This window comes from Nocardia panacis (genome assembly GCF_003598715.1).
Classification (GTDB): Bacteria; Actinomycetota; Actinomycetes; order Mycobacteriales; family Mycobacteriaceae; genus Nocardia; species Nocardia panacis.
On the sequence record NZ_QZFU01000018.1, the window covers coordinates 57,535 to 115,205 of the forward strand.

The window sequence follows — 57,671 nt, forward strand, 5'->3', positions numbered from 1 at the left end:
CGCATCGGGAAGGTCAGCCGATGGCGGTCCTGGAGGCCATGGCCCACGGCCTGTGCGTCATCACCTCGCCGGTCGGCGGCATCCCGGACCTCATCGATGAGCGCTGCGGGATGCTGGTGCCGCCGGGTGCGGTCGAGCCGCTGGCGGCCGCTCTGGATCGAGTGTTGCGCGAGAACGAGTTGCGCGCTCGACTCGGCGCCGCCGCGCTGGACCGAGTGCGGGCCGAATTCGATATCGAGGTCGTGTGGCGGCGTTTCGCGCGGATCTATCGAGAGGTGCTGGGGTGAGCGCGCCGATTCGCGTCATGTACGTGGTGCCCGATCTGCGCGTTGGCGGTGCGGAGCGGCATGCGACCACGCTGCTGCCCCGGTTGGATCGCGACAGATTCGCGCCCTCCGCGGTCTGTATCGGCGAAGAGGGCGCACTCTTCGCCGACCTCACGGCGGCGGGGATCCCGGCGCGGGCGCTGCATCGCACGAAACGGCAAGCGGGCGCGGCGCTGCGCGATCTGATTCGCGAGATGCGCCGCGAGCGACCGGATATCGTGCTCACCCGAGGCTACAACGCCGAGGCGCTCGGCCGAATCGCCGCCAGGTGCGCCGGCGTGCCGAATTCCATTGTCTGGGTGCACAACTGCGGCGATATCGCGCCGCGCGGGCGGGTGCGGCCCCTGGTCGACGGGTTCCTGGATCGGCACACGGCGGCCTATTTCGGGGTGGCACGGGCACAGATCCGGTATATGGCCGATGAACTCGGCTATCCGGAGTCGAAGATCCGGATCGTCTACAACGGTGTGGAACCCGGTGCGTTCACCACCGCCGATGATCGCAGCGCCGCACGGGATCTCGGGATCGAGGACGGGCATCCGGTGGTCGGCATCGTGGCGGCGTTACGCCCGGAGAAGGATCACCACACCTTCCTGCGTGCGGCCCGCATTGTCGTGGACCGGATACCGCAAGCCCGCTTCCTGATCGTCGGCGATGGTCCGATGCGGGACGAAATCGCCAATACGATAAGGGAATCGGGCCTCGACGGTCGAGTGGTACCGACCGGTTCGCGCCAGGATATCGCAGCTCTGCTGCCCGCCATGGATGTGGTCACGCTCAGTTCGCACAGCGTCGAATGCTTCCCGATGGCGCTGCTCGAGGCGATGGCCGCGGCCCGGCCCGCAGTGTGCACGGCAGTGGGCGGCGTGCCGGAGTTGGTGGTCGAGGGGCAGACGGGTCACCTTGTGCCGCCGCGCGATCCGGAGCTGCTGGCGGATCGATTGATCGCGTTGCTCGGCGATCACGCGGTTCGGCGGCGCATGGGCGCCGCCGCGCGCGCCCGCGTGGAGTCGACATTCAGTTTGCAGGCAAGCGTCGCGGCGGCGGAGCGAGCCATGGAGGAGGTCGTGAACCGGTGAACGGACACATACTGATTCTGGTGGAGAACCTTTCGGTGCCCTTCGACCGGCGGGTGTGGCAGGAGAGTCGCGCGCTGGTCGGCGCCGGCTACCGGGTCACGGTTATCTGTCCGATGGGTGCCAAACAGGATCGCGAGCCGGAAGCGACGATCGAGGGCGTGCGCATCCTGCGATATCCATTGCGGGCGGCCACCGGTGGGCCTGCGGGGTATGTCCGCGAATACGGTCTGGCGCTGTGGCATACGCTGCGGCTGGCACTGCGGGTGCGCCGCGAAGGGCGCATCGATGTGGTGCACGCCTGCAATCCCCCGGATCTGCTCTTCTTGATCGCGCTCGCACTGCGGCCCGGCGGCGCCCGCTTCGTCTTCGATCACCACGACCTGGTCCCCGAACTGTTCCTATCCCGGTTCGCGGGCGGCCCTTCGGCGCTGTTCCGGGTGGCGAAGCTGGTAGAGCGCTGCACCTTCGCCTGCGCGGACGCCGTCATCTCCACCAATGAGAGCTATCGCCGCGCGGCCATCGAGCGCGGCGCGATGGCACCGGATCTGGTGACGGTCGTGCGCAGCGCGCCCGATCTCACCCGCTTCGTCGCCCGCCCGCCCGATCCGGCGCTCAAACGCGGAAAGACCTATCTGGCAGCGTATCTGGGAGTCATGGGGCCACAGGACGGCGTCGACTACGCGCTGCGCGCCATTGCCCACCTGCGCGAGCGCGGCCGCACCGACACGCTTTTCGTCTTCATGGGCGCGGGCGACGCCTTCGACGATCTGGTGGCTCTCGCCGAGGAACTCGGGCTCGGCGAATTGGTCGAGTTCACCGGCCGGGTGCCCGACGAATTCGTCCAGACCTGCCTGTCCACCGCCGATATCTGCCTTTCGCCCGATCCGTACAACCCGCTCAATGACGTCTCCACCATGAACAAGGTGGTGGAATACATGGCCATGGCGCGGCCTCTGGTCTCTTTCGAGCTGACCGAGGCGCGCGTCTCGGCGGGCGAGGCGGCCGTCTATGTTCCCGCGAACGACGAATCCGCTTTCGCCACCGCGATATCCGAACTCCTCGACGATCCGGATCGCCGCAAGCGCATGGGCGAGCTCGGGCGCGAACGCGTCGAACGCGAACTGTCCTGGGAGATATCGCGGCAGAACCTCATCGCGTTCTATCAGCGGTTCTTCCGCAACTTCGTACTACCCGGCTGAGGATTCGGAGCGGGCACGCAGTGCCTCCCGGTGCGCGCGGCCAGCTTCCAGCGGATCGGGCTTGCGGACGCGGGCCACCCGGTCGGCGGTGCCGATAGCCGCGCCGATGAGGGCGAAGACCATGGTGCTCGGGTAGTCGAACAGTCGCAGGTCCACGAAAACACCGCCGAGGAACAGGGAAAGGAAGGCGGTGACCGCGGTGAAGGCGAGCGGGCGGGCCATGGAATCCGCGGCGGACAGGCGACGGTAGGCGGTGCGCAGGCGCAGCGCCAGTAGCACGAGGACGGTGAGCCACAGCAGCAACCCGATGATCCCGAGTTCGGCGAGAATGCCGAGTTCGGTTTCGTGCGGCGGGATTCCGAGACCGCGCTCCCAGGGCGTGGTCGAGGACCACTGACGGTGGCGATAGGCATTGACCGCCACGAACCGCCCGAGACCCCATCCGCTCCATGGCTTTTCGAGAAAAGCCCACACCGCGGTGGCATCGGCGTTGAGTCGGTCGTAGACCTCGTTGGTCGAACCGACCCCGCCTGCCTTCCGATCCGAGCTGGTGAAGGTGGACCAGTTGGTGGCAATGAGAATGAGCGCGGCTATGGCCGTGGTGACGAATCCGGTGCGATACCCCTTGGCGAACAGCACTCCCAGCAGCACCACGACCGCGAAATCCAGCCAGATGGAGCGGGTATGGGTCAGGTAGACGGCATACGCGCAGCCCGCCGCTATGGTCGCGTACAGGATTCGCTCCCATCTGCCGTGGCGCGCGGCCAGCAGCACCAGCGCGAGTACATAGCCGACAATGAGAATGAGTCCATTGACCTCGGGCTGATTCGGTAGTCCGACCGCGCGCTCCGGCCACCCCGGATTGGTCACGATATAGCGCGGCCAGACCAGTCCGCGCGGCCCGGTGAACTGCGCGATGCTCACCCACGCCGAATACGCGGCGCAGCCGAGCACCGTCGCGGTGAGGAATTTCACCGCATCCCTGGTCCCGAAGATGAGGCGCGACACCAGATAGGTGCCGAACGGCATGCCGGTCCCGATGATGAGGTAGCGCCACAGATCCAGCTTCGTGCCGGTGATCGGGAAGTAGATCGGCTCGTATTCATGCTGCTGCAGAATGGAATTCAGATTCCACAGCAGGTACAGCGCCATCGCGCACTCGACCGCGCCGAGGGGAACCCAGCGCTGCGGATGGCCGCGCGCCCACAGCAGCGTGGCGATGATCATCCCGCCGAACGCGAGTACGAAGGGGTCGGTGGTGGGCAGCACCTTGGGGATGGCGGGCCGCAGAAACGTCGCGACCATGAGGAATACGAAGGCCCAGCGGGGATCGCGCAGTCCGATCACCACCAGCACCGCGGCGATCCCGGCCGCCGCCGCCACGGTTCCGACGCCGCCCGGTGCTTTGCCCGAGACCGCGGTCGCCGCCGCCAGTCCGGCGGCGATGGCGACCGCGACGCAGGCCATCAGCCCGACGCGCCGGACGGTGGGGTGGTGAAAGATCATGGGGCGGTCCGCGATCGCCAGGGCAGCGGGCGCGGCGACGAGGTGTCGACGAGTACCGCGCCGAGCACCCGCGCCCCCACCTGGTTGACCGCCCGCACCGCCGCCTCGACCTCGCGCACCGTGGTGCGGCCGCGCTCGAGCACCAGCACCGTCAGCCCCGCCAGGTCCGCGACGATCTGAGCCTCGGGCGCGGTGGCGATCGGCGGCACCGCGATCACCACCAAATCCGCCGCCGCGCCCACGGATTCGAGGAGGGTTCGCACTCGATCGCGTTCGAACAGGCGATAGGGGTCCTCCCCGGCGGCGCCGGGGCCGATTGCCGCGTAGGCGCCCCGCTCGGTGCACAGCTGTCGCACATCGTCGATCGTGCCGCCGAGGAACTCCGCGACGCCGGGAGTCGCACTTCGCTCCGCACCGCGCAGGTCCGCGTGCAGGAACACCGTGCGTGCCCCTTGCGCCGCGCGCTGCTCAGCGATCGCGCGTGCCAGTTGAACACCCGCCTCGCCCGCCGAGATCGGCGCCACCGCAACAGAAGTCGATGCGGACCCGGCGATGAGATTGGCGATCTGCCGCAGGGCTACCAGCCGTCGGGCGTCCCGCTCGGCCGTGCCGCCGGGAGGCACGACCTCTAGGGGCCGCACCCCTGTCTTCTCGGCGATGTCGTAGTCGGTGTAGAGCCTGCGGGTGGCCGCGCCCGCCAAAATCGCGACCACACAGCCGAGCAGGAGGCCACCGACGAGTCCGGTGCCCAGGGTGCGTGCCTTGCCCGCCCCCTTCGGCGCGGCCCCCGCGCCCGTCTGCAGGATGGTCAGCCGATTGGAGCCGTCGGAATTGAGCTGATCTATCTGCTGTTGCAGATGTATCTGGGCGGCAAAGGCATTGGGATCGTTCGCGGTCAATCGCGGACCCCACTCGCGCATCATGGCCGCCGTCATGGCGGCCGCGGTGGCCTCGCGGCTCGCGTCCAGCCTGCCGTTGATGTCATCGATGTAGAGTTGGGCTACCTTGGGCGCGGCATCCTCGGCGGCGGCCGGGGTGGCCGCAGTGACCTGAACGAAGAAAAGCGGACTGGCCGAGACGAATTCGGCGCCGAAGCTCGCGATATCGTTCGGGAAGCCGGGCTGGTGGCCCAGTTTCGCCTGATAGGTCGGATCGTTGAGATAAAGGGTGTAGCCCTGGGCCAGGATCGCGTCCTGGGTCGGCGGTCGGGTCGAGGCCGCGGAGACGAGCACCCGGCTGGTGTAGGTGGTGGCGCGGCCGTGCGCGGTCAGATACGCACCGCACAGGGTGGCGAGGGCGACCGCCGCGACCAGCCAGCGGCGCCCTCGGATCCGATCCCACAGGACATTCAGCGTATGTGCCACCGGGCCTCCGTCATTCGCGTAGGGCCGACCAATGTCATCGGCGCTCGAATTCCACCACGACCCGTGCGGGATCGAGCGCCCCGCTGACCCGGAACCCGACCTGTTCGGTGCGCAGCGCGATGAACACCTGGGTCACCCCGCGCACGACACTGGCGAAGCGCACCTCGCCGATGGTGCTCAGCGTCGGATCGGAAAGTACGGCAGGGCCGGAATACGGTGGTGGAGCGGACTGGAACGGGTTGGCCGCTTCGCGCACGAGCACCTCCAGGACAGCGGGGGCGGCGATCGGGATGATGGTCTGGGTATCGTTCTGCAACGCCTGGCGGACGTAGTGCACCGCCCAGCCGGGTATGGCATTGCCGGTGAACTCGAATGTCACCGTATCGGTGGAATCAGTGTGCGCCAGCGCGATTTTCGCCAGGCCGATGCCGACCGCGCCCGGATCGGGGCGGCGGCTCTTGGCGGCCTGCGCGTCCAAAGTTGGTGTGACAACCGGGGATACCGGTCGGCTCGGCGAAGCGGACGTAGCACATCCCGTCACGGTGAGCAGCGTGACCGCGCACCACACCAGCGGACCCGTATTCCGACCGCGCACGGTGAAACCCCCTATCGTCTCGGCTGCAAGCGTAGGTCACCGCCGCGCGCTGCACCGGACGATGATATCGCGAACAATTCGCCGAACACGTTGGTATAAAACAACACAGCGGCGATCACATAACCCGGCGGGTGGGCAAGATGGATGTGCGGAATCAGCGCAGCGAGATGGCGATAAGCGTCTTCGGTCTCGGCTATGTCGGATGTGTCTCGGCGGCCTGCCTGGCCGCGCGCGGCAATTCGGTGGTCGGCGTCGACGTCAATCCCGAGAAGACGGAGTTCATCCGACAGGGGCGCGCCCCGGTGGTCGAGGAGCGCATCGGCGAGCTGACCGCAGAGATGGTCGCCGCCGGTCGGCTCACCGTCACCGAGGAGGTGGCGAAAGCTGTTCTCACGACCGATATTTCGATCATCTGCGTCGGTACGCCATCGGGGTCGGGCGGTAGCCTGTCCACGCAGTACCTGGAGCGGGTCAGCGCGGAGATCGGTGCGGCGCTGGCGAACAAGGACGGCTGGCATATCGTCGCCTATCGCAGCACCATGGTGCCCGGCACCTGCGGCGATATCCTCATCCCCATTCTCGAGCAAGCCTCCGGGAAAACAGCGGGCATGGATTTCGGCGTGTGCGTGAATCCGGAATTCCTGCGCGAAGGCAGCAGTGTCCGCGATTTCGAGAATCCGCCCAAAACCGTCATCGGGGCGAGCGACGAGCGGACCGGCACCCAGATGACCGCTCTCTACGCCGGATTGCCCGGCCCGCGCTTCCTGGTCCCCATCTCCGTGGCCGAGATGACCAAATACGTGGACAACAGCTTTCACGCTCTCAAGGTCACCTTCGGCAACGAGATCGGCGCGCTGTGCGCCGAACTCGGCCTCGACTCGCACGCCGTGATGGATATCTTCCTCGCCGACACCAAACTCAATATCAGCCCGGCCTATCTGCGCCCCGGCTTCGCCTTCGGCGGCTCCTGCCTGCCCAAGGATGTGCGCGCGCTGACGCACACGGCCCGCCGACACGATCTGGAGCTGCCGGTGCTGCAGAATGTACTGGCCTCCAACGAGGCCCAGTTGCGGCGCGCAGTAGAACTGGTGATGTCGTTGGGGCGCAGGCGGATCGGAATCTTCGGTCTGTCGTTCAAGGCGGGCACCGACGACCTGCGCGAGAGTCCGATGGTGGAGTTCGCCGAGCGGCTCATCGGCAAGGGGTACGACGTGCGCATCTACGATGCGCACGTGGCGCTTTCGCGCCTCATGGGCGCCAATCGCGCCTTCATCGAGGATCGCCTGCCGCACCTCGGCGACCTGCTCACCGACGATATCGCGGCCGTGGTCGCGCACGGCGAGGTCTTCGTCGCGGGCACCGCCGAACCCGAGGTGGTGGCGGCGATCGACGGCATCGCGCCGGATCGGACGGTCATCGATCTGGTGCGGCTGCCCGGTGCGGCCGAGAGACGGCTGCGGCCCGGCTATCTCGGCATCGGGTGGTGAGTCGATGCCGACCTTCAGCTTTCTCACGACCGCGTACCAGACCGAGGACTACCTGCGCGACACCATCGAATCGGTTGTCGCGCAGACAAATCCGGACTGGGAACTGGTCGTCGTCGACAACGGGATGTCGGAGCCGATCGCCGCGATTGTGGGCTCCTACGCCGAGGATGCGCGAATTCGACTGGTCCGTCAGGAGAACCGCGGCTACGACGGGGGTGTCATGGCCGCCGCCGCCCACGCGACCGGGGAGTACTTCGTCGTGCTCGACAGCGACGACCAAGTGCTGCCGACCTTCTGCGAGGTGATCGGACGCGTCCTGACAGGCGAACCCGGTATCGACGCCGTCGGCTGCGATGCGGTGCGCTTCGACGATTCAGGAGCCGAACTCCCGGTCGGCTACTACCGTTCCACCAATGTGAAGCGGCGACCCGATCCGGCGCGGCGGCTCACGCTCACCGATCTGCTCGGCGGACTGGTGCCCTACTACACCGCAGCGATCCGCCGCGAGGCGTGGCAGGCGGTCGGCGGATACGACCGCGGCAGTGCGGAATTGCACGAATCGGTCGTCATCTGGATCCGCATGGTCGGCTCCTACGATATTCGGATCCTGCCGCAGCGCCTGGCCCGCTTCCGGCTGCGCGGCGACTCCATGACCCGCGACCCGCAGAAAGTGGATGCCTTCGTCGCCGAACTCGAGCGTTCGTTCTCGTGGGCCGACCCGACCGATCCGCGCGAACAGGCCGCCCTGGACCACACGCTGCGCACCTTCCGCTACTGGACCGAATTGCGTCGCGCACAACGCGCGCTGCTCGCCCGCGACGACGCGGCGGCGTTGCGCGCCGCCCGTGCCGCCTTCGGGCAGCGCCGAACCCTCCGCGCGGCCGCGATCATTCTCGCGCTCAGCGCTTTTCCCGAGGGGCTGCGTCGTATCCACCCGATGAAGCAGCGCGTCCAAACCAGAATCACCCACGCGGCGGGACGAGTGGTCAGCTTCGTCAAAGGATAGGCGTACCTCCGCCTTCGCTCCGGCCATGCGCAGGTCTGCGGACGGCTTCGCCGACAGCGCCCGTTGGCGTACCTCCGCCTTCGCTCCGGCCATGCGCGGGTCTGCGGACGGCTTCGCCGGTAGTGTTCGTTGGCGTACCTCCGCCTTCGCTCCGGCCATGCGCAGGTCTTCGGGCGGCACCCATGCGGGACCGCTCGGTCTGATCCGGTCGCGTAGCGTCGTCGGTGTGCTTGTGGTGCGGGCAGCGGCGAGTTCTCCTGTGTGGCAGTGGATCTTCCCGATCGGGGACGTCTAGGCGATGGTCGATCGGGTGCGCAAGCGGTGGTGGATCGCCGCCGCGGCGGTGGCGATGTGCGCGGTCCTGTTCTGGGCCGGATATCCGGTCTACGTGCGGCCGCAGTTGGATTCGCCGCGCCGGGCGGACGCGATACTCGTGCTCGGTGGTGAAGGAGTGCAGCGATACGGATTCGGGCTGCGCTTGGCGCGGGAGGGATACGCGGACCACGTACTGTTCTCGAATCCGTATGGCGAGGACACCGATATCGATGAGGTGCGCGAGCCGTGCCACACGCCGCAGCGAGGTTTCACCCTCGAGTGTTTCGCGCCGGATCCATCGACGACGGTGGGGGAGGGTCGCGTCCTGCGGCAGTTGGCGGCCGAACGGGGTTGGCACACGGTCATTGTCATCACCATGCGTCCGCACCTGTCCCGTGCTCGCTACATCCTCGAACGGTGCTTCGCGGGCGATTTGGTGATGGTGCCGAGCGAGGAGGATCTCGCGCCCTGGTACTGGGCGTGGTCGTATGTGTATCAAACCGCCGGATACGCGCGGGCATTCATCGATCAGGGGTGCTGAGGTGCACCGCGCCGTCGCGGGCCGTGTCGATGACGAGGGCGCGGGGCGCGTCATCGGTCCATTGGGCGCGGATCTCGGTGCCGATATGGGCGATGCCGAGGTCGCGCAGGGGCGTGGCACGGTCGGGGACAAGGACTGTGATGGTGACCAAAGGCAGTGCGCCGGAATACAGTGCGCCGATGAGCCAGGAGGGTTTGCGCTGTTCGAGACGTTCCGACCACCAGCCGAGGTCGGTCTGCTCGTCGCCGCGTATCTGATTCGTCGCGGGCGGGGAGGTGCCCGCGTAGCCGATGGCGAGGGCCGGTGTGCCGTCGCGGGTGACGAGGTGCCCGTTGGCGATCGGGGCGACCTCCAGCGCGGGATGCAGCGGCCACGAGAGCTGTGCGGTGTGAATTCCCTTGCCCGACAGCAGATCGACGACCGTCAGCACGCGATCATCGGGCGGTGCGATGAGCCAGCGGCGATGGGTGACCGGCTCGACCAGCCGCCGGTACCCGTCGTGTTCGGCATCGATGACACCGCGCTGAAGATCTACCGAGCGCACCCGGACGCGGGCATGGTCGGTCCACAGGAACGGGCCGCCCGCCACCGATTGGTCGAGTCCGTCCACGGTCACCGTGGCGTGCACTCGACTGCTTCGGTGCACGGTGTGCCAGTTCGGCTCCGGGTAGTAGCTGGCGGTCCCCGGATCGCCGATGAGTTCCGCACCGTCCTGTGCGAGGGTGACGGCGAGTGCGTCGGCATGGCCGTGCGCGGCGATCGACAGGTAGCCGAGCGCTCCGATATCCATGCTCACGCGCCGCCGTCCGGAGCGCAGCACCGCAAGGCCGCTGTCCATGGCCGCGAAGCTGCCCGGAGGTTTCAGTGCCGCAAGGGATTGCGAGCCGAGGGCGATCCGCAGCCAGTGCGCCGCCATCGTCGACGTCGCGATCCGAGCGGACTGCGGTTCCGGCGCGAGGGCCTGCGCGATCCCCAGATGCTCCCGCACCGTCCGAACGTCCTCCGGACCCAGACGCAGGGCGAACCCGCCGTCGTCGTCGCCGTAGCGGGGTTGCGGATCGTCGCCCACCAGCTGTGCGAGATACCGCGAACTCCGCACGATCGCGGCACGAAGCGACTCGGCCGACGCGCCGGTGCCCGGTGCGAACACGGGGACCGTGCCGCTATCGAGCGGCGCGCTGTCCGCGCCGGCCGATGCCACGCCCGGATCGCCTTCGCGAAGAACCAGCAGCGCGTACACCACCGACAGCATCTCGGCGGTGAACACCTGATACGCGAGGGATTGCTCCGCACCGGAACCGTCCGGTAGCAGTTGCCGGTCGGCATGCCGAACCAGCAGTTCGAGCGCGTCGTGCTCCCAGCGGGCGGCGGAGGGTAGTTCCGGATGCAGGACAGCCACGACGGCCAGCCCTGTCATCTCCCCGATCAGGTGATTGTTGGCCGAGCTGTGCAGTGAACGCCATGTCCAGCACCGTCGCGCACTCTCCGCGAGCAGGGTCATCAAGCGGGCATAGCGCTGCACCGTAAGAGATTTCGAGTCGCGCAAGCCTTGGAGCGCGATGGCGATCGATGTCGCGCGCAGTCCGCACTCGAAACCGCCGCGCCAGGCGATACCGATGCCGGGCGGCTGCTGATCCATCCAGGAATCCAGGTGCGCGAACGCCGCCTCGGCGAATCGCTCCTCCCCGGTGAACAACCAGGACTGCGCCAACCAGGGCAGGTGCTGCAATCGATTGAGCTCCCAGATCCACTTGGGATCCCCGGCGGCGGTCCGATGGTCGATGCGTTCGGAATCGATGGCGGGCCACCGTGTTCCGGACAGCGGCTCGTAGTTCCAGTCGATCTCGACGCCGATGGCCGCAGGCGGATACCCGAGAAGCCGCACTTCGCCGTCGAGATAGCCTTCCGCGGCGTCGATCACCGCCTTGGTCGCGGTCGGATGTGCGGCGGCGATGCGCTCGGCCCGCGCTCGATCGAGCAGGACGGGGCGACCGACACCCGCCCTGAACTCGCGCAGCGCGGCGTCCCAATCGGGCGGTGTTCGCCCGAACAGCTTGGCGCCCGCGGCATCCCAGGTCCTCGGACGCGAGATCGCCCGTCTCGCGGATACTCCGGCCCGCCAGCGGATTTCGGCACCGTCCATGGTGCGAAGGCGTCGCAGATACCAGCCAAGGCTCACGATCGCCCCTTTCGGCACGCGCCCCGAACTTCCCGACAACGGATGCCACCCTACCGTCCCGGATCGGCCCGCGTTCGTGAACGATCCATCGGACCGCCGTGCCCCACGAGTATTCGCACCGATGGTCCGCGAAACCGATCCGATCGGTCGGGACGCTCGAATCGACCTCGCAATTGGCAACGGCCCCAGTCGTATTCGCGCGGCGAGGTGGGCCGACCCCGACTACCCTGTGATGCGGAGGCGATCGGCCGAAGGGGAGAAGATATGTGTGGAGTAGTCGGCATCCGTCGTTTCGACGGCGCACCTGTCGATCCGGAGCTGCTCGCCGAGATGGGCCGTCGGCTGCACCATCGCGGCCCCGACGCGCACGGCGTATGGTGTTCGGGCTCGGTGGGTTTCGCGCACACCCGCCTGTCGATCATCGATCTGGAAGGGTCGGCGCAGCCGATGGCGGGCGCGGGGGAGCACACGCATATCGCTTTCAACGGCGAGATCCTGAACTACCGCGAACTGCGCGCCCAACTCGACTATCCCTTCACCACCAGCGGCGACACCGAGGTGCTGCTCGCTGTCTACCAGCGCTACGGTGCGGCAGGGGTGGCCCGTTTGCGTGGCCAATTCGCCTACGCCATCCACGATGCCCGCACCGGTGAAACCCACCTGTTCCGCGACAGACTCGGCATTCTTCCGCTTTACTACTGGGCCACCGATCGCGTCTTCGCCTTCGCCTCGGAGATCAAGGCACTGCTGCCGGTGCTCGACTCCCCGCGCGTGGACACCGCGAGCCTGCACGACTTCCTGGCCCACCGTTCGGTGCCCGCCCCCTACACCTTCCTGACCGGGGTCAGGAAGGTGCCGCAGGGGCACCACCTCGTGGTCCGCGCCGATGGCACGTTGCGGATCGAACCGTTCTGGACCTTGCCGTCGGCGCAGGAGACGCTGCGGGTCGCGCCGCGCGAAGCGGTCGGACTCCTGGATGACGCGCTGCGCGCCTCGGTCCGCGACGCGTTGGTCGCCGACGTGCCCGTAGGCGCGTACCTGTCGGGCGGAGTGGACTCGAGCCTCATCTGCGCCTTGGTCGCGAAGCAGCGCAATGGCGAAGGACTGCACACCTTTTCGGCCGCGTTCGGCGACGAGCGGGTCGACGAGACGCAGTGGGCGCGTCTTGCCGCCGGGATCGTCGGCAGCGACCACCACGAAACCATCATCACCCCCGAGAACTTCCGCGACGACTGGGCCAGGCTGAGTTGGCATCGCGACGCCCCGCTGTCCGAACCGGCCGATATCGCCGTGTTCCGGCTCGCCGAACTCGCCCGCGCCCACGTGAAGGTGGTGCTCTCGGGCGAGGGTAGCGATGAACTCTTCGCCGGTTACCCGAAATACCGCTACGCGCGCGCCACCAGGGCGGCGGGCGCGCTGCCGAGCGGCGCGCTGCGCAGACTGGAGCAATCCCTGCCCGCGCGCGGCGCGAAACTGTCGATCGCTCTGCGCGCCATCTCCGAACCCAGCTACGCCGAGCGGATGCGCGGCTGGTTCGCGCCGTTCTCCTCGCACGAGCGCGCCCGGCTGTTGGGCGGCCCGCCGCATCGCAGCGTGCTCGAACCATATCGCGATGGCACCGGAGATACATTGCGCCGCATGCTCTATGCCGACGTGCATACCTGGCTGGCCGACAACCTGCTCGAGCGGGGCGACCGAATGTCCATGGCGGCCTCCCTGGAATTGCGGCCGCCCTTCCTGGATCACCGGGTCGCCGAACTCGCCTTCCGCCTGCCCAGTTCGGTGAAGGTGCGCGGTGGCGTCACCAAGTGGATCGTGAAAGAGTTGGCCCGCCAGCACCTTCCGGCCGGCCTGATCGACCGTCCCAAGGTCGGGTTCAAAGTGCCGCTGGACACCTGGTTCCGAGGAGGGCTGCGCGAGATGGCCTTCGATTTGCTCATCGGCCCTTCCTCATTCGTCGGTTCGACCTTCGACGCGGCGGCTGTGCGCCGCCTGCTCGATGCGCACGCGGCGGGCACGCGCGACGAGCAGCCCCGCATCTGGACCCTGCTCTCGCTGGAGGTGTGGCACCGCGAATTGCGTGCCAATACGGGGGCCTAATAGGCCCCTTCGCTGCGGGCCACCGCCGAGATGGTCTTCTTGATGATGAGCAGATCCTGCACCATGGACCAATTCTCGATATAGGACAGATCCAGTCGAACGGCCTCATCCCAAGACAGATCCGAACGGCCGGAAACCTGCCACAACCCGGTGACGCCCGGTTTCACCAGCAGCCGCCGCCGAACCTTGCTGTCGTAGCGCGCCACCTCGGTGCGCAGTGGTGGTCGTGGACCGACAATGCTCATCTGCCCTTGGATGACATTGATGAATTGCGGCAATTCGTCGAGGCTGTACTTGCGCAGAATCCGGCCGACGGGGGTGACTCGAGGATCATCGCGCATCTTGAACAGCAACCCCGCACCCTCATTGGCGCTCAGCAGCGTATCGAGTTTCCGATCCGCGTCCTGATACATGCTGCGGAATTTGATCATATGGAACGGTTCGCCATCGAGGCCGATACGTTCGGATCGGTAGAAGACCGGCCCCGGACTGGTGAGTTTGATGGCGAGGGCGGCCGCCGCCATGACCGGCCAGACGGCCAGCAGCGCGGCCGCCGCGAAAACCACGTCGAAGGCGGATTTTCCGAAGGATTTCGCCCGGTCGTACTGGGGTTTGCCGATATGCAGCAGCGGCAGATTGGCCACCGGTCGAATGGTGAGCCGCTGATCGGCGATATCGGCGACGCCGGGGGTGACCACCAGGTCGATGCCGAGCGGCGCCAACTGCCAGAGCAGGTCGTTGATGCCGTGCGCGCCGAGTTCCTCGGTGGCGGCCACCGCGACCGTATCCGCCCCGGTGGACCGGACCGCCTGCACCACCGTGGATTCCAGGCCGATCGTCGGCACATTCGGACCATCGCCGTCGAATTCGGCGCCCGCGTCGTTGGGTGTGTAGACCCCGACCACGCAATAGCCGACGGAGGGATCGCGTTCGAAGCAGCGCATGATCGCCTGTGCCGAATCGCGGCGTCCGATGACGAGCACCGAGGTGAGATAGCGGCCCGAACGGCGGCGGCGCGCCGCGAATTTCCGCCAGAATTGTCGATTGGCGATGAGTGCCAGCATTCCGGCGGGGAGCGCGATGGCGAGGTAGCCCCTGGCGAATTCGATGCGCAGCACCAGCGAGGCAATGGCGAGCAGGCCGAACAGGCGCATTGTCGCCGCGACCAGCCTGCGATATTCCTCGGGGCCGTTGCCGATGATGCTCGGCGACCAGGTATTGCCCAGTGCGAGAAACCCGAACCAGGCCAGTGCCAGGAGGATCGAAATAACCGAGTACCCGATTCGGGTGTCGCCCGGCCAATTGAGCGGTGCGGCATTGTTGAGGCCGCCGAAGCGAATGAGTTGGGCCACCGCGATGACGGTGCCGATGACGAGTGCGTCGCTGGTGCGTAGTCGTCGACCGTATTCCGTCTGCCAATCCTCCCGTTCGGATCTGCCCGCGCGGCGCGGCGCCTGATCGATACGATCGCGACTGATTTGGAAGGCCATGATGGAGCTCCGGTCCCGAGTGAAACGGCCACCTTCGGCAGTCCCCCCGGTGGAACGCCAGGCTGAATACTACTGGCTGTTCCGGTGCGCGGGTGCGCAATCGATATCGAACCCCGGCCCCTTGGGGGGTGATCGGTACCGTCCGAATGGTCTGTAACCCAAGGGATTTCGCATTTCTCGACGAAATCGACACGACAGGCCGGTCCCGGCGGCGCAGGGAGGTCACGGAAACTGTTGTGCCATACGGCTATCAATCGAGCAAACGCTCATCGACGCGCCGGGGAAACGTGTCGCACGACACGCGCCGCCGAGATCAGACCTGCGTCAGCTCACCCGCGTCGGAGTACCAGCGGAACAGGCGATTCGACTGATCGGGTTCGACCCTGCGCAATTCCGCCCAGCAGGAGGCCACCGCCGCGCGGGCGGCCGCGCCGATCCACGGCTGCGGCAGCAACTGCGGCGGCAGCAGCGGGTCGGGCTCATTGGCGCGGGTGAACTCGGCCGCCAAGCTGATGGCGATACTCAGATGTTCGGTGCGCGAGCCGGTGCGCAGTGCGGGCAGGTGCCGCTCGGCGGCGGCGAGCAGGCGGCGGTGACCCGCCGCGATCCGCTCCAGCGGCCACAGATGGCGGGCCAGTGCGCGCGGGGCGGTGATATCCGCGACCGACAGGTCGGTGGTCGTCATGGTGGTGATATGGTTCGCGACGCCCAATTCGGTTGCCGCCGTGCGAATCCGGTCCTCCCACGGATTCGCCGAGACATACAGTCCGCCCTGGATGGGCGCGCCGCCGAGCCGCACGATCGCCTCGCGCATGGCGTCGCGGGCCTGCCGGGCCGACTCCGGCACACCGAAGGCCGCCAGATGCCAGACACCGTCCCACGACGCCTGTCCGCGATCCTGCGCGTACATGTATCTGAGGAATTCGACATCGGGTTCGATGGCGCTGTGCATGCGCGCGGTGGCGCGCAGCACGGCCTTGCGGCCGCGACCCTCCTGGGTGAACTTGCCTTCCGAGGTAAGCCTTTTGACGCACAGCCGGACCTGCTGGTCGGACATGCCCAGTGCGCCCGCGACGTCGTAGAGTTCGTTGGCGTCGATGGTCGCGTCCTCGCGGAGCATGCTCTCGACCAAGGTCCGGGTGGAGATATCGGCGTCGCGGTCCTCGGCGCTGTCCAACGCCTCGCCTTCTGCGCTGTTGTTCAACGCCTCGCCTTCTCACTCGTCGCGCGACCCGGCGTCGCGCCCGCCCCATCCTACGTTCGCGGACGGGCGCGTCCCCTCACCATGCCTGGATCGCCGTGCCGGATCCCGTTCAGTCGATCTGTTCGCGTTCGACCAGGTAGATCGGGGAATCGGCGGTGCGGCCGAGGGTCTTGTTCAGATCGGCGAAGAACCGCTTGGGGTCGATGATCGCCTCCGGCGCGTGCACGCCCGGCTGTCGCACCGACCCGTCGACTATCTGGGACATGCCCAGCGCCAGCGGAATACCGGTGGCACGCGCCATATCGCCGAGCAGTGTCGCGGCAGGATCGCCTGCCGGTCCGGTGGTGTTCAGCCGAGCCAGCACAATGTGGTCGCGGTCCGCCTTCTTGCCCGATACCGCCGCGAAGAACGGCGGCAGTGTGCCGGGGCCGCGGGTGCCGATGGCCTTCGGCAGCGCGCCAAGCGCGCGCCGCATCGCCGGTTTGGCGAGCGCGATGGCCGCCGTCTCGTTGGTCAATGTGCCGTTGTCCAGGTCACGGCGCAGTGCGTCGAGGTAGGCCAGCGTCCACGGCCGGATGACGATCAAATTGGCCGAGTTGCCTCTGGGCTTCAGCGATTTCAGCAGGGTGATCGGCTCGGGATGACCGATGGTGTATGCGGTGCCCGCGAGACCGCCGGGCAGCCGCAATTCGACCGGGCTGAGTGGCCGTTGATCGGTGAGCTGTCCCCCGCGTACCGCCGAGATGAACCCGCTCGCCTGTTCCATCAGATGAATCGCCGCGGCGGTCGGACGACCGTCGGCGGTGAGGATGGCCTCCTCGTTCGCGTCCCCGTCGGCGCCGTCGACATCGAAGGGCCACGCGGTGTAGGCATCGCGAACGGTGTCGAGTTCGGCGGCGGCGGTGGCGGCGAGCAGATTACTGACACCGGGGCTCGCGCCCATGCCGATCACCGCGCACACCCCGTGTTCGCGCGCCTGCTCGTCGAGTTCGAGCAGGCGCAGCGTCGGCTCCCAGTCGTCGCAGATGTCGAGGTAGTGGGTGTGCGTCTCGATGGCCGCGCGCAACACGGCCACGCCGAATCGGTAGTACGGGCCGACGGTATTGAGCACGAGATCGACCGGGGTGAGCGCGGCCCGCAGCGATGCGTCATCGGTGACGTCGACCTGAATGGCCCGGACGGGCACCGGAGTGGCCGCCAGGCGGCGCGCCAGCCTTTCGGCCGCGCCGAGATCCCTGTCGGCGATGACGATTTCGTCGATGCCGGGTAGCTGCGCCGCGGTCTGGACCGCGACCGCACCCATCGCGCCCGCGCCGCCCAGGGCCAGGATCTTCATGGGAACTCCTTACTCCGGGCGGTGCCTACCGCCGCAGTGAACTATCATTCTGAATACGATCGATCCTAACATGAACGATTTACCGGGGTGGTGAATGCGACGGTTGTCACCCCTTCGGTGGTGGCCCGTCCGGCCAAGGCTCGATCCATCCTTCGAGAAAGGTTGGGCAGGTTATGGATTCGGACTACTTCGAGCCGGTGGATCCCGTAGACGCCGTGGTGCTCGGCAGTCGAGTGCTCGCGGCGGCGGGACATGCCGACCGTGCCGTTGCGTCCGCTCAGTCACGACGCGGTGCTCTTCGCCGAGCACGGGCTGCCGCGTTTCACCGCGACGGCGAATCTGGTGCGCACGCCGGAACTCGGTCGCGCGCCGGCCGCCGATCTCGGTCCGGCCGCCGCCTGTCTTATGCCGCAGCACGGGATGGTCGCTGTGGGGCGTGACCTCGCGCACGCGGTGATGGCGGCGATCCTGCTCGACCGGGCCTGCGGCACCCAATTGGCGGCGCAGTCGGCCGGGCCGCTCGTGCGCTGGACCGGCCGCGAGGAGAGTCCGGAGAAGGCGGCGACCTGCCGGCCCGAGAGCCGGATCCGGGCGGGATGGCGCTATCGGGCGCGTCGCGCATCGGTCATGTAGGGCGAATTACGGTGCGGCCGTGAGTGTTTTAATCAGGTCGCGGGTGAAGGCGGTGGTGACCGCCGCGAGATCGATGGCGTCGGGGTCCAGTAGCCACTGGGCGTTGACGCCCTCGATGAAGGCGACGATCTCGACCGCCTTCAGTTCGGGGGAGACCGCGGCGCGGAACTCGCCCGAGCGCAGGCCCGCCTCGATCATCGAGGCGATGATCCCGCGCAGGTTGCGGTAGCGCTGCACGAAATGGTCGTGGGCCAGGTCGCCGGGCGTCAGATTCTCCGCGACCAGCACCGCGAACAGTCGGGCCAGATCCGGATCGGCGATATTGCGCTCGGCGAACTCCGGTATCCGGTCCAGTGCGCGCACCCCGCCGAGTGTCGCGAGTTCCGTTGCGAAGCGGACGCTTTCGCCGTCGCGGGCATCGATGACGGCGTGCAGCAACCCCGCCTTGCTGCCGAAGTAGTACAGCAGCGCCTGCTGGGTGACCCCGACCCTGGCCGCGATATCGGCGAGGCTGGTGTCGCGGTAGCCGTGCGCGGCGAAGAGGGCGGCGGCCGCCTTGATCAGTTCTTCGCGGCGGGAACGACCGTCCGGGCGTTCCCGGCGGCCGCTTCGCCGGGGTGCGGTCGGCGGCTTCATGAGATCAGTTCTACCCCATACCCTTGAATTTTACCGAGTGGTAGGTAAAACTTTGGCTATGTGGACAGGGCAGTGGATCTGGTCCGAGGAGACCGCACTGGGCGGGCCGACGGCGGCGCAACCGTACGGCTCGCTGCATCCGGACCGACTCGATCGGCGGGTGCTGTTCCGGCGCGGTTTCGAACTCGCGCGGCCGCCCGAGCGTGCCTCGATGCGCATCACAGCGGATTCGCGATATCGCCTGTACGTCAATGGGATCGAGATCGGGGCCGGTCCGGTTCGGCACGGACCGCGACAGTTGTCCTTCGATGTGCACGAGATCGACGGCGCGTTGCGCGTCGGCACGAATGTGGTGGCCGTGCTCGCCCGGTTCTACGGACATCCGGTGCCGTGGTGGGAGCCGTCGCCACCGAGCCTGACGCTGGGCGGCGGCTCACTGGTCGCGGAGGTCCGGCTCGACGACCGGGTGATCGGCACCGACGACACCTGGCGGTGTGTGCGGGCGCAGGCGTGGCAGCCGGGGCGTCCGGCGGGCATGCTGCTCAGCCAGTTGCCGGAGACCTTCGACGCCAGGCTGCTCGATCCGCAGTGGGCGACAGTGGAATTCGATGATTCGGGGTGGTCATTCGCGCGGGTGCTGGCCGAGCATTCGGTCGTCGGACCGCAGGGGTCGACGCGGCCGCCGACCGAGCCGTGGGGTGTGCTGACTCCCCGCGCCATACCGGAGCTGACCGGGGAAACACATGAAGCCGCCGTAGTGGATCAGCGCCCTGCGGCCGCTTTCGATCGAGGCACGACCTCGGAGTCCGAGCACCGCATTGCGGCCGTGTCTGATCCACGCAACGCGCCGGAGTCTGGCCGGCGCATAGCGGCCGCGCCTGATCGACGCACCATGCCGGACTTGGATCCGCACATTGCCGCCGTGTCTGGTCGGCATACCGCAGCAGCCTCCGATCGGCGCACCGCGCCGGCATCTGATCGGCACACCGCGCCGGCATCTGATCGGCACACCGCGCCGGCATCTGATCGGCACACCGCGCCGGAGGACATCGACCCGCGTGCGGTGCTGACGGCCGCGCTCGGCGGAAACAGTGGTGCGCGCACCCTGCTCATCGCCGATTTCGCCATGATCGTGAGCGGACGGTTGGACCTGCGCTTCGACGCGCCCGGCGGTTCGACGATCGACGGTGCGCTGGTGGAGGTGCCGACGGTGGCCGCGCTCGACAGCGCGCCGGTGTTCAGGTACGTCACGCGCGGATGGGCCGATACCTATCGGTCCGATGATTCGGTCGGCGGACGCTACCTGGTGCTGGCTTTCGATCCGGGGGTGCACCCGGTGACGCTGCGGCTGCGCGAGCACCTGCGCCCGCGTACGCCGGTCGCGCCATTCGTCTGCAGCGATGCCCGGCTCGACAATATCTACCGGGTCGGTCTGCGCACGGTCGACCTCACCGCGCACGATGCCTATATCGACTGCCCCACGAGGGAACAGCGCGCTTGGACCGGGGATGGGGTCGTCCATCAATCGGTGGATCTGATCGCCAATCGGGATTGGCGGTTGGCGCGGTGGAATCCGGTGCTGGCGGCGCAGCCGCGCGTCGATGGTCTGCTACCGATGGTGGTGGCGGGCGATTTCGCCACCACGCAGGTGCCCACTATTCCGGACTGGTCGCTGCACTGGATTCGCTCGGTGCACAACCTGTTCCGCTACACCGGCGACAAAGAACTGGTGGGAAGCCTGCTGCCGACCGTGGAGGGAGTGCTGCGCTTCTTCGAACCCTATTGCGGCCCGGATGATCTCATCGCCGAGGTGCCGGGCTGGGTGTTGATCGACTGGTCGCCGGTGCAGGTGCGCGGCGCGAGCGCGGCGCTGAATGCCTTGGTGGCGCGCGCATTGCGCGACTTCGCGGACATGGCGCGGTGGCTCGGCGACAGTGGCAGAGTGCGCTGGGCGGTCGGGCTGCATGCCAGATTGCGGCGCGGTTTCGAGGCATTCTGGGATCCGGCGCGCGGTGCGTACCGCGACAACATTGTCGCGGGCCGACTCGGCACGGGAGTCAGTGAGCATGTCGCGGCCGCCGCGGTGTGCGCGGATCTGGTTCCGGCGCGCCGCAAACCGCTCGTCCTGCGACTGCTGCTCGACCGCCCCGCCATGTTCACTGCCAGCCCGCTGGCCGACCACGGCGGCGACGCGGTCGGACCGAGCGAGGGGCAACCGGTTTCGGCGCGCGCCGAACCCGATTGGGACACCGAACATCTCGTCGTCGGCGCGCAGCCGTTCTTCCGCTACGTCGTGCACGACGCGCTGGCCATGCTCGGCGCGGCCGACCGGATAGCCGAACTGTGCCTGGATTGGAACAGCCTGCTCGCCGATGCCCCGACGGCATTGCGTGAATGCTGGGAGGGCGGCTCCTACTGCCATGGCTGGTCGGCCACCCCCACCCGCGACCTCATCCGCTACACCCTCGGCATCACCCCGGCCGAACCCGGATACGCCGTGGTTCGCATCGCTCCCCGCCCCGGCATTCTCACCGCAGCCTCGGGTGCGGCCCCCACTCCGCACGGCGATGTGACCGTCGCCATCGACGGCGACCATGTGAGCATCGACTCGCCCGTCCCGGTCGAACTCGTCGATCGAGCGGGCGTCATCGTCGGGCACCCTGCGGGCCGTATCCGCGTCGCATTCTGAAATCACCTGGAGCACAGCATGATCGGCCCGATCCGAATGTTCGGCGCGACGTTCGCGGTCCTGATGATCGCCATTGCGGGGACTGGTTCGAGCACTGCCGCACCCGGCGTCGGCGCCGAGCCGGCGTCGGACCCGGCTGTCCAATGGCTGTGCAGGCCGGGACTGTCGGACAATCCGTGCGGGCAGGACGAGCGCGGGGCGCTGGGGGAGGCCGGGGCACGGTATCCGGACGGGGGGCGAGTGCCGTTGGATATCGGCACGGTCGTTGACGGTGCGCTTCGGGATGTCGACCCCGGCTCCAGCGGGAAGGTCCCCGATATCGACTGCTTCTATGCGTATCCGACGGTGGATACGGTGCCGAATCCGGTGGTGGGGGACCGGCCGCAGGTTCGGGACGAGGAATTGGCGGTTCTGCTCGCGCAGGTCGGACCTCTGCTCGACCGGTGTCGGATGTTCGCACCGCTGTATCGGCAGGATACGTTGCCGCAGTTGGCGCAACAGGTGTTGACCGGGTCCGAGGGATATTCCGGCACTGGATTCGATGATGTGCGTCGGGCCTGGGAGCAGTACTGGGCGCACGACAATATCGGCGCGAACGGCCGGCGCGGGGTGATCGTTCTCGGGCATTCACAGGGCAGCGTCGCACTCGAGCAGTTGCTGCGCGAAGAGGTCGACGGACATCCCGAGGTCCAGCGTCAACTGGTCGCGGCGGTGCTGCCGGGCGGAAAGGTGCGGGTGCCCGATGATCGTGCGGCGGGTGGTGGTGAGGATCCAGCGGCCACCTTCCAACACCTGCCGCTCTGCGCGCCGGCCGCACCGGTGCCGGTGGGGTGTGTGATCGCCTATTCCGCGTACTCCGCGAGCGCGGCCGCACCGGGGCCGAACAGTCTCGCCTGGAGTTCCGCGCCGGGGCATCGTATCGCCTGCGTCGATCCGGCCGCCATTCTCGGCGGCGCGAACGAGCGGCTGAGTGCTGTGCTTCCGACGCGAAATCTACTGCGGGGCAATGATATCGCCCCCGCCGGGTCGCTGTCGTTCATCATGCGTGCCTATCGGCTGCCCGGCCTGCCAACCGGCTTCGCCCGCTATCGCGGCGCGTTGACCGGGTCGTGCCGATATGCCGCGGGGGCGCAGGGTAGTTCGTCATGGCTGGCCGTCGGTGGTCCCGTCGAAGCGGTCCTCGGCACCTCGGGAGAGGGCGATCTGGGATTGCATGTCGCGGATTACAGTGTGGCGCTGGGGAATCTGGTCGAGCTTCTGGACGCGCAGTCCGCGGCCTGGCGGATGCGGCGGTGACCACCACCGTCGAGGTCCGCCCGTGGCGGCTGGCCACGCTCGCGGGCATGGCCTCCTATCTGGACGCGGGCACCATCATCGCCGTATCGGCCGCGCTCACGCACTGGCGCTCGACCTTCGGGATGTCGTCGTGGCAGGTGGGATTCCTCTCCGCGACCCTCACGGTGTGTATCGGCATCGGCGCCATCGTCGGTGGGCGCATCGGCGATCGGCACGGTCGCAAGCGGGTCTACGCCGCGGATCTGATGATCTACGGGTTCGGGCTGCTGTGGCTGGTCTGCGCCGGACACCCCGCGATGCTGTTCGTCGGGGTGAGCATAGTCGGCCTGGCCATCGGTGCGGACGTGCCCGCCGCGCTGGCGCTCGTCGGTGAGAACGCTCCCGTCGGGTCGCGTGGCCGGCTGGTCACTTTCACTCAATTCCTCTGGGCGCTGGGTCCTTTGGTAGTGGTGCTGCTCGAATTGGCCGGAACGCCGCTCGGTCACCAGTTGCCCCGCGCCATCTTCGCCCACCTGCTGGTGCTGGCGCTGCTCACCTGGCTGCTGCGCCGCCGCATGGTGGAATCGCTGCGCTGGCGCCCCTCCCGCAGCACGCCGCGCGAACTGTTCACCCCCACGCTGCGCCGGGGCACCCTGGTTATCCTCCTGTTCTATGCGACGTTGACGATCGGCACGAACTTCTATGGATCGTTCGGGCTGTACGCGCTCGAACAGATCGGCGGACTCGGTGCCTCGGGCGCGCTGGCGGCCTCGCTGATACCGATCCCGCTGATCGTGCTCACCGTCCTGGCGATGCTGCCCGCCATGGACACTTCGGCGCGGCGGCCGTTGTTCATGGTGGGCGCGGTCGTCCAGATCCTGTCGTGGCTGTCGCTTCTCGTGCTCCCGGTCCATGCCGCCACCTTGATCGCCGCACTCACCGCCTACGGCATCGGCAATACGGTGGCGGGCGAGGCCCACTACAAACTCTGGTGCCAGGAGAATTTCCCGACCCGTGTCCGCAGCACCGCCATCGGCCTGAGCTTCGGCCTGGCCCGCATGGCCTCGGCCGCCACACTGGTGTTCATACCGTCGCTGCTGCACCGCGGCTTCGCCACCCTGGTCGCCCTCATGGTGGTGTTGACCATTGCCTCGGCCGCCCTCGGGCTTGCCGTCCGCACCCGCGGCGCCTCGGAATCGATCGAGGACATCGACGCCCGGCTGACACCTTGAGGGCCTGTCTTGGAGCTCCGTCCGGTGCCCGCGTGGAACTCCGAGACACGGCCCGGCGAGTCAAGGCAGTCGATGTGGTTGCGCCCCCTCCCAATCCGCGATCACGCCGGTGGTGACGAACTCACCCCACGCGCGCCGCATCGGCGCGCCGAGATCGGCCAGCGTGTCGAGAGGCAGACCGGACAGCATCGGTGCGGTCCCCCAAGCATTTTCGTCGCCGAACAGGAGTGGAAGTTCGATGCAATGGCAGGCGCCGAACGGATTGTCGGGGTGCAGGGCATCGACCCGGTAGCGGTGCAGGTGCGCGCCCGCTCGCGCGAGGTCGTCGGCGAACTCCGCCAGCGGCTCCTCGAAGATCTCGCGGCCGAGGGACTGCGCCAGTTCAGCGGTGGGATCTGGTCCGAGGAAGGCGGCCATCTCGTGTGCCGTGCTCCCGACGACGAGCCGCAGATCGGCTGCGCGGTCCCGGATCTCGGCCCGCCAGGCGTCGGCCTCCGGTAGGGGATCGAGGCCCGAGATCGGCAGGAAGGGCAGCGACAGTCCGTCGGGTTCAGCGAACTGACGGGCCGTTTCCCCTTGGGCGCGAAGGATTTCCGACAGTGGCGCGGAATGGGGGTCGGTGCCGAGGACATCGAGGAAGATCTGCCCGACCCGCTCGGCCTGCGCGGGTGTGGGGAAGGCGATGCCCGTCGGTACGCTCTGGAGAATGGCGCGGCGGAACAGTCCTCGGGTGCGCGGACTGCCGAGCATCGCGAAGATCGAGTGCGCTCCCGCGGATTGTCCCGCGACGGTGAGGGATTGCGGATCGCCGCCGAACTCGGCGATATGGTCGCGCACCCACTCGATGGCCGTGATCTGGTCCAGCAGACCGAGATTGCCCGATGCGCGGCCCGGCGCGCGGAGATAGCCGAGCGCGCCGAGACGATAGTTGATCGACACCACCACGATCCCGGTCTCACGAACCAGCGTGCCCGCGTCGTACCAGTCGAAGCCGCCGCTGCCGGTGAGATACGCGCCGCCGTGGATCCAGATCAGGACCGGTCGTCCGGTCGCCTGCTTCGGCGCGGTGATCGTCAAACGGAGGCAATCCTCGGACTGGGGCAGCTGATTCGGCTTGCCCATCACCGTCTCCAAGCGCGAAGGAAGTTGCGGTGCGATGGGTCCCGGTTCGTCGGACCATATCGGCGCACCGTCGACGCGCACCGGCGCGCCGAATCGATCCGCGGTGGCATAGCGAATTCCCCGGTACACGGCGATATCGGCGGCGGCACTCATCTCTCACTCCTATCGCAAGACAACTTGCGATGCCGAACCTAACCCGCTCGACGACCCCAACGCAAGGGAACTTGCGATACTGCTGGGATGGTCGAACAGAAGCAGATCCGAGGCGCCGAACTGCGCCGCGCCGTGCTCGACGCGACCATGCGGCAAATCGAGACCGTCGGCATCGACCAGGTGCGCATCGCCGAGGTGGCCGCCGCCGCCGGCGTCCACGAAACCTCGATCTACCGGCGTTGGAAGACCCTGCCGCGCCTGGTCGCCGATGCCCTGGTCGCCTACTCCACCGTCGAGATCCCCATTCCGGACACCGGATCGGTGCGCACCGATCTCACCCGCTTCGCCCTGGCCCTGTCCCGCTTCGTCGGCACGCGACTGGGCGCGGCGCTGGTGCGCAGTGCGGTTTTGCAGGCCGATGATCCGGAGGTGATCGCCGCGCGCGCGGAATATTGGGCGCGCCGCCTCGCGGTCGCCGAGCAGATCGTGCGGCGCGCCAAGGACCGTGGCGAGGTCACGCCCGAAACCGATCCCCGTCTGGTGGTGCTCGCCCTCGGCGGACTGATCCAGATGTATGACATCCAGTTGGGGTGCGGCCTGTCGCCGGAAGATCTGGAAAAAGCGGTGAATATGCTGGTCGATGGCATATCGCCGAGGTGAAACAGTCTGCAGTACAGGCGAATCGGCTCGGATCGACAGTTCACGAAACGCGCACATCGCTGACACCGCGCCGCGACGCATTCGCCATGGCGTATTCGGTTCCGTTGACCGAACCGATTCTCGACGGCACGATACTCGGGATGGTCGAATTTCCGTGTGCAGGCTTTTGATTACATCCTCGTCGGCGGCGGTCACAATGCGTTGGTCGCGGCCGCCTACCTGAGTCGGGCCGGATCCGAGGTGCTGGTCGTGGACCGCAATGACCGGGTCGGCGGATTCGTGCGCAGCGCCGAACTCGCGCCGGGAATCGTCTACGACCCGTTCTCCTCGGCGGTGCCGCTTTTCGTCGGCGGCCCGGCCTGGCCGGATCTCGGCGACGAGCTGAAAGGCCAAGGGCTGGTGATTCTGCAACCCGAGATCCCGTCCGGTGTGTCGTTGCAGGACGGGACGACGGCGATCATGCCGCGCGATCGGGTCGCCTTGGCCGAGGAAGCCGAGCGACTGCATCCCGGCGACGGCGCGGCGGTCGCGGCGCTCCTGTCGGCCCTCGGCCCTGCCACCAATGATGTGCTGAGCCTGATGGGTCAGGATCTGACGGACGAACCCGCCCGCGCCACCCTCGCGCGGCTGGTCTCCGACGCCGACGGTTGGTCGGCGGTGACCGCGTTGGCGTTCGGCACCGCGCGGCATGCCGTCGCCGAGATTGGATCCGCTGCCATGCGAAGCCTTTTCGGCTCGTGGCCGGTACACGTCGGCAAGGGACCCGACGATGCGAGCGGCGCGCTGTGGGCCAGCATCCTCGCGCTCGGTTTCACCGGGGGAGGAGTGCCGATCGCGCAGGGCGGCATGGGGCAGCTCGCCGCCGCGCTCGGCCGGTTGATCACTTCCTACGGCGGGACGTTGCGCACCGGTACGACCGTCACCAGGATCAGGGTGGCGGACGGGCGCGCGGTCGGCGTGGAACTGTCCGACGGCACCGCGTGCGCCGCCCGGCTCGGCGTGATCGCCTCGGTCAATCCCGATCAGCTCTATGAGTGGCTGCTCGCGGAAGCCGATGTGCCCGACCGGATTCGGACGCAGGCGCGGCGTTTCCGCTACGGCAACGGCCTGTTTCAACTACACCTGGCCACCAAGGGGCCGCTGCCCTGGCCGGACAAGCGTTTCGCGCGGATCGGTCAGCCCTTCCTCACCGATTCCCTGGACGGACTGTCCCTGCACGTGGCCCAGACCCGCGCGGGTCTGCTGCCCGCGTGGCCGAGTATGACCATCGACAGTCCGACCGCGCACGACGCCACCCGCGCGCCCGCGGGCACCAGCGTGATCCGCCTACAGGTGACAGATGTGCCGACCCACCCGCGCGGCGACGCGGGCGGTCGGATCGCCACCGACGGCACCTGGAATCCGGATGTGACAAAGCATTTCGCCGACCGGGTGCTCGCGGTGGTGGAACGTCATCTGCCGGGGCTGACCGAATCGATCATCACTCGCGCGGTCATCACCCCCGCCGTCCTCGCCGAATTCAACCCCAACAGCGGCCCCGGCGATCCCTACGGCGGCGCGCAGGATCTCGCGCAGAGCTTCGCCCTGCGACCCCTCAGGTCGGCGCCGAGTCACCGCACCTTCCTGCCCAATCTCTACGTGCTCGGCGCGAGCACCTGGCCCGGTGCGGGCGTCTCGGGCGGTTCGGGATTCATTGTCGCCAAACATCTGCTGGCGCGCTGACCGCTCGCGAACCGACGTCGGACGCATGCTCGCGGGGTAGGGTATCGGGATCCTGATCCCGACGCTGGGAGACACGATGGACGAGCGTACGAAGATCGTGCTTGGCGAGTCGGATATCCCGCGGCACTGGTACAACGTCGTCCCCGATCTGCCCGCACCGCCCCCGCCGCCGTTGCATCCGGCCACACACAACCCGGTCGGCCCCCAGGACCTGTCCGGGTTGTTCCCGCCGGAGCTCATCGCTCAGGAGATGAGCGCGGACCGCTACATCGATATCCCCGACGCGGTGCTCGACGTCTATCGGCTGTGGCGGCCGACGCCGCTGTATCGGGCGCGCAGGCTCGAACGCGCGCTCGGCACGCCCGCGCGGATCTACTACAAATACGAGGGCGGTTCCCCGGCCGGTTCGCACAAGCCGAATACCGCTGTCCCCCAGGCCTATTACAACTCGATCGCAGGCACCGAACGCCTGACCACGGAGACCGGCGCGGGCCAGTGGGGCAGCTCGCTGGCCTTCGCCTGCGCCCAATTCGGGCTCGACTGCGAGGTCTGGATGGTGCGCGCCTCCTACGCTCAGAAGCCGCACCGCGCCACGCTGATGCGCACCTGGGGCGCGAAGGTGCATCCCAGCCCGTCGTCGCTGACCGCAGCGGGCGCGAATGTGCTTGCCGTCGACCCGGATTCGCCGGGTAGCCTCGGCATCGCGATCAGCGAGGCGGTGGAGGCGGCGGGGGCGGCACCGAATACCCGTTACGCGCTGGGCAGCGTGCTCAATCATGTACTGCTGCACCAGACCGTCATCGGGCAGGAAGCGTTGGCGCAGTTCGCGGCGGCGGGGGAGCGAGCGCCCGATCTGATTGTCGGCTGCACCGGCGGTGGCTCGAATTTCGCCGGGCTGTTCCTGCCATTCCTGCGCGAGAAGCTCGCGGGCCGAGCCGATCCGGTGATTCGCGCCGTCGAACCCGCGGCCTGCCCCACGTTCACCCGAGGTGAGTACACCTACGATTTCGGCGATGCCGGCGGCCTCACCCCGCTGCTGAAGATGTACACCCTGGGCCACGACTTCATTCCGGATCCGGTGCACGCGGGCGGTCTGCGATACCACGGCATGTCGCCGCTGCTGTCGCACATATACCACCTCGGCCTGATGGAGGCGGTCGCCAAACCGCAGCGCGAATGCTTCGCCGCGGCGGTGGAATTCGCCCGCACCGAGGGCATAGTCCCGGCTCCCGAGCCCGCGCACGCGCTGGCCGCCGTCATCGAGGAGGCCCGGCGCTGCGCCGAATCCGACACCGAGAAGGTGCTGCTCACCGCGCTCTGCGGACACGGCCACTTCGATATGGCCGCCTACGATCTGTATCTCTCCGGCGAGATGACCGATTTCGAACTCGCTCAGGACCGTATCGATGCGGCCCTGACCCGTGTCCCGGCAGTCGATTAGGAATCAGTGCTGCTGGGTGGTGATGTCCGTACCCTTCGGGGTGATCAGATAGACCGCGCCCGCGACGACGAACATGATCACCCCGCCGACAGCACCGCCACGGCCGACCAGCGGCGGGCGGACGACAGGGTGGCGGTCATGGCTGTGCTCCGGTGCACAGTGCGGTCAGTGCGTCGGTGAGCGTGTCGCCGGACAGCGGTTCGTCGTGCAGCGCCGCATGCCATGACGTGCCGTCGACGAACACGGCCACGGCGGTGGCCCGTGTCGGGCCGAGGTGTGGGGTCAGCGCCTCGACCAAGCCGTCGAACCAGCGCAGCGACAGCGCACGCAGTTCCGGATCGAGCAGCGCCTCGGTCGCGATCGCGTGGTCCGCGTGCACGACTCGGGTGTCGCGCAGATAGTCGTGCAGTAGTGCGGCGAGGGCGGCGGGCGCGCTCGCGCGGTCGGTGAACGCCATGCGGACCCTCGCCAACCAGCCTGCGGACTCCTGGGCGAGTCGGTGCAACGCCTCCTCGCGCAGATCGTCCAGGGTGGCGAAGTAGTGTGTCGTGGAACCGAGCGGGACGCCCGCGCGTTCGGCCACCAGGCGATGGGTCAACGCCCTACCACCCCGCTCGATGATCAACTCGGCGGCCGTATCGACGATCAGCCGCCGTCTGCCCGCCGGATCGCGCCTGCGTGGGGTTCGGTTCTCGGACACGACACCTCCTTCGCGGACAAATGTACATGTACATCTGTCCTATAGTCGGATCGGAGAAATTCGGTTGTGCCGACGGGCAGTGGTGCGGTTGCCTTGACGGGCCATGGCCCACATAGATATCGCTGACCTCGACTACTTCCTCCCCGACGGACGCCAACTCCTCGACGGGGTGAGTTTCCGGATCGGCGAGGGCGTCAAAGCCGCACTCATCGGCCCCAACGGAACCGGGAAGACCACCCTGCTCGGCCTCATCGTCGGTGACCTGACCCCCGACGGCGGCGCCATCACCAGATCCGGATCACTCGGCGTGATGCGGCAGTTCATCGGCAAGGTCGACAACGAGTCCACCGTGCGCGATCTGCTGATCTCGGTGGCGGGCAAGGCCGTTCGCGAGGCCGCCCTGGCACTGGACGCGGCCGAGAACGCGCTCATCGAACGCGACGAGGAGCCGACCCAGCTCGCCTACGCCCACGCCCTGAGCGACTGGGTCGATCTCGGCGGGTACGAGGTCGAGGCGTTCTGGGACGGGGTCACCACGGCGGCGCTCGGCATACCCTTCGATCGCGCCAAATGGCGCTCGGTGCGCACCCTCAGCGGCGGCGAGCAGAAGCGGGTGGTGCTGGAGGCCCTGTTCGCCGGGCCGGACGAGTTGCTGTTCCTGGACGAGCCGGACAACTACCTCGATGTCCCCGGCAAGCAGTGGCTCGAGCGCCGGATCGCCGAATCGTCGAAATCGGTGCTGTTCATCAGCCACGACCGGGAGCTGATCGCGAACGCGGCCACCAGGATCGTCACCTTGGAACCCGGCGTCAGCGGTGCGACGGCGTGGATCCACGGCGGCGGTTTCGCCAACTATCAGCAGGCGCGCGAGGATCGCAATGCCCGACTAGAGGAGTTGCGGCGGCGCTGGGACGAGAACCACGTCAAACTGCGCGCCCTGGTGCTGCGATTGCGCGAGAAGTCGAAATACAACGACGGCATGGCCGCCCGCTACCACGCGGCACAGACCAGACTCGCGAAATTCGAGGAGGCCGGCCCGCCCGAGGCGATTCCGCTGCGCCAGAACGTCACGGTCCGGTTGCGGGGCGGTCGCACCGGCAAACGCTCACTCGTCTGTACCGACCTGGAACTCACCGGGCTGATGCGTCCGTTCTCCACTGAGATCTGGTACGGCGACCGCGTTGCGGTGCTGGGGGCCAACGGATCCGGGAAGTCGCATTTCCTTCGCCTGCTCGCGGGCGGTGGCAGTGATCCCGAGACCGAACATCTGCCCATCCAGGAGTGGGATATCGCGCCCGTCCCGCACACCGGATCCGCCGCCCTCGGGGCCAGGGTCCGCCCCGGCTATTTCGCGCAGACCCACGCGCGCCCGGATCTCATGGGCAAGACGCTGCTCGAAATCCTGCACCTGGGCAATGAACATCGCGATGGCATGGGGCGGGAGGCCGCGAGTCGCGTCCTCGACCGGTACGGTCTGGCACGTGCCGCCGAACAGCGGTACGACGATCTGTCCGGCGGCCAGCAGGCCCGGCTACAGATCCTGCTGCTCGAACTCTCCGGTGTGACAATGCTTCTGCTCGACGAGCCGACCGACAACCTGGACCTGCATTCCGCCGACGCGTTGGAAGAGGCGATCGCCGAATTCGATGGCACCGTCATCGCGGTGACCCACGACCGCTGGTTCGCGCGCGGATTCGATCGGTATCTGGTGTTCGGCGCCGACGGATCGGTGTACGAGCGGGATACGCCGGTCTGGGATGAAGGGCGAGTGCGGCGGGCTCGGTGAGCGGTGGGCGTCGCCGTCGCGGCAATGCCGAGTGGCCGCATAGGCAATCGCATTGCCCGCCTGCGCTATTGCCTTGGTGAGCGGGACGGCATGCGAGGAGTCGGAGGCGAATAGGCGCAACCGTGTGCCCCGGTCGGGCGGCCGGGGCACACGGTTGGGGTTTAGCGGTTGGAATCAGTTCCTATTCGGCGCCTGCTTGCGCACCGCCGCCTGTCGCTTCGACTTCGGCTTCATCGTCGTCCTGGATGAGGGTGGCGTCGCCTTCGTCTTCGTCGTCTTGAATGAGGGTGGCGTCGCCCTCGTCCTCGTCGTCCTGGATGAGGGTGGCGTCGCCCTCGTCCTCGTCGTCCTGAATGAGAGTGGCGTCGCCTTCATCATCGTCATCCTGATAGGCAACTGTAGAAACGCTGGCCTGACTGTTGGTGTTGGCGGAGGCGACACCCGTCTGAATCAATCCGAGGAAAGTGGTTGCCGTCAGACCGGCCAAGACAACACAGGCAGACTTGCGTGTGAGCATGCGTAGATCCCTTCGCTGGTTGGATGGAAACCGAACGGTCTCATTCTGGCATGGCTCGCGGTATTCGGTGGCTTTTCGTCGAACAAATCTAGGAACATTTGCGAAAAATGTTCGCCACGTGCGTTCCTTGGTTCGATTCTCAGTTGATCCGGCGAGTTCAATTGGTGTGCGCGGAGATTGGAGTCGCGAGCCGCTATCTCGGCTGATATGTGCAAGCGCACCCGAATGCGGATCGCCTGCCATGCTACTAGGCGGATATCGATACGAAGGCGGATACGTCGAAATACCGGGTGTTCGGGCGACTTCGGATCCGTATGGAAAACGGCTCTTCGAATGTGGGCGTGGTGTGCGCCATATCGTGGTGGCGCGATCCCGCACGCGCCACCGGACGGCGGCACATCGAGCCGTCCGGCGCTCGAATTCACTCGAAAATGCAGTCGCTTCCGGTGATGATGTGGAACTCCGTCACGCAGTCCTCGGTGTCGAAGATGAAACCGGGCGCCGGGGGTGGAGGAGGTCCAGGTTGTGGCGGGCGGGGTTCCTTCTCGGGGGGTGCCGGAGGCTTTAGGGCGGATCGGTCCGCGACCGCAGTTGTCTGCGGCGTGTGCCCGGCGCACGTTCGATATTCGGTCGACGCTGTGCTCGCGGCGGTGCAGCGCTGCGGATTCGAGTCGGCCGACGCGGTCCCCGCCGGTAGGGCTCCAATGAGTGCGGTCGCCGCGAGGCTTGTCAGCGCGACGCACGCAGACTTCCGGATCATCTTTGGTTCTCCTCTGTATCAGTGGACAGAACCGACCGGTTTGATCTTGGCACGACTCGTTCCGGATCAGCGGGTTTTCGACAGGTTCGCCACCGGCGACGGAATCCATTGCGGTGTGCGGGAATCTCCGGCCGCGCGCGATGGTTGCAGCCGATTGCTGATGTCGTCTTCACTCACCTGCACTTCGATCACGTCGGCTGGGCCTCGCACCGTGACGCCCCCGTCTTCCCGAGTGCGACCTACCGTGTCCATCAGGCGGATTGGGATCACTTCGTCGCGGGACCGCGGCGCAGCCAAGCCGCTGTCGACAAACTCACGCCCATCGTCGACCAGCTCGAACTCTTCGACGCCGACTTCACCATCGCGCCCGGACTCGATGCCCGACACGCACCCGGTCATACGCCCGGCTCCACGATCTATATCGCGTCCTCCGGTGGTCGCCGCGCGCTGCTGCTCGGCGATATTGTCCATTCGGTGGTGCAATTCGAGGAGCGCGATTGGGAAGTCATCTGGGATGTCGATCACGCCGCCGCGTCCGCATTGCGCAACCGCATCGCGGACGAGGCCGCGAATACCGAAGATCTGCTGGCCGCCGCCCACTTCCCCAATATGTCCTTCGGGCGCATCCTCACCACCGACGGTCCCCGCCGGTTTGTCGCGGTGTAGCGCCTCCGCTACGGCTTTGTCGCGACAATGATGTCGAAAGGGCCTGGAAGAATGCGGATTTCGTGGAATCCGAGGTCCGTGAGGAGTCGGTGGTATTCGGTGGCGGCACGCAGGAGGCTGGTGCAGGTATCCACCCCGATCAGGAAATAGGACCAGAAGAACTGGCGGGCCAAGCGCTCCGGGTCGCGGAATTCCTCGCAGATGAGCAGGCGACCGCCGGGCGGTAGGGCGCGGTGAGCCTTTTCGAGGAGTAGGCGGGCCTCGGGGAGCGGCCAATCGTGCAGCACCCGGACGAATGCGAGGGCGTCATAGCCGGTGGGCAGTGGGTCGGCGAAGAAGTCGCCGCCCACGAAACCGAGGCGTCGGCTGTGCGGGCACGCGGCGCGGGTGACCGATACCAGGGGCGCCACGGCGGGCAGGTTGTAGATATCGACGCGTAGGTCCGGGTGGTGGTCGAGCAGGTGCGCGGCCAGGGTGCCGTCGCCGCCGCCGATATCGAGTAGTCGGAACTGCCCTGGCGGCCAGAGGGTTTCGGTGTTCATGCGAAACGACTCGGCGATGGGTGCGATTCCGGCGGCCATACTTCGCTCGAATCCGGCGATCTGGTCCGGGGTTTGCGGGGGCCAGGCGAAATCACTTGCGGGAATGCCGTGTCGGCCCGCGAGGACGGCGGGGAGGTTGCCGTGCAGGGTCCGCCACGGATAGCTGTCGCGATCGCGTTCGATGGAGTCCGGTCCGAGGACATCGACGGCGGCGGCGCGGGCACCGTCGGTGGCGCGATATTCGGTGTCGTGCAGGGTATTCGACGCGGTCCGGGTGACGAGGCCGAGGCATTCCAGGCAGTCGAGAAGTTTGTACAGGCGCATGGGAACGAGGCCGAAGCGCTCGCTCAGTTCGCCGAGGGTGGTGGGTTCGGAGTCGACTGCGTCGAGGATGCCGAGATCGAGCGCCGTGCCAACGGCATCGACGGCCTTCTCGCCGTGGAAGAGCAGGCTGAGTAACGCCCTGGAGGGCAGGTTCATTCGGAGAGTTCCTGTCTCGCGGCGATGAGCGCGTCCATGAAGGCATCCACCTCATCGAGAGTGTTGTAGATGTGTGGGGCGATTCGCAGGCCATCTCGCCAGCTGCAGACCATTTCGCGGTCGGCGAGCCGCTGTTTGACCACGCGGTCGCCGGGGAAGGCGAGAGTGACTATGCCGCCCCGACATTCGTGCTGTCGGGGTGTGCGGATCGGGATACCCGCCGCGTCGGCGCGCGCGATGACGCGATCGGTGCAGCGCAGCGAGTGATCCCGGATCGCCTCGGCGCCGAAGGTCGCGAGCAGGTCGAGCCCGAGCCTGGAGATCATGGCGGTCAATGGAATAGGTGTGCCGCCCGCGAGTCGCCTGGCGCTGTCGGCCCAGTCCTCGGTGGGACGGAAAGTGAGCGGGTCGGCACCGGCGAACCAACCGGTGGCGGCGGGACGCAGGGTCGGTATTAGGTCGGGGCGGATGTACAGGAAGGCGGTGTGCGCGCCGCACAGCCACTTGTGTGAGCCGCCGAGGAGGTAGTCGACGCCTAGCGTGCCCATATTCAGCGGTACGGTTCCGACGGTTTGGAACGCGTCCACAATCACCTCGGCGCCCACGGCATGGGCGGCGGCCACTATGCGGTTCAGGTCCAGCAGTCCACCGGTGGTGTAGCTGCCGTGCGCGACGCAGACGAGCTTGGTGCGCGCACTGAGCGCCGCGAGCACCGCCCCGGTGTCGAAATCGGCGATCTCCACCTGTGCGCCGTAGCGGGCGAAACCCCGCCACAGGAAAGGGACAGTAGGGAACTCGCGATTGGTGATGAGCACTTCGCGGCGCGGACCGTCGAAGTCGAAACAGGTGGCGAGCCTGCCGAGCAGCGTGGTCAGATTCGCCTCGGTCACGATCGAATCCACTGGTGCGCCGAGGAATTCGGCGAGAGCGCGCAGATAGCCGTCGAGTTCGTCGAGCCAACCCGACCAGGCATCGTCGCGCCAGTCCCGCAGCGTATCCCAGTAGCGGCGCAGTACCTGCTCGACATCGCGCGGGATCGCACCGGTGGAATTGCTGTTGAGATAGATACCGGACCGCAGCACCGGGAACTCCGCGCGGAGGGCGGCGATTCGGTCGTTCATCGCGAACTCCGCTCGGCGCCCGGCGCGTACCCGCCCCCGGCATGCCAGCTCGCGGTGAGCTCGGTTCTGGACTGCCACAGCTTGCGGAACAGGGGTTTGGTCATCCGACCCGTAAGTACCGCGGTCGGCACACCGTCGAGGGCGTTGACCCCGCGCCCGACCCCGATAGTCCTGCGCACCAACATGAAATGACCGACCAGCCACATCTGGAAGCGCTCATCCAGATCGACCAGCAATTCGCAGACCCGCTTGAGATGCTGCGGTGGTGTCGCGCCGTACACGTCGGTGAGCGCGATCCCCTCGCGCTCGAGCAGCCGATCCAATGCCGCCGCCACATATTCCGCCGCCGTGAGCACCGCATTGAAACCGGGCGACTCCTGCCCGCTGCCCTGGCCGAGACTGCGCCGAATCACCTGGTAGGTGTCCGGCGTCATGGTCTCGAGCACCCGCAGCTCCTCGGCGAGACAATCGGCGATGCGCGCCACCCGTGCCAACCGCGCCGAAACCTCCCACAGCGCATGGGAATCCAATTCTCCGACCACGTCGACCAGTTCGTGGGCCAAAAGCTTCAGCCAAATCTCCTGTGCCTGATGCACGATCTGGAACATCAGCTCATCGGAATCGGTGAGATCCTCGTGCGCCGTCTGCAATGCCAACAGATCCGACGTCCGCAAATACATCTCGTAATCGGTGACCCCGGCCCCGACCCAACTTTTGAGCACGGGATTGAAAATCGGCTTGCCGATCGCCGTCCGCAACCGCGTGGCCTCGGTCTCGTCCCCCATCGCCGCGTCCTTCTCTCGGAATACTCATTGGAATCGACAGTTTCACGATGACACAGGTGGGGCGTGCGAGCCCTGTGCCGGTTCGCTCACCGGAGCGCGGTGCGGACTCGACGGTATGTGGGCTGCCCGTGCTCCTGCCGGTCGAATGCGATGCCGCAGAACATCATTCGCCTACGCGGCCGTCCGTGCCTCGGCTACCTTGGTACAAGGCTCAATCCGTTGCGGAGATTGATCGGGGGTTCGAGATGTCGGATATCGGTAGGGAACGTCGTCGGCGGTGGGCCGAGGAGCAACTCGCGGGTTTGCCGCATCTCTCCGCGCCACAGCGCAGATTCCTTTCCGTTCCGCTGATGGAGAGTGGGTGGCAACTGCTGGTGCACCGCTCCGGAGTGCTGCGCGGTCGGCCTGTGGCTTTCGCGGTCGGTCGAACCGGGGTCTATGCCCTCGTCTTCACCGACGACATCCCGGAAATCGAGCAGTTGCGTCGAATTCGCCGATACGCCGAGGAGACCTTCGGTGGGCTCCTGCTCGGCCGCCGCCAGTATGTGCCGCACATGCTCGAGGTGATGTTGCTGATGGGCAAGGCGGTTCGGACACAAGCGCACGATCCGTATCTCGCGGTGGACGAGACGACGATGCGATCGACCTTGCTGAACGGCGAGCAGAAGCTCACGCCGCAGCGCGCGCGGGACTGTGTGGCGGCAGTGCTCGCGCGAGATCAGCAGTATTCGTGGATATCGACCGCGAATGCGCCCAGGGCCGAAATAACCTCGGCGGATGGACTTTTCGGTGTCGAGGAGTTGCGCGAGGACGAGCGGACCCGGGTGCTGCGGCGCCCGTTCGAGGAGTGGATGACCTTCCTCGATCCGGACCAACTCGGTTATGTCTCCGTAAATTTCAACGGTCCGGCTCGATTCAGCGGCCCGGCGGGCACGGGCAAGACCGTGGTGGCGCTGCACCGAATGGCGCGGTTCGCCAAGAACAATCCCGGAAAACTGTTGTTCACGAGTTTCGTCAAAACCTTGCCCGCACATCATCAGTCGGGATTCGCGCGCATCGCCGAGCGGCACGCGGATCGCGCGGAATTCATCGGCCTGCATGCCTGGGCGATGCGGTTCCTGAACCGCCGCCGGGTGAAGTTCGATTTGGCGGAAGATGGTCAGGTCGTGACTGCGTTCGCCCGTGCTTGGAGCGCAGGTCGCCATGAGCTGAGCCGAATCCCGGATACCGATCGAAATTATTGGGAGGACGAGGTCAAGCGGGTGATCAAGGGTCGAGGCATCGACTCGTTCGATGACTACGAGAAGATCAGTAGGCCCGGTCGCGATGGGGTCAGGCTCTCCGGCCCGCGCAAGAAGCTGGTTTGGGACAACTTCTACCTGCCGTATCAGGCCCGCCTCGCCGAGAAGAACCTCGATGACTTCAACGATATTGTGCGCAAGGCGATCGCGGAATTGCGCATTCGTCCGCTCGTCGGTGCCGAGAAGTTCGGCATGGTTGTGGTGGACGAGGTGCAGGATTTCACGCTCCAAGAGCTCCGGTTGGTTCTCGAGATCGCGGGTGGCGGCTCCGAGGCACAGTTGCTCCTGGTGGGCGATGGGCAGCAGCAGGTGTATTCCGGCGGCTGGAAGCTGTCCGACGCGGGAATCCCGCTCGCGGGGCGTGGTCGAGTGTTGCGCACCAACTTCCGCAATCGCGCCGCGATTCTGCGCTACGCGAAGCGGATCGAAGCCGCCGATACGGTGGACGACCTGGACGGTGGCACCGGATTCGTACTTCGTGACAGCGACGGGGTGCTCGACGGTGGCACGGTGATCGAAAAGTCCATTCCCCGTGCCGATCTGGACACCGAACTGGTCCGCGCGATCACCGAATCGGGGATGACCGCCTCGAATTGCGCGGTACTGGTCAACACCAACCACGAGGCCGCCCACTACCAGCAGGTCCTCGAGTCGGCCGGGTTGTCCGCACTGCTTTTGGAGCACTACAACGGCACTCAGCACAGCGCGATAGAGGTAGGGACGGTTTATCGCGCGAAGGGCCTCGACTTCGCCGCAGTCTTCCGAATCGCGGAACCAATTCCGCGAGGCAACAACCCAGCCGACCGCGACCGGGCCGAACTACTCGCCCGCCAACACCTTGTCGCTGTCACCAGAGCGCGGGACTACCTGTGGGTCGGACTGGTCGGAGACTAGGACCCCTTGCCGATCCGCCGCCAATCGGGCAAGCGCCTCCTCGGTGAATACCGAAAGCCCGAGGTCCGGGTTGTATCCGTGAATTTCCTTCACATCGAGCTCGGCCAGGAAATACAGGATCTCCGTCGAGATCACCTGCCCCGGAACCAGAACCGGGAATCCGGGCGGGTAGGGGACGACGAAGGTGGTGGATACCAGCGTCCTACCTTTGGCGATCTGTCGCCCGGCATCGCCGAGCAGGATATGTTCCCGATCGGATTCGGTGTACCCGGCATAGAAGGCCGCGCGCATATCGCCGAACGAGCTGTCGCCATCGGGTCGGAATGCGCGGTCGAACGCGCTGAAGTCGGGGAGTGCGGGCAGATCCTCGGTGATCTCCCGGACTCGGCGTTCGTGCAGCGCCCGATCAGCCCGGCCCGCCGCGTCCCGACTGCGGTCGAGATCGTCGGCGATCCGGCGCAGCACATCGAGCAGATAGTGCACGCTCGACCAGGTGACGCCGATGGTGAAGATCAGTAGCACGCTATTGATCGAGGTCTTGTTGATCTGGATACCGAACCGGTCCATCAGTACTTTCTCGCGGAATTCGAATCCGTTCATACCGGTCTTGCCGATGAACAGGGTGACCCGCGTCGGGTCGAGCACGAACTGATCCGACCGCCACGCCTCATTCCACTCGGCCAGTCCGCCCTGCCTGACCTCCCGGTACGAGCTGACCGCGGAGGGGCGAAACTCCTGGGACACCAAGTCGTCCTCGTCGAGAATGCGGAACCATTTGCCGATCAGCCGGTCCTTGCGGACCCGGTGCCGGAAGACCAGCGCCATATCGTAGACATTGCGAACCAGCAGGAAGCCCTCGATATCGACTTGGCGGCGTGCCAGATCCAAGGACGCCAGCAGCTGTTGATTGGGCGAGGTCGAGGTGTGGGTCAGGAACGCCTCACCGAAAGACTCCCTGGTCAGGGCTTTGAAATCCTGGTCGCGGACATGGATCATCGACGCCTGCCGCAGCGCGGACAGCGATTTGTGGGTGGAATGCGTGGCTACACGCGGATTCGCGCCCGTTCCGGATCGGGCAGCAGCCAGTGGTTGTGCCATTCGGCGCGGTCGATTCCCTGCATCGACGCGCGCCAGGTGCGGTAGTCCTCGGCGTATTCGGGCGAGGACAGCATCGCCTCGAGCTGTTCGGCGGCGACCATCGCGGTCCGCTGCCGCGCCCACGGCACCGCGGTGGCGAAGGCGTACCACGCCTCGTCCCACAGGAAGCAGATATCCGGTTTGATCGCCAGCACCTCCTCCATCACCCGTCGCGGGTTGTAGACGATGCCGTCAAAGGTGCAGTTGGTGAGCAGCAGCATGCGCACCCGATCCAGTTGACCGGCCGCCTCGAGGTCCAGCAGCACGCGTTTGATGGTGTGCAGCGGGACGGCTCCGTACATGGCGAACGGCTCGAGCGGGTAGGCGTCCAGGTACAGCGGGTACGCCCCGGCCAGCACCAGGCCGTAGTGATGGGATTTGTGGCAGTTGCGGTCGATCAGCACGATATCGCCGGGGCGGGTCAGCGCCTGCACGACGATCTTGTTCGCGGTCGAGGTCCCATTGGTGACGAAATATGTCTGATTGGCCCGCCACGTCCGCGCGGCCTTGTCCATGGCTGTTCGGATGGTGCCGTGTGGGTCGAGCAGCGAATCCAACCCGCCGGAGGTGGACGACGTCTCGGCCATGAAGATATTGCGGCCGTAGAACTCGCCCATGTCCTGCAACGACTTCGAATTGAAGATGCTGGCGCCGCGCGCGACCGGCAGCGCGTGGAATTGACCGACCGGCGCGGCCGCGTAGGCGCGCAGCGCGTCGAAGAACGGTGTGGCGAACCGGAGTCGGAAACCGGCCAGCACGGTGCTGTACAGGTCGGTGACATCGTTGAGTCGATAGAAGGTGCGGTCGTAGACGTTCGGCTCGTCCTCGGGTTCGGCGGCGATCGACTCGTCGGTGAGCAGGTATAGGTCGATATGGGGCCGCAGTTCCCTGATCCACTCGCCGCACTCCACCCAGTTGGCGGTGCGCTCTGTCACGGCGACGCCGGTATTGACGCCGAGCAGCGTGGTCATCAGCGGGACCCGGTCGCGCGAGCGCAGCGGTAGGTCGTGCCGGATGATCGCGGCCTGGACCTCGCCGTTCAATGCGACGGCGGCGATCGCGTCCTCGATGCTCGACACCACGAGCAGTTCGAAGCGCACATCGTCGGACGGATCGCGCAGCGCCCGCAGACGCTCGGCGAGGCTGTCGGGTGATTCGGGTGGGGAATCGTCGCCGAGGACCACGGTGAAGTACTGCCGCTGCTCGGTCCGGGCCACCAGCTCCTGATCGGCCAGGGGGGCGGAGTTGTTGAAGGCGGTCGCGCCGTCGCCGTACTCGGAGAGCAGACGCACGGCCAGCGACACCTCCTCGGTGAGTCGCGCCGTGGCCAGATCGGCGAGGTAGCCGCGGAAGGCTGCCAGTCGCGCCGCGCCGGGGTAGAGCCAGTACCGCTCGTACGCGCCGAGGCGGTCGAGCAGGCGCCGTACCACCGCGGTCTCGTGGGCGGTGTCGAGTCCGGCCCGGTTGACCTCGGCGAGCCTGCGGCACGCGTCGTCGAGCAGATTCCAGGTGTCGATGCGCGAGTACGACGGGTTCGCTACCGCCGCCAGCGCGGAAACCGAGAGCCCTTTCGGGCGTTTGCCATCTCGATGCATGTCCTCGCGCCCCTAGGTGGTGGGCGGAGTGAACTGCCGAATGACAGCTCACCTGGAACATTCGTCGTCGAATATTCTGCCGCGCCGAGGATCGAACGCGTAGCGGATTCGAGCCGGGCGGTCGGTCCGGTTCGCGCGGTGCAGCGGGTCCCCGCAGCGGGTTTCGCCTGTATCGAATCCATGACGATCGTCGCTGATACATTCGATCCGTGACGATTTCTGATGAGGTGCACCACGTCCAGGACGACAGGAAGGTCACCCTGCGCCGGGTCACCGGGCGGACGGTGGGCGCGATCTGCGACCTGTCCGAGACGCTCACCGAAGAGCAGCGGGATATGGTCGCCGACAACGCGATATCCATTGCCGAGGCGCACTTCTCGGAGAACGCCTGGTTCCGCGCCATCTATGTCGGCGAATCCCCGGCCGGATTCGTCATGCTGCACACCGGCTACGACTACGACGAAGGTTTCGACTGCCACGGCGTGTTTCTCTGGCGCATGATGGTGGCCGGGCCGTTCCAGAGCAAAGGCGTGGGCCGCAAGGCCATCGACTTGATCGTCGCGGATCTGAAAGCCCGTGGCATCAACGAGCTTTACACCTCCTACGGGCAAGGCGCTGCCGGCCCCGAGCCGTTCTACAAGGGACTCGGTTTTCTACCCACGGGTGATTTTTACGGCGAAGGAGAGCACCGGGAAATCGGTGTCGTCCTTCGCTGGTAGCGGCGCGAATTCGCCTGGAGCCGAGGGGATCAGGGTGCGTCGATGGCGGGGTGGCGCAGTCGCCCGGTGTTGGCGGCGATGAGGTCGGAAAGGGCCTGTTCCGGATCGGTGCGGCGGGTGCGGCGGTGCATGAGGACGAATTCGAGGTCGCCGAGTTCGGGCAGGGCCGGGTCGGGGAGGGGGGAAAGTCCTTCGGGGAGTACGGATTCGGCGTGCACGACGACACCGAGTCCGGCAAGGGCTGCCGCGCGCAGGCCGAGCAGGCTGTCGCTTACGCAGGCGATGCGCCAGGTGCGGCCCGCCTGTTCGAGGGCGGCGAGGGCGCGGCGGCGGGTGAGGCTCGGCGCGGGGTAGGTGACGAGGGGGACCGGATCCTCGAGCGGCGGCGTCGCGGGTCGGCCCGCCCAGGTCAGCTTGTCGCGCCAGAGCAGTTCACCGTGGCGTTCGCCGGGGAGGCGCTTGCCGAAGACGAGGTCGAGTTCCCCGGCCGCCATGCGGGTTTTGAGATGTTCGCTGATCCCGACGGTGAGTTCGAGGTCGACGCCGGGATGGGTGCGCTGGAATTCCATCAGGATATCGGGCAGTTCCAGGGCCATCACATCGTCGGAGGCGCCGAGGCGGATCAGGCCGGTGAGTGTCGAACCGGAGAAGTACGCGGCGGCGCGGGCTTGGGCGTCGAGGATGGCGCGGGCGAAACCGACCATGGCCGCGCCGTCGGCGGTGAGTGCGAGATTGCGGGTGTCGCGGCGGATCAGTTCGCGGCCCGTCGCCTGCTCGAGCCGTGCGATATGACCGCTGACGGTGGACTGCCGCAGGCCGAGCAGCCGCCCGGCGGCGGTGAAGCCGCCCGCGCGCTCGACGGCGAGGAAGGTGCGCAGCAGTTCGGGATCGAACACCTCGCGAACCTATCATGATTCGCGATCAGAGATATCGGGTCGAACGTCTTTCGCGATGATGGCCAGGGCTCCTAGCGTTCGAAAGGTGAAGCTCTTAGCCAAATTGCACATCGACGGTTTCATGCTGGGCATCCTCGCCACGGTGGCGGTCGCCGCCCTGCTGCCCGCGCGCGGCACGGCGGCCGATGCCCTCGATTGGGCCACCAAGATCGCCATCGCCGTCCTGTTCTTCCTCTATGGCGCGCGCCTGGCGCCCCGCGAGGCGCTGGCCGGACTGCGACACTGGCGGTTGCATGCGAGCGTGCTCGGCACCACCTTCGTCCTGTTCCCGCTGCTCGGCCTGCTACTGCGCCCGCTATCGCCCTCGCTGCTGCCCGCCGATCTATACACCGGGGTGCTGTTCCTGTGTCTGGTCCCCTCAACGGTGCAGTCGTCCATCGCCTTCACCTCGATGGCCCGAGGGAATGTGGCGGGCGCGGTGGTGGGGGCCTCATTGTCGAATCTGGTCGGGGTGTTCGTGACCCCGCTGCTGGTGGTGTTGCTCATGAAAACGACGGGGGAGGTGCGGGTTCCACTCGGCTCGGTGGCGCTGATCGTGGTGCAGTTGCTGGTGCCGTTCCTGGCGGGGCAGGTGCTGCGCCCCCGGCTGACCTGGCTGCTGCGGCACGCCGCGGTGGTCGGGTCGGTGGATCGGGGCTCGGTCTATCTTGTCGTCTACGCGGCATTCAGCGCGGGGATGACGGAGGGTATCTGGAAGTCGCTCTCGCCCACGACATTGTTGATCACGGCGGTGGTGTGCGCCTGCCTGCTCGCCTTCGTGCTGTGCGCGACGACGCTGAGCGCCCGGCTGTTCGGCTTCGCTCGCGCCGACCGCATCGTGGTCACCTTCTGCGGCTCCAAGAAGAGTCTGGCGACGGGACTGCCCATGGCCTCGGTCCTGTTCGCCGGTCATCCCATCGGAATGATCGTGCTGCCGCTCATGCTGTTTCATCAGATCCAGTTGTTCACCTGCGCCGTTCTCGCGCAGCGCTATGCCAGGCACGTCGAGGTCGACCCATTGGGAAATGCGCCGTCCGAGAGCGGCACGGTGGACGAACTCGGACAATCCGGCGCGATGTCTCGGATGGGTGTGTCGGTCGATCGATCCTGATTCGTTACCGCGCAACGGTATTCGTATCGGTTTCGGCATTCGGGCCACGGCGGGCGGTTCCGGTCCTATCATTCGTGTTGCTGGAATGTATCTGCCGCACTTGTCAATTCGCTCGAGTGTTTGTCCCAAGGCAGCTTCGCTGAGCCTGCTCAGTCGTATCCGTCGCCGACCAGCGCCGGCCATCCCAGGTGAGGACCGCAGGATGACAATTGAACCGTTCCAGTTGCCCGAGTTCTACATGTCCTATCCCGCTCGGCTCAATCCCCATGTGGCGGCGGCCCGCGCGCATACACGGGAGTGGGCGCGCGAGATGGGCTTCTTCGAGGATCAGCAGGGCGTCCACATCTGGAGCGAACAGGATCTGGAGCGACACGACTACGGACTGCTGTGCGCCTACACCCATCCCGATTGCGATGAGCGGGAACTGAATCTCATTACCGACTGGTACACCTGGGTGTTCTACTTCGACGACCACTTCCTGGAGCTCTACAAGCGCACCCGCGACACCGCAGGCGCGAAGCAATACCTGGACCGGCTGCGGGACTTCACACCTGTCGGCGGCGGCGCACCGCCGGAGCCGACCAATCCGGTGGAACGCGGCCTGGCCGACCTGTGGACGCGGACCGCGCCCGCCATGTCACCCGCTTGGCAGCGGCGCTTCGCGGCGAGCAACTGGGCACTGCTGGTCGAATCCCGCTGGGAACTGGCCAATATCGCGGCGGGTCGGATCGCCAATCCGATCGAGTACTTCGAGATGCGCCGCAAGGTGGGCGGCGCGCCCTGGTCGGCCGATCTGGTGGAACATGCCGCGGGCGCCGAACTGCCGCCGCGCCTGGTGGACAGCAGACCCCTGCGGGTCCTGCGCGACACCTTCGCCGATGCCGTCCACCTGCGCAACGACATCTTCTCCTATGAGCGCGAGGTGCGGCAGGAGGGCGAGAACGCCAACGCGATCCTGGTGGTGGAGAACTATTTCGGCTATCCCACCCAGCGTGCGGCGACGGCGGTCAACGATATGGTCACCTCGCGCATGCAGCAGTTCGAGCACACGGCACTCACCGAGGTGCCCGCCCTGCTCATCGAATCCGCCGCGACGCCGCAGGAGCAGTGGGCGGTGGCCGCCTACGTGAAGGGTTTGCAGGACTGGCAGTCCGGCGGGCACGAGTGGCATATGCGATCGAGCCGCTATATGAACGCCCACGCCAACACCGAAAGGGTCGGGCTCCCGTTCCTCAGTGCCACTATCGGTTTGACCAAACCCAGCCTCGACAGTCTCGGCCCGAAGCGGGTCAAGCAGTTCCCGCCTTCGCTGGTCGAGCACGCGGGTTCCTCTGGGACACAGGGTCTTTCGCTGCCGTTCGAGGTGCGGATCAATCCGCTGCTCGACGCTGCCCGTGAGCACACGGTGCGCTGGGCACAGGAGATCGGCCTGTTCGAACCGGTCCCCGGCGCCGCGCGTCCGCTGTGGCGCGAGCGGGATCTGCGCGATTTCGACTTCGCTTTGGCCACCGCGGGTATGGGACCGGATGCCGGGCAGGCGGATCTGGATACCGCTACGGATTGGCTCACCTGGGGCACCTACATCGATGACTACTACCTCGAGGTCTTCGGACACGGTCGCGATGTGGCGGGCGCGAAGGCGCAGGGCGCGCGGTTGCTGGAATTCGTGCCGGTGGATCTCGGCGCGGCACCGATACCCCTCACCTGCATGGAACGCGGACTCGCGGAGCTGTGGCCGCGCACCACGGCTGCGATGGGAACCGCTCAGCGCGAACGCTTCCGGCGGGCATTGGCCCAGTTCTTCGCCGGACTGACCTGGGAGACAAGCAATTTCGCCCTGAACCGGATCCCCGATCCGATAGATCAGATCGAGATGCGCCGCCTTGCTTTCGGCGGGGATCTGACGATGGGGTTGGCGCGGCTATCCTACGACGGTGGGGTGTCCGACGAGGTGGAACAATCCCGGACCGTGCGCGATATGAACACCATCGCTTGCGATGTGGCCATGTTGACCAACTGCCTGTTCTCGTATCAGAAGGAGATCCGATTCGAGGGCGATCCGCACAACACCGTGCGGGTGCTGCGCAACTTCTTCGACTGCGAGCACGCCGAGGCCGAACGGCTTGTCGGCATACTGATCTCGACCCGCGTCGAACAGTTCCAGCGACTGGTCGAGCACGAATTGCCCGCGCTCTACGCGGAATACGAGCTCGATCGGCGGGCGCGGCAGGACTTGACACGCCGCGCTGCGAACCTGCGCGACTATATGGCAGGGATATTGAACTGGCATCAGGGTTGCCGCCGCTACACCGAACCGGAACTGCTGCGGCGCTTCCGCCCCGAGCTGTTCGGTTCCGGGCTGGGTGCGCGCACCCCCGGCCTCGGCGCCGCCCGACTCGACGCACTCACCGCTCGGATGGGCGAGCCCTTCCGGTCACCGACAGGAGCGCCCTCATGACCGCGGTCGTATCCGTCTCGCCGACCCAGCCGCCCACCGAAATCCTCGCTCGAACAAGAAAACTCGTCGAACCGATGCTGCGCGAGGCCATTGCCGCGCTGCCGGATCCGCTGCGCCGCATGGCCGGATACCATTTCGGCTGGTGGGATGTGCGCGGCAATCCGGCCCCCGGCGAATCGGGCAAGATGCTGCGCCCCGCGCTCACCGTCAGCGCCTGCCTGGCCTGCGGCGGGGTGCCGGAGGACGCGGTGCCCGCGGCGGTCGCCGTCGAACTCATCCACAATTTCACCCTGATCCACGACGATGTCATGGACGGCGATACGCTCCGGCACGCCCGCCCAACCGTGTGGACGATCTGGGGCATCCCCGACGCGGTGCTGCTGGGCGATGCCCTGCACGCCGTCGCCGCTGAGCTGCTGGTGCGCGCGATGCCGCACGGCGTGGGCGCGCAGGCGCTGCAACGGCTGGAGTCGGCGGTGATCGAGCTGTGTCGCGGGCAGCATGAGGACTGCCACGGCCAAAGCGGTAGCGGCGCGACAATCGCCGACTGCGAACGAATGGAGATGGGAAAGACGGGCGCGCTCATGGGCTGTGCGTGCGCCCTCGGCGCGTTGGCCGCCGGTGCCGCGCCCGCCACCGTCGCGGCCTTGGATCGGTGCGGTCGGGAATTGGGTCTGGCCTTCCAGTTCACCGATGATCTGATCGGAATCTGGGGCGATCCGCTGGTCAGCGGCAAGCCGACCAGCGATCTGGCCCGGCGCAAGCGATCCATGCCGGTCGTGGCGGCGCTCTGCTCGCAGACCGCGCAGGCGGCGGAACTGGCGCGGATCTACGGGGGTCGAGATCCGATGTCGCCCACCGACATCGCCCGTGCCGCCGAATTGATCGAAGAAGCGGGTGGGCGGAATTGGACGCAGCGCCAAGCGGATCGGCATATCCAGGCCGCGCTGTGCGAACTGCCCGACGCGCGCACCGCCGCCGACCTGATCGCGCTGGCCTGCCTGGTGACGCATCGAAATCGATGATCCCTTCGAGCGATCCGCCTACTACTCGGCGTTGACGCGGATCACTCGTCGGGATGACGGAAAGATCGGCATTCGGCTGGATCTGCGCGCGTCGCGAATTCGGGTACGGTCCTGCACATGTCCGCTGTCACGTCGGAATCCGACACCGTGCGCGAGGAATCGCCGTCCGAAAATCCGTGGACGGCCGCGCAGAAGGTCGGGTTCCGACTTTTCTTCGCGCTCGGCTCCGGGCTGCTGGTCTATGTGCTCTTCACCAATATGGCCACCATCAGCGTCGTGCTCCTGCCGCTGAAAGTGTTGCTGGCCAAGATCGGTGGGTATTTGGTCGGCGATGGATCGGTCACCTCCCAGCTGGGCAGGGGCGATGGCCTGGGCGACTGGTACGGCATGTTCGCCGTGGTCGTGCTGGCGATCATCGCCGCCGTCGTGTGGACGCTTCTCGACAAGCGGCGGGACAATTACCGCAAGCTCGGTCGGGCGCTGTTCGAGGTGACGCGTTTCGCCGTCGCGGTCCAACTCATCAACTATGGGTTGGGCAAGGCGATACCCATCCAAATGGGATTCATGAACCAGCCCATCTATCGGCTCGTGCCGGTCGGGGATCTCTCGCTCATGGATACGCTCTGGGGATTCATGGGCGCCTCCAACGCGTACACGATCGTTGCCGGATTGGTGGAATTGAGTGCCGGTCTGATGCTGCTGTGGCGGCGTACCTGGCTGCTCGGATCCCTGGTCGGCGTGGTGGCGATGGCGCAGGTCTTCCTGCTGAACCTCACCTACGACGTCCCGGTGAAAATGGTGGCCGGGACGCTGCTGGCCGCCTCGATCTGTTTGAGCGCGCCATTCTGGACCTCGCTTGCCCGCGTGATATTGAATACCGGTCCGGTGCGCCCGCGCGAGTTGTGGGACGCACCCGGTGGACCGCGAACTCGAAAATGGGCGCTGCGTATCGGGTATTTCTACGTAGTCGTGCAGACAGCGCTCATGGGTGTGCTATTCGGTACAGCGCTGCACGATATGCACACGGTGCGCTCGGGATTGGACGGGGTGTGGCAGGCCACGTCCGTCCGCATCGACGGATCACCCGCGCGGCTGAACAGGGGAGCCCCCGAACCGTGGGCGAATGTGGCGATCAACGACCGCCCCGGCGATTACACCGCATTCGCCAGTCAGGACCCCTTCGGGCACACCGACCGGTGGGCGCTGAAAATCACGGACACCACACTGGAGATCCGCAAAAGACTCTCCGATCGGCCGTTGGAAATCCGATACCGCTGGGACGACGAGCACACCCTGGTGCTCACCGGAACCCTGGACGGACACGAGTTCGAGGGCAAATACCACCGCCGCGCCATGAAGAGCAGCGAATCCGGATTCCGCTGGGTGCAGCCCGATCTCGACCCCGACGTGCCGAAGTTCTGAGGCTCTCCGGGTCGGTTTAGTCCGGCATACCGAGTTCGATCCAGTAGCGGCGGGCCGGACCTATGTCGGTTTGCCGAATACCTTCCAGCACACCGCCATTGCGTTCGATCGTGCGCGCGGAGGCGATATTGTCGACCGCGCAGACCACGAGCACCCGCGGCAGGCCCGCCGCGCGCGCCTCGTCCAGCATGCGAGCCAACGCCCAGGTCGCCAGTTTGCGGCGGCGGGCCGACGGGCGAATCCCGTACCCGATATGCCCCAGATCGCTGTAATCGTGCCGCAGCACGATACCGCCGAGCACCTGCCCGTCCTCGACGATCCAGCGGTAGGTGCTGTACTCGCCGTCAGCGCGGCCGTGACCGGATTGATTGTTCATCCGTGCCACCCAGGCCGCGAAACCCTCCTCGGTATCCACCTTTTCGTACCAGAGCAGCCCGAATCCGTCCTCGTGACTGCCCGGCCCCCATTCCTCGTGGGCCGCCAGCCAGGCGGCGTGGAGGGCGACAGTGGGGGCGATCAGTTCGGGCATGGCAAGATCCTCGCATCTCCGGGGCACTCGACACGATATCGATTGTGGAATCGGCTGCGGCACTAAAGTACTGGTATGTCCGCTGAGCCCGGCGGGGTGCTCGATCCGCGATGGCTATGGCGCGTCCACGCGGTCGTCTTCGTCCGGAAGTCCGCGAACTTCTCACCGAGTCGGTGGCGCGGAAGAACTCCTATACTCATCGTCTCCGGCTCCGCCGCCTCGATCGGCGAACCGCCCACTGAAACCGGATAGGAGCGTCCTCGACGACCATGGCCGCCATTCGCCACGAGATCGTGATCAATGCCGCGCCCACTCGGATCTGGGATGTGCTCGCCGATGTCGGGGCGGTGCACGAGCGGTTGCTGCCGGGGCGGGTGGTCGATACCAGGATCGAGGGATCCGAACGATTTCTGACCTTTCCCGATGGGCATGTGATCGAAGGGGATGCCTTTCGTGCCGCGCTGCCGAGACAGCGGGTATCGGAGCGATCCTGCGTCGCGCGCAGGGCTTCCCGCGGTTCGTCGCCTCCCCCGTGACGACGCGGGGCCACGCCGTTCGCGCAGCGTCGCAGGCGGATGCGGTGGGCGTCGCGCGCATCGCCGGTCGTGTCCGCGTCGGCGAGCGGCAGGTGCCCGATCGACGGCAACCGCTCAGCTTCATCGGCGCGGACCGGCACGGATGGATACGTGCCTGTCGCATGGGATGTCATGGTTCGACTGTCGCGCGAATCCGGGCATCGGTCCAACGGATTTGATCACTGGGAACAATTGATACGGTCGATACTCGATGCTTCGGCAGGGCATCGGTCCTTTGGCAGGCAATCGGTTCTACCGTTGTGCGCATGACGGGGGCCGCGCGAAGGGTGAGACCTCATGCAGGACGTAGGTGGCGACGCACTCGGTGACGAGCTGGATCGGCGGCTTTCCGGATGGGATCGGGAGCTGGCGGAGAAGTATCCGGGTGATCGCGGGGTGCGACAGCCGGTGCACACCGTCTATGTTCCGGGGGACCGGTTCGTCCCGGAGACCGCGCGGCTGTGGGGCCTGGAGGCGCTGCGGATGCTGGGCAGGCACGATCTGCCCGATGTGCCCGGCCTCGACGCGGCCGCGGCCGCCGAGATTCGTCACCGCGTCGAGGTGAAGCTCGCGATCGAGCCGATCGAGGATCTGCGGATCGATTTCGAGGACGGTTACGGGCGACGACCCGATGCGGTCGAGGACGCCGACGTGCGTGCCGCCGCACGAGCGCTCGCGATCTCGGTGCGCGGGAATGCGGGCGCGCCCTTTCATGGGCTGCGGTTCAAGAGCTTCGAAGCGTCGACCCGTCGCCGCGGCTTGCGGACACTGCGTTTGTTCCTCGGTACGCTCATTGAAAACGACGGTCTCGCACCGGGATTCGTGGTGACCCTGCCCAAGGTGACCGCGCCGGTCCAGGTCGAGGCAATGGCGGCGACCTGCGCCGCCTTGGAGCGGGAATTCGGATTGCCCTCCGGGCGACTGGGATTCGAGATCCAGATCGAGACGCCACAGGCCATCACCGGCCCGGATGGCGCGGCCGCCGTCGCTCGCATGATCCATGCCGCCGCGGGCCGCTGCACCGGACTGCACTACGGCACCTACGACTATTCCGCCGGGCTGGGCATTGCCGCCGCCTATCAGAGCTTGGAGCATCCGGCGGCCGATCACGCCAAGGCCGTCATGCAGGTCGCCGCCGCCGGGACCGGTGTGCACCTGAGCGACGGCTCGACCAACGTCGTCCCGGTCGGCAATCAGGTGGGTTCGGCTTGGACGCTGCACGCGCGGCTGGTGCGCCGCTCGCTCGAGCGCGGCTACTACCAGGGCTGGGATCTGCATCCGGCGCAATTGCCGACCAGGTACCTGGCGACCTACGCGTTCTTCCGGGCGGGTCTCCCGCAGGCGGTCGCGCGGCTGCGCGCCTACCTGCACGGCGGTGATTCGGGCTTCCTCGACGAACCCGCCACCGCCGCGGCACTGGCCGGATTCGTCCGGCGCGGTCTGGACTGCGGCGCGCTGGACGCTGGCGACCTGGATGGTCTGGATCCGGCCCGGTTGGCCGAGTTGTCCCGCCGCGCCCCGGCGGCCCAGTAGCCTCGGCCTATGCGGATGCGCGCGGAGTTCACCACCGAACCGTTCCACGGCGAGGGCGATCCGCCGCCGCATGCCACCGCCGCGCTGCGGGTGGCCGAATCCCTCGGCCTGACATGCGATTTCGGGCCGTTGGGGACGGCGGTGGCGGGGCGGGACGCGATACTGCTGCCCGCGCTCGGCGCGATATTGGCCGCCGCCTTCGACTCCGGTGCCACCGGGGTGACGCTGCGGGTCGAGCGGGACTAGGGGGTGGACGGTTCGCATCCGGTGCTGGTAGCCATCGCCCCACTGCTCGCGAGGGTGGGCGGACGGCTGGTATCGCCGAAAGATGGTATGCCCGAGGATATTCCGCTGGTGTGGGAGGGTGCGACGCTGGCGTTGGTGCGCCTGGAGGAGTCGACGGGCGGCCTGGATCGGGTGCTCGAGGAGGTGGCCGCGGAACTCGGCGGTCCGCTGGTCGAACTCTCGCGGGTGGACAAACAGCGGGCGGTCCGCCTGCTCGAGGAGCGCGGGGCGTTCGAATTCCGCAGATCGGCGGAGACTGTGGCGGCCGCGCTCGGTGTCACCCGCTTCACCGTCTACAACTACCTGCATCGCACGCGGTCCTGACACCATCCGTTCAACAAAATGTTGACGGTCGGCGCGGCCCGTGTCACGCTGAATCGGAGGGCGCGATCATTTCCGTCAGCCGAGGGAAGGCGACCCGCATGGTGACCCTGGCCGAATTCAATTCCGCTGCCGAAGAACAGCTTTCGCCCCTACTTCACTCCTGCTGCGATGCCGCGGCCTGGGTCCGCGAGATGCTGGCGCAACGCCCCTATCCGGACGTGAACAGCGCTCTCGCCGCCGCCGATACCGCCGCCCGCGCGCTGACCGGTCCGGAGGTCGATGCGGCAGCGGCGGCACATCCGCGCCTGGGCGAACCGGTCGCGGGGACGGACCCGCACGCCGAATGGGCGCGGTCCGAACAGTCGGACGTGGCCGGATCCGCCGCCCTCGCGGCGGACAACCGCGCCTACGAGCACCGCTTCGGACGCGTCTTCCTGATCAGCGCGTCCGGACGGTCCACCGAGGAAATACGCACCGCCCTGCGGAGACGCCTGGCCAATGACGACGCGACCGAAGCGGCGGTGGTGGCCGACGAATTGCGCGAGATCGCGGTCCGCAGGCTGCGGGAGGTGCTGGGCGGATGAGCGCCGTGACCACCCACGTCCTGGATGCCGGGCTCGGGCGGCCCGGTGCGGGTGTCCCCGTTCGGCTCGAACGTGCCGATGGTCGGGTGCTCGCCGCGAACGTCACCGATGCCGATGGGCGCATCGCCGAACTCGGTCCCTCCCACCTGGAACCCGGCGCTTACCGACTCGTCTTCGATATCGAAACCTATTCCGCCGCAACGGGACAGACCCACTTCTTCCCCGAGATAGCGCTCACCTTCACGGTGTCGGACGGCGCGCACTACCACGTGCCGCTGCTTTTGAGTCCGTTCGCCTACTCCACCTATCGAGGAAGCTGAGATCGGCATGGGCATCACCCTGGGACCCAATCAGTACGGCAAGGCCGAGAGCCGCATCGTTCGGATCTACCGGGACTCGCCCCGGCATCGCCTGCGCGACCTCAGCGTCTCCACCGCGCTGCGCGGCCGTTTCGCGGATGCGCATATCACCGGCGACCAGCGCGACGTACTGCCCACCGACAGCCAGAAGAACACCGTCTTCGCCTTCGCCAAGGCCAAGGGCGTGGCGAGCATCGAGGAATTCGGCATCGTCCTGGCGGATCACTTCATCGACCGATGTCCGGGCGCGGACGGGGCGCGCATCGAGATCGAGGAGTACCCGTGGGAGCGGATCGAGGTCGACGGCGTCGGGCACGACCACGCCTTCGTCCGCTCCGGACACGGGGTGCGCACCACCGTGGTCAATATCGACGGCGCGGGCGCGGCGCGGCGCGCCCACGTGATCTCCGGCGTGCGGGACCTGATCCTGCTCAAATCGACCGGTTCGGAATTCCGCGGCTTCTTCGTCGACGAGTACACCACCCTGGCCCCGACGACCGACCGGATCATGGCCACCTCGCTGGTGGCTCGCTGGCGCTACGACCACCTCGCCGTCGACTGGGATCGCGCCCACGAGGCGATCCGGTCGACCCTGCTGAACCGATTCGCCACGGAGTATTCGCTCGCGCTCCAGCAGACCCTCTACGACATGGGTCGGGCGGTCCTCCAACAGCATCCCGAGGTGGCCGAGATCCGGTTCTCCGCACCCAATAGGCATCATTTCCCAGTGGATCTGCGCCCTTTCGGGTTCGAGAATCCGGGCGAGGTCTTCTTCGCCGCCGACCGTCCCTACGGGCTGATCGAGGCGAGCGTGCTGCGCGAGGACGCCTCCGACGCGGGCAACGCCTGGCTCGGCACACCCGGATTCTGTTGAACGCCTCGCACCCTCGATCAGGGGGATATACCCGGCGACACCGGCCCCGATGGGGCGCGTCGGGAGTCGGGGCGCGGCTACGCTGCTGCCACTACTCCTCGCGCGGACTCCGCGCGCGTATTCGGAGGTGCGCATGCACGATCGCGGTCACCGCGGCGGCGACCCTGGTACCGGCGCGATGGAGTTGGTGATCCGGGCCGAGCGAATCGTCGGCGCGACGGGGGAGTTCGCGGGCGTCATCGGCGTGCGCGAAGGACGGATCGCCGCGATCGAGCCGGTCGGCTCCCCGCTATCCGCCGACGAGATGCTCGACCTTGCCGCCGACGAGGTGCTCATGCCCGGCGTTGTCGATACCCATGTGCACATCAACGATCCCGGTCGCGCCGGGTGGGAGGGGTTCGCCAGCGCGACGCGGGCGGCCGCGGCGGGCGGGGTGACCACGCTCATCGATATGCCGCTCAACAGCATTCCACCGACCTGCGATCCGGACGCGCTGCGCCGCAAACGCGACGCAGCGCGGGATCGCGTCTTCGTGGACGTCGGATTCTGGGGTGGTGCGATACCGGACAATGCCGAACAGTTGCGGCCCCTGCACGAGGCAGGGGTATTCGGATTGAAATGCTTCCTGCTCGATTCCGGTGTCCCGGAATTCCCGCCGCTGGACACCGCGCAGGTGGAGCGCGCCCTGCGGGAGATCCGCGAATTCGACGGATTGCTCCTCGTACACGCCGAGGATGCCCAAGCCATCGCGCGCGCGCCGGAGGCCGAGGGCGACCGATACGCGGATTTCCTGCGTTCGCGCCCGCGGGGCGCGGAGAATCTCGCCATCGCTCGCGTCATCGAACTCGCCCGATGGACCGCGGGCCGGGTGCACATCCTGCACGTCTCCAGTGCCGACGCGCTGCCGATGCTGGCCTCGGCCCGCGCCGACGGCGTGCGCGTCACCGCCGAGACCTGTCCGCACTATCTCACGTTCGCGGCCGAGCAGATTCCCGATGGCGCGACGCCGTTCAAATGCTGTCCACCGATTCGCGAGGCGAGCAATCGGGAACTGCTGTGGGAAGGGTTGCGGGAGGGCGGGATCGAGATGATCGTCTCGGATCACTCGCCCGCGACCGCCGACCTGAAATGCCTCGACACCGGGGATTTCGGCCGCGCCTGGGGCGGTATCTCCTCGCTGCAGCTCGGGCTGTCGGCGGTGTGGACCGAGGCGCGGCGGCGCGGATTCACCCTGGTCGACGTGGCGCGCTGGATGTGTCGCGCACCCGCCGACCACGTCGGCCTGGTCCACAAGGGCCGCATCGAAATAGGTTGCGACGCCGACTTTTCCGTCTTCGCTCCGGAGACGCTGTGTGTGGTGGATCCGACCCGACTGCGGCATCGCAATCCAGTGACACCCTATGCGGCGCGACCCCTTTCCGGCGTGGTGCGCGGCACTTGGTTGCGGGGCAGGCGCATCGATATCGACGGTGAGCCGCGCGGGCGGCTCCTGGCCCGAGGAGAACCGTGATCACACCCGAATTCCTTCGACTACCCGATCTGGCCTCGCGCGCGCTGACGGGCAGCGTGGTCGATGCCAGCGACGAATTCTTCGCCGAGCGCGAGAATCTGATCGAACCCGCCCGCGCCGTCCATGATTCGAGCGAATTCGGTCACAAAGGCAAGATCTACGACGGCTGGGAGACCCGTCGTCGCCGTGAACCCGGCCACGACCACGCCATTGTCCGGCTCGGCGCACCGGGGCGGGTGCACGGGGTGGTGATCGACACCGCCTGGTTCAAAGGAAATTATCCGCCACATATTTCGGTCGAGGCCACCGGCGTTGAAGGCTATCCGACGCCGACCGAATTGGCGGAAACCGAGTGGATCACACTGGTCCCGAAATCCGAGATCGCCGGGGACAGCGCGAACTACTTCGCCGTCGCGGATGCTCGCCGCTACACGCACGTGCGACTGTCCATCTATCCCGATGGCGGTGTCGCCCGCTTCCGAGTGCACGGCACGCCGCTGCCGGATCCCAGATTTCTCAGCGGCACAATAGATCTCGCCGCCTTGGAAGCAGGTGCGGACATAGTCGAGGTCTCCGACAGTTTCTTCGGCGACCCGCGCAACCTCCTGCTGCCCGGTCGGGCCGGGCATATGGGCGAAGGCTGGGAGAACGCCCGCCGCCGCGCGCACGGCAATGACCATGTCGTTATTCGGCTTGCCGCGGCGGGCATCCCGCGTCGTGTCGAGATCGACACCTCCTATTTCCGGGGCAATGCGCCCGGTGCGGCCTCGCTCAGCGGCGGCGACGGCGCCACCTGGGCCGAATTGCTACCCAAGACCCGCCTTCAGCCCGACACCCGGCACCACTTCGCCCTGACATCCGCCACCCCGATCACCCATCTCCGTTTGGATGTATACCCGGACGGCGGAGTCGCCCGGCTCCGGCTTCCCGGTGAGATCGATCCGAAGGCCTTGGCGGACGCCGCCATTGCTTGGCTGGCCGCGCTCCCCGCTCACCATGCCGGAGCAGTTCTCACCGCGGTCTGCGGCCCAACCGAGGCCGAAACGCTCCTCGCCACGGGTTCGCTTCGCCCCGAGGCCATTCCGGCTACCGCGATCACCGCCTTGCTCGGCATGCGAAGCGACTTCGGGTGATGGCCGCAGACGGCGACTATCGCCATTTCCGCCGCCATCACCGGCGCTGCCCTGCTCGCGGGGGTTCCGCGACGGCCACACCGCTGCCCGCCCCCGTGGCGCAGATCAACGCCTCCGGCTGCCTGCCGCCGCCGCTCGGCCTGAACGGCAGGCCGTTGCCGTCGCCGATCGGTCCCGGTGGCAAACCCTCGCCGCGGCCCTCGGATCTCAACGGCAAGCCCTGCCCGCCTCCGGGTAGATAGTCAGAAATCGCTGTGTCGCAATGACTTTGCGACACAGCGGGCACTCGAGCCGCTACCTTCGGCCGCGGCGCCGCATCGCGTGATCGCTTCATTCCGAACACCGCCGAATGTGTCGAGCCTACTGGGCGCTACCGGTTGCCAGATGAATTCTGCTGTGCTGGTTCATTTTTCATCTCTCACCTGCGGAATCGCGCGCCCCGCGCGCCGCCTCGTACGGACGTACGAATCCGAGTCGCCAAGTTCGTAGGGACACACGAACCTTCTCGAGACTTCGGTCACCATCATAGGACGGCCGGGCACTGACGAAGGAGAAGAGATGACAGTGGCTCCACAGCGATTAACCGACTCGGTCGATACGGTGCCCGAACGGCTCACCGAGATATTCCGCGCGGTGGGCGCCACCGGATATGTGCACGCGCGCGAGGTGGACGGTCCCGGTGAGATCGGTCTCGGCGCAGACCACCCGGTGGTCCTGGCCT

Annotated in this window: 50 protein-coding genes and 1 pseudogene (2 of these 51 only partly in view); 33 read left to right on the forward strand and 18 right to left on the reverse strand. The window is 67.0% G+C overall.

The genetic code is table 11. The features are described 5' to 3' along the window. The 3 genes in view from D5S18_RS14325 to D5S18_RS14335 are tightly spaced (each overlapping or abutting the next) and all read left to right on the forward strand, a layout consistent with a single transcriptional unit that may run on beyond the window. Positions 1 to 287, forward strand: partial view of a glycosyltransferase family 4 protein gene (locus D5S18_RS14325; protein ID WP_239003763.1) — the final stretch only. Its footprint begins 763 nt before the window's first position; 287 of the gene's 1,050 nt are visible here — the last part of the coding sequence; its start codon lies beyond the left edge, outside the window; the stop codon is at positions 285 to 287. Continuing rightward, entirely contained in the window at positions 284 to 1,405 is a 1,122-nt protein-coding gene (locus D5S18_RS14330) for a glycosyltransferase (RefSeq protein WP_239003764.1), read from the forward strand. The genes D5S18_RS14325 and D5S18_RS14330 overlap by 4 nt, the downstream gene beginning before the upstream one ends. Beyond that, positions 1,402 to 2,604, forward strand: coding sequence for a glycosyltransferase family 4 protein (locus tag D5S18_RS14335; RefSeq protein WP_120041145.1), 1,203 nt, complete (start codon positions 1,402 to 1,404; stop codon positions 2,602 to 2,604). The genes D5S18_RS14330 and D5S18_RS14335 overlap by 4 nt, the downstream gene beginning before the upstream one ends. On the opposite strand, the gene D5S18_RS14340 is transcribed toward D5S18_RS14335, so the two are convergent. From D5S18_RS14340 to D5S18_RS14350, 3 genes are read right to left on the reverse strand one after another with little or no spacing between them, the layout of a single operon-like run. Then, complete coding sequence (locus D5S18_RS14340) at positions 2,593 to 4,110, reverse strand: O-antigen ligase family protein (protein ID WP_120041147.1); 1,518 nt, start codon at positions 4,108 to 4,110, stop codon at positions 2,593 to 2,595. The genes D5S18_RS14335 and D5S18_RS14340 overlap by 12 nt on opposite strands. Next, on the reverse strand, positions 4,107 to 5,474 hold the full coding sequence (locus D5S18_RS14345) for a P-loop NTPase family protein (RefSeq protein ID WP_120041149.1): 1,368 nt from the start codon (positions 5,472 to 5,474) through the stop codon (positions 4,107 to 4,109). The genes D5S18_RS14340 and D5S18_RS14345 overlap by 4 nt, the downstream gene beginning before the upstream one ends. A gap of 34 nt (positions 5,475 to 5,508) precedes the next feature. Then, positions 5,509 to 6,069, reverse strand: a complete 561-nt coding sequence (locus D5S18_RS14350) for an AMIN-like domain-containing (lipo)protein (protein ID WP_147403956.1) — start codon at positions 6,067 to 6,069, stop codon at positions 5,509 to 5,511. A gap of 140 nt (positions 6,070 to 6,209) precedes the next feature. Here D5S18_RS14350 and D5S18_RS14355 point away from each other — a divergent pair, with 140 nt between their 5' ends. The 4 genes from D5S18_RS14355 to D5S18_RS14365 are packed head-to-tail and all read left to right on the forward strand — an operon-like array spanning position 6,210 to position 9,418. After that, on the forward strand, positions 6,210 to 7,556 hold the full coding sequence (locus D5S18_RS14355; RefSeq protein ID WP_203236740.1) for a nucleotide sugar dehydrogenase: 1,347 nt from the start codon (positions 6,210 to 6,212) through the stop codon (positions 7,554 to 7,556). Between the two features lie 4 nt (positions 7,557 to 7,560). Continuing rightward, on the forward strand, positions 7,561 to 8,562 hold the full coding sequence (locus tag D5S18_RS14360) for a glycosyltransferase family 2 protein (protein ID WP_120041153.1): 1,002 nt from the start codon (positions 7,561 to 7,563) through the stop codon (positions 8,560 to 8,562). Positions 8,563 to 8,587: 25 nt separating this feature from the next. Beyond that, positions 8,588 to 8,857 (forward strand): hypothetical protein, encoded by a 270-nt coding sequence (locus tag D5S18_RS34440; RefSeq protein WP_147403957.1) that lies wholly within the window; start codon positions 8,588 to 8,590, stop codon positions 8,855 to 8,857. A gap of 3 nt (positions 8,858 to 8,860) precedes the next feature. Further along, positions 8,861 to 9,418, forward strand: coding sequence for a YdcF family protein (locus D5S18_RS14365; RefSeq protein ID WP_239003765.1), 558 nt, complete (start codon positions 8,861 to 8,863; stop codon positions 9,416 to 9,418). On the opposite strand, the gene D5S18_RS14370 is transcribed toward D5S18_RS14365, so the two are convergent. Next, positions 9,399 to 11,597: a heparinase II/III family protein gene (locus D5S18_RS14370; protein ID WP_147403958.1), complete on the reverse strand. Its 2,199-nt coding sequence runs from the start codon at positions 11,595 to 11,597 to the stop codon at positions 9,399 to 9,401. The genes D5S18_RS14365 and D5S18_RS14370 overlap by 20 nt on opposite strands. A gap of 264 nt (positions 11,598 to 11,861) precedes the next feature. On the opposite strand from D5S18_RS14370, the gene asnB reads away from it, so the two are divergent. After that, a complete protein-coding gene (asnB, locus tag D5S18_RS14375) occupies positions 11,862 to 13,697 on the forward strand; it encodes an asparagine synthase (glutamine-hydrolyzing) (protein WP_120041157.1) in 1,836 nt (611 codons plus the stop codon). Here asnB and D5S18_RS14380 read toward each other — a convergent pair. From D5S18_RS14380 to D5S18_RS14390, 3 genes are all read right to left on the reverse strand, one after another. Next, positions 13,694 to 15,187 (reverse strand): sugar transferase, encoded by a 1,494-nt coding sequence (locus D5S18_RS14380; RefSeq protein WP_120041159.1) that lies wholly within the window; start codon positions 15,185 to 15,187, stop codon positions 13,694 to 13,696. The genes asnB and D5S18_RS14380 overlap by 4 nt on opposite strands. A 313-nt stretch (positions 15,188 to 15,500) precedes the next feature. Further along, positions 15,501 to 16,307 (reverse strand): PaaX family transcriptional regulator C-terminal domain-containing protein, encoded by an 807-nt coding sequence (locus tag D5S18_RS14385; protein WP_120041251.1) that lies wholly within the window; start codon positions 16,305 to 16,307, stop codon positions 15,501 to 15,503. 193 nt (positions 16,308 to 16,500) lie between these two features. Then, on the reverse strand, positions 16,501 to 17,727 hold the full coding sequence (locus tag D5S18_RS14390; RefSeq protein ID WP_120041161.1) for a saccharopine dehydrogenase family protein: 1,227 nt from the start codon (positions 17,725 to 17,727) through the stop codon (positions 16,501 to 16,503). A gap of 252 nt (positions 17,728 to 17,979) precedes the next feature. Between D5S18_RS14390 and D5S18_RS14395 the strand changes: the two genes are divergently transcribed. Next, the gene (locus D5S18_RS14395) at positions 17,980 to 18,360 is read left to right on the forward strand and encodes a class II aldolase/adducin family protein (protein ID WP_120041163.1); all 381 of its coding nucleotides are present in this window, start codon (positions 17,980 to 17,982) and stop codon (positions 18,358 to 18,360) included. 6 nt (positions 18,361 to 18,366) lie between these two features. Here D5S18_RS14395 and D5S18_RS14400 read toward each other — a convergent pair whose 3' ends face one another. After that, on the reverse strand, positions 18,367 to 18,996 hold the full coding sequence (locus D5S18_RS14400) for a TetR/AcrR family transcriptional regulator (protein WP_120041165.1): 630 nt from the start codon (positions 18,994 to 18,996) through the stop codon (positions 18,367 to 18,369). Positions 18,997 to 19,054: 58 nt separating this feature from the next. Here D5S18_RS14400 and D5S18_RS14405 point away from each other — a divergent pair, with 58 nt between their 5' ends. The 3 genes from D5S18_RS14405 to D5S18_RS14415 are packed head-to-tail and all read left to right on the forward strand — an operon-like array spanning position 19,055 to position 24,192. Further along, entirely contained in the window at positions 19,055 to 21,685 is a 2,631-nt protein-coding gene (locus D5S18_RS14405) for an alpha-L-rhamnosidase-related protein (RefSeq protein ID WP_158607870.1), read from the forward strand. A gap of 18 nt (positions 21,686 to 21,703) precedes the next feature. Next, positions 21,704 to 22,981, forward strand: a complete 1,278-nt coding sequence (locus D5S18_RS14410) for a DUF3089 domain-containing protein (protein WP_120041169.1) — start codon at positions 21,704 to 21,706, stop codon at positions 22,979 to 22,981. Continuing rightward, the gene (locus D5S18_RS14415) at positions 22,978 to 24,192 is read left to right on the forward strand and encodes an MFS transporter (protein WP_158607871.1); all 1,215 of its coding nucleotides are present in this window, start codon (positions 22,978 to 22,980) and stop codon (positions 24,190 to 24,192) included. The genes D5S18_RS14410 and D5S18_RS14415 overlap by 4 nt, the downstream gene beginning before the upstream one ends. A gap of 60 nt (positions 24,193 to 24,252) precedes the next feature. Here D5S18_RS14415 and D5S18_RS14420 read toward each other — a convergent pair whose 3' ends face one another. Beyond that, complete coding sequence (locus D5S18_RS14420; protein WP_120041173.1) at positions 24,253 to 25,467, reverse strand: carboxylesterase family protein; 1,215 nt, start codon at positions 25,465 to 25,467, stop codon at positions 24,253 to 24,255. Positions 25,468 to 25,554: 87 nt separating this feature from the next. Between D5S18_RS14420 and D5S18_RS14425 the strand changes: the two genes are divergently transcribed. From D5S18_RS14425 to D5S18_RS14435, 3 genes are all read left to right on the forward strand, one after another. Next, the gene (locus D5S18_RS14425; RefSeq protein ID WP_120041175.1) at positions 25,555 to 26,127 is read left to right on the forward strand and encodes a TetR/AcrR family transcriptional regulator; all 573 of its coding nucleotides are present in this window, start codon (positions 25,555 to 25,557) and stop codon (positions 26,125 to 26,127) included. Between the two features lie 156 nt (positions 26,128 to 26,283). Then, a complete protein-coding gene (locus tag D5S18_RS14430) occupies positions 26,284 to 27,849 on the forward strand; it encodes a phytoene desaturase family protein (protein WP_120041177.1) in 1,566 nt (521 codons plus the stop codon). A 76-nt stretch (positions 27,850 to 27,925) separates the two neighbouring features. Next, positions 27,926 to 29,290, forward strand: coding sequence for a TrpB-like pyridoxal phosphate-dependent enzyme (locus D5S18_RS14435; protein WP_120041179.1), 1,365 nt, complete (start codon positions 27,926 to 27,928; stop codon positions 29,288 to 29,290). A 136-nt stretch (positions 29,291 to 29,426) separates the two neighbouring features. Here the strand turns inward: D5S18_RS14435 and D5S18_RS14440 are convergent, their stop codons facing one another. Continuing rightward, the gene (locus tag D5S18_RS14440) at positions 29,427 to 29,990 is read right to left on the reverse strand and encodes a TetR/AcrR family transcriptional regulator (protein WP_120041182.1); all 564 of its coding nucleotides are present in this window, start codon (positions 29,988 to 29,990) and stop codon (positions 29,427 to 29,429) included. Positions 29,991 to 30,093: 103 nt separating this feature from the next. On the opposite strand from D5S18_RS14440, the gene D5S18_RS14445 reads away from it, so the two are divergent. Further along, complete coding sequence (locus tag D5S18_RS14445) at positions 30,094 to 31,776, forward strand: ABC-F family ATP-binding cassette domain-containing protein (protein WP_120041184.1); 1,683 nt, start codon at positions 30,094 to 30,096, stop codon at positions 31,774 to 31,776. 181 nt (positions 31,777 to 31,957) lie between these two features. Here the strand turns inward: D5S18_RS14445 and D5S18_RS14450 are convergent, their stop codons facing one another. Next, positions 31,958 to 32,293, reverse strand: coding sequence for a hypothetical protein (locus D5S18_RS14450; RefSeq protein WP_120041186.1), 336 nt, complete (start codon positions 32,291 to 32,293; stop codon positions 31,958 to 31,960). A 904-nt stretch (positions 32,294 to 33,197) separates the two neighbouring features. On the opposite strand from D5S18_RS14450, the gene D5S18_RS14455 reads away from it, so the two are divergent. Beyond that, positions 33,198 to 33,719, forward strand: a complete 522-nt coding sequence (locus tag D5S18_RS14455) for an MBL fold metallo-hydrolase (protein WP_203236741.1) — start codon at positions 33,198 to 33,200, stop codon at positions 33,717 to 33,719. An 8-nt stretch (positions 33,720 to 33,727) separates the two neighbouring features. On the opposite strand, the gene D5S18_RS14460 is transcribed toward D5S18_RS14455, so the two are convergent. The 3 genes from D5S18_RS14460 to D5S18_RS14470 are packed head-to-tail and all read right to left on the reverse strand — an operon-like array spanning position 33,728 to position 36,647. After that, on the reverse strand, positions 33,728 to 34,741 hold the full coding sequence (locus tag D5S18_RS14460; protein WP_120041190.1) for a methyltransferase: 1,014 nt from the start codon (positions 34,739 to 34,741) through the stop codon (positions 33,728 to 33,730). Beyond that, positions 34,738 to 35,862 (reverse strand): aminotransferase class V-fold PLP-dependent enzyme, encoded by a 1,125-nt coding sequence (locus tag D5S18_RS14465; protein WP_120041192.1) that lies wholly within the window; start codon positions 35,860 to 35,862, stop codon positions 34,738 to 34,740. The genes D5S18_RS14460 and D5S18_RS14465 overlap by 4 nt, the downstream gene beginning before the upstream one ends. Beyond that, positions 35,859 to 36,647 carry a tryptophan 2,3-dioxygenase family protein gene (locus tag D5S18_RS14470; protein ID WP_120041194.1) on the reverse strand — a complete coding sequence of 263 codons (789 nt, stop codon included), beginning with the start codon at positions 36,645 to 36,647 and terminating at the stop codon, positions 35,859 to 35,861. The genes D5S18_RS14465 and D5S18_RS14470 overlap by 4 nt, the downstream gene beginning before the upstream one ends. Positions 36,648 to 36,892: 245 nt before the next feature. On the opposite strand from D5S18_RS14470, the gene D5S18_RS14475 reads away from it, so the two are divergent. Next, positions 36,893 to 38,842, forward strand: a complete 1,950-nt coding sequence (locus tag D5S18_RS14475; RefSeq protein WP_120041196.1) for a UvrD-helicase domain-containing protein — start codon at positions 36,893 to 36,895, stop codon at positions 38,840 to 38,842. Here D5S18_RS14475 and D5S18_RS14480 read toward each other — a convergent pair. Next, a pseudogene (locus D5S18_RS14480) lies at positions 38,768 to 41,574 on the reverse strand (aminotransferase class I/II-fold pyridoxal phosphate-dependent enzyme). The gene D5S18_RS14475 and the pseudogene D5S18_RS14480 overlap by 75 nt on opposite strands. 209 nt (positions 41,575 to 41,783) lie before the next feature. Here D5S18_RS14480 and D5S18_RS14490 point away from each other — a divergent pair. Beyond that, entirely contained in the window at positions 41,784 to 42,293 is a 510-nt protein-coding gene (locus D5S18_RS14490; protein WP_239003766.1) for a GNAT family N-acetyltransferase, read from the forward strand. Positions 42,294 to 42,322: 29 nt separating this feature from the next. Here the strand turns inward: D5S18_RS14490 and D5S18_RS14495 are convergent, their stop codons facing one another. Next, positions 42,323 to 43,189 (reverse strand): LysR family transcriptional regulator, encoded by an 867-nt coding sequence (locus D5S18_RS14495; RefSeq protein ID WP_120041200.1) that lies wholly within the window; start codon positions 43,187 to 43,189, stop codon positions 42,323 to 42,325. Positions 43,190 to 43,274: 85 nt separating this feature from the next. Between D5S18_RS14495 and D5S18_RS14500 the strand changes: the two genes are divergently transcribed. From D5S18_RS14500 to D5S18_RS14515, 4 genes are all read left to right on the forward strand, one after another. After that, positions 43,275 to 44,339 carry a bile acid:sodium symporter family protein gene (locus D5S18_RS14500; protein ID WP_120041201.1) on the forward strand — a complete coding sequence of 355 codons (1,065 nt, stop codon included), beginning with the start codon at positions 43,275 to 43,277 and terminating at the stop codon, positions 44,337 to 44,339. A 202-nt stretch (positions 44,340 to 44,541) separates the two neighbouring features. After that, complete coding sequence (locus D5S18_RS14505; RefSeq protein WP_203236742.1) at positions 44,542 to 46,797, forward strand: terpene synthase family protein; 2,256 nt, start codon at positions 44,542 to 44,544, stop codon at positions 46,795 to 46,797. Further along, positions 46,794 to 47,822, forward strand: a complete 1,029-nt coding sequence (locus tag D5S18_RS14510; RefSeq protein WP_120041203.1) for a polyprenyl synthetase family protein — start codon at positions 46,794 to 46,796, stop codon at positions 47,820 to 47,822. The genes D5S18_RS14505 and D5S18_RS14510 overlap by 4 nt, the downstream gene beginning before the upstream one ends. Before the next feature lie 117 nt (positions 47,823 to 47,939). Continuing rightward, complete coding sequence (locus D5S18_RS14515) at positions 47,940 to 49,244, forward strand: hypothetical protein (RefSeq protein WP_120041206.1); 1,305 nt, start codon at positions 47,940 to 47,942, stop codon at positions 49,242 to 49,244. Positions 49,245 to 49,260: 16 nt separating this feature from the next. Here D5S18_RS14515 and D5S18_RS14520 read toward each other — a convergent pair whose 3' ends face one another. Beyond that, positions 49,261 to 49,773 (reverse strand): GNAT family N-acetyltransferase, encoded by a 513-nt coding sequence (locus D5S18_RS14520; RefSeq protein WP_120041208.1) that lies wholly within the window; start codon positions 49,771 to 49,773, stop codon positions 49,261 to 49,263. Between the two features lie 269 nt (positions 49,774 to 50,042). Here D5S18_RS14520 and D5S18_RS35335 point away from each other — a divergent pair, with 269 nt between their 5' ends. The 9 genes from D5S18_RS35335 to alc all read left to right on the forward strand — a co-directional run bounded on the left by D5S18_RS35335 (position 50,043) and on the right by alc (position 56,950). Continuing rightward, positions 50,043 to 50,309, forward strand: a complete 267-nt coding sequence (locus tag D5S18_RS35335; protein ID WP_203236743.1) for an SRPBCC family protein — start codon at positions 50,043 to 50,045, stop codon at positions 50,307 to 50,309. A gap of 336 nt (positions 50,310 to 50,645) precedes the next feature. Continuing rightward, positions 50,646 to 51,881, forward strand: a complete 1,236-nt coding sequence (locus D5S18_RS14530) for a DUF6986 family protein (protein ID WP_120041210.1) — start codon at positions 50,646 to 50,648, stop codon at positions 51,879 to 51,881. Between the two features lie 9 nt (positions 51,882 to 51,890). Further along, positions 51,891 to 52,127, forward strand: coding sequence for a hypothetical protein (locus D5S18_RS14535; RefSeq protein WP_120041212.1), 237 nt, complete (start codon positions 51,891 to 51,893; stop codon positions 52,125 to 52,127). 3 nt (positions 52,128 to 52,130) lie between these two features. Next, positions 52,131 to 52,490 (forward strand): helix-turn-helix domain-containing protein, encoded by a 360-nt coding sequence (locus D5S18_RS14540; RefSeq protein WP_203236744.1) that lies wholly within the window; start codon positions 52,131 to 52,133, stop codon positions 52,488 to 52,490. Between the two features lie 98 nt (positions 52,491 to 52,588). Beyond that, positions 52,589 to 53,074 (forward strand): 2-oxo-4-hydroxy-4-carboxy-5-ureidoimidazoline decarboxylase, encoded by a 486-nt coding sequence (gene uraD, locus D5S18_RS14545; protein ID WP_203236745.1) that lies wholly within the window; start codon positions 52,589 to 52,591, stop codon positions 53,072 to 53,074. After that, positions 53,071 to 53,394 carry a hydroxyisourate hydrolase gene (gene uraH, locus D5S18_RS14550; protein ID WP_120041214.1) on the forward strand — a complete coding sequence of 108 codons (324 nt, stop codon included), beginning with the start codon at positions 53,071 to 53,073 and terminating at the stop codon, positions 53,392 to 53,394. The genes uraD and uraH overlap by 4 nt, the downstream gene beginning before the upstream one ends. Before the next feature lie 7 nt (positions 53,395 to 53,401). Further along, complete coding sequence (gene pucL / locus D5S18_RS14555) at positions 53,402 to 54,307, forward strand: factor-independent urate hydroxylase (RefSeq protein WP_120041216.1); 906 nt, start codon at positions 53,402 to 53,404, stop codon at positions 54,305 to 54,307. 133 nt (positions 54,308 to 54,440) lie between these two features. Further along, positions 54,441 to 55,817, forward strand: coding sequence for an allantoinase AllB (gene allB, locus D5S18_RS14560; protein WP_203236746.1), 1,377 nt, complete (start codon positions 54,441 to 54,443; stop codon positions 55,815 to 55,817). Then, positions 55,814 to 56,950 (forward strand): allantoicase, encoded by a 1,137-nt coding sequence (gene alc / locus D5S18_RS14565; protein WP_120041218.1) that lies wholly within the window; start codon positions 55,814 to 55,816, stop codon positions 56,948 to 56,950. The genes allB and alc overlap by 4 nt, the downstream gene beginning before the upstream one ends. A gap of 37 nt (positions 56,951 to 56,987) precedes the next feature. Here the strand turns inward: alc and D5S18_RS34870 are convergent, their stop codons facing one another. After that, positions 56,988 to 57,167, reverse strand: a complete 180-nt coding sequence (locus D5S18_RS34870; protein WP_158607872.1) for a hypothetical protein — start codon at positions 57,165 to 57,167, stop codon at positions 56,988 to 56,990. Between the two features lie 341 nt (positions 57,168 to 57,508). On the opposite strand from D5S18_RS34870, the gene D5S18_RS14575 reads away from it, so the two are divergent. Then, positions 57,509 to 57,671: the 5' portion of a serine hydrolase gene (locus D5S18_RS14575; protein WP_120041220.1), read on the forward strand. 776 nt of this gene lie beyond the right edge of the window; the window shows 163 of its 939 coding nt (coding positions 1-163); its start codon is at positions 57,509 to 57,511; the stop codon falls past the right edge of the window.

Coding starts and splice junctions, on each gene's coding strand:
- D5S18_RS14360 (WP_120041153.1), top strand. CDS start 7,561: ATGCCGACCTTCAGCTTTCTCACGACCGCGTACCAGACCGAGGACTAC.
- D5S18_RS14515 (WP_120041206.1), top strand. CDS start 47,940: ATGTCCGCTGTCACGTCGGAATCCGACACCGTGCGCGAGGAATCGCCG.
- D5S18_RS35335 (WP_203236743.1), top strand. CDS start 50,043: ATGGCCGCCATTCGCCACGAGATCGTGATCAATGCCGCGCCCACTCGG.
- D5S18_RS14435 (WP_120041179.1), top strand. CDS start 27,926: ATGGACGAGCGTACGAAGATCGTGCTTGGCGAGTCGGATATCCCGCGG.
- D5S18_RS14470 (WP_120041194.1), bottom strand. CDS start 36,647: ATGGGGGACGAGACCGAGGCCACGCGGTTGCGGACGGCGATCGGCAAG.
- D5S18_RS14465 (WP_120041192.1), bottom strand. CDS start 35,862: ATGAACGACCGAATCGCCGCCCTCCGCGCGGAGTTCCCGGTGCTGCGG.
- D5S18_RS14420 (WP_120041173.1), bottom strand. CDS start 25,467: ATGAGTGCCGCCGCCGATATCGCCGTGTACCGGGGAATTCGCTATGCC.
- uraD (WP_203236745.1), top strand. CDS start 52,589: ATGGTGACCCTGGCCGAATTCAATTCCGCTGCCGAAGAACAGCTTTCG.
- D5S18_RS14355 (WP_203236740.1), top strand. CDS start 6,210: ATGGATGTGCGGAATCAGCGCAGCGAGATGGCGATAAGCGTCTTCGGT.
- D5S18_RS14390 (WP_120041161.1), bottom strand. CDS start 17,727: ATGAAGATCCTGGCCCTGGGCGGCGCGGGCGCGATGGGTGCGGTCGCG.
- D5S18_RS14475 (WP_120041196.1), top strand. CDS start 36,893: ATGTCGGATATCGGTAGGGAACGTCGTCGGCGGTGGGCCGAGGAGCAA.
- D5S18_RS14535 (WP_120041212.1), top strand. CDS start 51,891: ATGCGGATGCGCGCGGAGTTCACCACCGAACCGTTCCACGGCGAGGGC.
- D5S18_RS14395 (WP_120041163.1), top strand. CDS start 17,980: ATGCCGACCGTGCCGTTGCGTCCGCTCAGTCACGACGCGGTGCTCTTC.
- D5S18_RS34440 (WP_147403957.1), top strand. CDS start 8,588: ATGCGCAGGTCTGCGGACGGCTTCGCCGACAGCGCCCGTTGGCGTACC.
- D5S18_RS14400 (WP_120041165.1), bottom strand. CDS start 18,996: ATGAAGCCGCCGACCGCACCCCGGCGAAGCGGCCGCCGGGAACGCCCG.
- D5S18_RS14385 (WP_120041251.1), bottom strand. CDS start 16,307: ATGCTCCGCGAGGACGCGACCATCGACGCCAACGAACTCTACGACGTC.
- D5S18_RS14405 (WP_158607870.1), top strand. CDS start 19,055: ATGTGGACAGGGCAGTGGATCTGGTCCGAGGAGACCGCACTGGGCGGG.
- D5S18_RS14410 (WP_120041169.1), top strand. CDS start 21,704: ATGATCGGCCCGATCCGAATGTTCGGCGCGACGTTCGCGGTCCTGATG.
- D5S18_RS14460 (WP_120041190.1), bottom strand. CDS start 34,741: ATGAACCTGCCCTCCAGGGCGTTACTCAGCCTGCTCTTCCACGGCGAG.
- D5S18_RS14365 (WP_239003765.1), top strand. CDS start 8,861: ATGGTCGATCGGGTGCGCAAGCGGTGGTGGATCGCCGCCGCGGCGGTG.
- D5S18_RS14380 (WP_120041159.1), bottom strand. CDS start 15,187: ATGGCCTTCCAAATCAGTCGCGATCGTATCGATCAGGCGCCGCGCCGC.
- D5S18_RS14530 (WP_120041210.1), top strand. CDS start 50,646: ATGCAGGACGTAGGTGGCGACGCACTCGGTGACGAGCTGGATCGGCGG.
- pucL (WP_120041216.1), top strand. CDS start 53,402: ATGGGCATCACCCTGGGACCCAATCAGTACGGCAAGGCCGAGAGCCGC.
- D5S18_RS14505 (WP_203236742.1), top strand. CDS start 44,542: ATGACAATTGAACCGTTCCAGTTGCCCGAGTTCTACATGTCCTATCCC.
- D5S18_RS14450 (WP_120041186.1), bottom strand. CDS start 32,293: ATGCTCACACGCAAGTCTGCCTGTGTTGTCTTGGCCGGTCTGACGGCA.
- D5S18_RS14510 (WP_120041203.1), top strand. CDS start 46,794: ATGACCGCGGTCGTATCCGTCTCGCCGACCCAGCCGCCCACCGAAATC.
- D5S18_RS14425 (WP_120041175.1), top strand. CDS start 25,555: ATGGTCGAACAGAAGCAGATCCGAGGCGCCGAACTGCGCCGCGCCGTG.
- D5S18_RS14445 (WP_120041184.1), top strand. CDS start 30,094: ATGGCCCACATAGATATCGCTGACCTCGACTACTTCCTCCCCGACGGA.
- asnB (WP_120041157.1), top strand. CDS start 11,862: ATGTGTGGAGTAGTCGGCATCCGTCGTTTCGACGGCGCACCTGTCGAT.
- allB (WP_203236746.1), top strand. CDS start 54,441: ATGCACGATCGCGGTCACCGCGGCGGCGACCCTGGTACCGGCGCGATG.
- D5S18_RS14340 (WP_120041147.1), bottom strand. CDS start 4,110: ATGATCTTTCACCACCCCACCGTCCGGCGCGTCGGGCTGATGGCCTGC.
- uraH (WP_120041214.1), top strand. CDS start 53,071: ATGAGCGCCGTGACCACCCACGTCCTGGATGCCGGGCTCGGGCGGCCC.
- D5S18_RS14520 (WP_120041208.1), bottom strand. CDS start 49,773: ATGCCCGAACTGATCGCCCCCACTGTCGCCCTCCACGCCGCCTGGCTG.